Genomic DNA, 57671 nt, shown 5'->3' with positions numbered 1-57671 from the left:
ATCGGTCGTGGCCGGTGCGCAAATATGGGAAAAGTCACCGGCTAATGAAGTGATCAGAGCGGCTGTCGGTTCGGCTAGGCGGTGCCCGAGCGAGGCATCTTCGGCCACAAGCACCTTGGCGACATCGTTGATCCTGGCCGCGGCTTCACCCGCCGCAGCTGCCGAAGCGCCGGCGCAAAGCACCGTGACATCGCCAAGCGCCTTGGCAGCGGTAACCGCCTTTGCCGTAGCGTCGAAGGCGAGTTCGCCATTGTTCACTTCTGCCAGTAGTAGGACTGCCATCAGATTGCTCCTGCCTCTTTGAGTTTCGAAACGAGCATGTCGACCGAGTCGACCATTTCGCCCCCCTTGCGTGCCTTTGGCTCGGCTATCGAAACGACCTCGAGGCGCGGACTTACATCGACGCCATAGTCTTCCGGGGTCTTTTCATCCAAATGCTTCTTCTTCGCCTTCATGATGTTGGGCAGTGAGGCATAGCGCGGCTCGTTCAGGCGCAGATCGACAGTCACGACGGCCGGCATCTTCACTTTGATCGCCTGCAGACCGCCATCGACCTCGCGGGTGACCACCGCATGATTGCCGTCTATCTCGACCTTCGAGGCAAAAGTCGCCTGGCTCCAGCCCAGCAATGCAGAAAGCATCTGGCCAGTCGCATTCATGTCATTGTCGATCGCCTGTTTGCCGGCCAGCACGATTCCCGGCTTTTCTTCGTCGATAATGCTCTTGAGGATCTTGGCAACGGCCAGAGGTTCGATATCCGTATGAACGTCTTTGGCGGCAACCACCAAAATCGCCCGGTCGGCACCCATGGCCAAGGCGGTACGCAACGTTTCCTGCGCCTGCTTGACACCAACGGAAACGACAACAATCTCTTCCGCCTTTCCCGCCTCTTTCAACCGGATCGCCTCTTCCACGGCAATCTCATCGAACGGGTTCATTGACATCTTCACATTGGCAAGATCGACATCCGATCCGTCCGCCTTTACGCGGACCTTCACGTTGTAATCGATCACGCGTTTGACGGGCACAAGCACCTTCATAACTGCGGTCTCTCCATAAGTCTCTTGATGTGGCCTCGACCGTGTCAGCGGTCTTTGAACTCTGGTTTTCTTTTCTCCGAGAAAGCCAACATGGCCTCTGGAAAGTCATGCGCGCAAAGCAGAACGCTTTGAGTATCGCGCTCGATGTCCAGCGCTTCGATGTAGCTGCACTCGGCCGAAGCGCGCATGACGCGCTTGGCCGTCTGCACACCGAACATCGGATGCGCCGCAATCTCCCGGGCGATCTCCACGGCGCGGCTTTCGACCTGCCCCGAGGGAACGCATTCCTCGACCACGCGAAGCTCTCTTGCCGCGCGCCCGTCGAGTTCACGCCCCGTCAGCACCAGCATCCGGGCGACGCCCGCGCCAGCCCTTTGCTGCAACAACCAGCTCGACCCGGTATCAGGACAGCCTCCAACACGGGCAAACACCTCGCAGAGGCGCGCATCTTCTGCGGCAACGACAATGTCGGCCGACAGCGCAAGGCTCAATCCGGCCCCATAGGCAACGCCATTCACGGCCGCGATCAGGGGCTTGCGAAAGAGATAGGCGGCGCGCCCGCCATCGTGGACTTTTTCGACCATTTCCGATGTGGCCCTGGCCCCTTTGGCGATTTCCGACTGAAACCCGACCAGATCGCCACCGCTGCTGAAATGATCGCCGCCGGTCATCACCACGGCGCGAACGCCGTCGTCCCGATCAGCCTCGCGCAGGTTCTCGATCAGCGCGTCGACAAAGGCAATGCTGTACGGGTTCCGCTTCCCGGGTTGGAGAAATCGTAGAATGCCGATGGGGCCATCCCTGTCCAGGCGCATCAGCTCGCTCATCGCGGTCTCCTTCAGGTTCCGGTCCACACCGGCTCGCGCTTTTCGGCAAAGGCCTTGGGACCTTCGATGGCGTCATTGCTGGCATAGACCACTTCGTGCAGGCGCTTGCCCTCTTCCAAGCCGCCCGCGCAGCCCAGATCCATTGTGGCGCGTACGCTCGCCTTCGCGGCGATCACCGATAATGGCGCGCCCTTGGCGATCCGCGTTGCCAGATCCCGGGCGCGGGCGCGCACGGCGTCGGGCGTATCTTCGATATAGTTGGTGAATCCGTATTCGTGCAGCCGCTCGATCGGAAACAGGTCGCCGGTCAGGACGATCTCCATCAACACGGGTTGCGGCAGCATCGACAGCGCCGGCGACGCCCAGGGCGAACCGCGGCCGATCTTGACTTCGGTAATGCCGACCTTGGTGCCCTTCAAACCGACACGCAAATCGCAGTTCAGGGTCAGCATCATGCCGCCTGCCATCAGCGATCCGGTCATCGCTGCGATGATCGGTTTCTTGCAGGCACGCATGGTCTCGTGAAAGGGATCGCGCATTTTGGTCAGGATATCCACGCCTTCGTCGCGCGCGATCTGGGTGGCTTCCTTAAGGTCGAGCCCGGCGCTGAACACGCCGCAATCTGCAGAGGTTAGAATCGCCACGCGGATCGCATTGTCGGCCTCGACCCTTTCCCAAGCCTCGGTCAGCCCGTTGGTGGCCGCCACGGAAAGAGCATTCTTGCGCTCTGGACGGTTGATGCAAACCGTCGCAATCCCTTCTTCAACCGTCACTTCGATCGGGTTCATATTCCTGCCTATCTTGATCTGGGAACCGCTTTCGGCCAGCGGACAGCCGGGGGGCTCCCCGCGGCACAAAGGCCGCGGGGAGGATTGGTATTATTCGACCGTGAACTTCGCGGAGCTTTCCTTGATAACCTCCCACACCACATCGGTGTAGTCAGCGCTCCAATCGGTCAGCGGAACCCAGGTCTCGCCGTTCCACTGCTCGACACGGGTTTTGCCACCACCGCCGTGATCGGATGCGGTCACCGTGACCGGAGCCATGAGCCCGTTGCCGTCGAAATCGGAGATCGATTCATAGGCGGTCTTCATGCTCTCCGGCGTCACCGGCCAACCGTTCTGCTTGATGGCCAGACGGACGGCTTCGAAACCGACGGAATAGATCGCCATACCGGTGTTGTAATACACGTCACGGACAAGGGTTTCCGGGCCGCTACCTTCACCCTTCGCATAATACGTTTCGAGCATTGTTTTCACGATCGGTACTTCCTGGCCGCCGGCCACGTTGGTCCCGCGGAGAATGCCCTTGGCGTCGGCCGCACCGATGTTGTTGATGTCGACTTCGTTCAGCCAGTTCACCGACAGATAACGGTCGATCGGGTATCCGTTTCGCCGCATTTCCTTCGCGGCAACCACGTGACCACCGGCGAGCAGCCAGCTGATCACATAGTCGGGCTTGTCGCGGCGAATTTTACTCCAGGCGCCGGACTGATCCGAACCGGGCAGCGGAACCGGATAGAGTTCGAGTTCGAATCCTTCCTTTTCGGCCAGTGTCTTGAGAATCTCGATGGGTTCCTGGCCGAAGGGATAATCGAGGTAAATGAACCCGATCTTGGCCTTGCTCAGATCGCCGTTCATCTGGCCCTTGATGAAGGCGACATCGTTTGCCGCCTGCTGCCAATAGGTCGGACCGACAGGAAATATCCACTTGAACACCTCGCCGTCGACGGCATCACCGCGACCGACGAAGGACTGCATCAGGATGTTCCCATCCTTCATCACCCGCGGCAATACGGCATTCGTCACCGGAGTCGACAGCATGTTGAAGATGGAAACACCTTCACGCCTGAGCTGTTCATAACACTCCACGCCCCGCTGGGGTTCATTACCGTGATCGCGAATGACAACCTCAACAGGATGCCCTTCCACACCGCCATTTGAATTGACGTACTTCGCCAAGTCCTGCGCCGCCTGTGCGACCTGCGGAGAGATAAAGGTATAGGACTTGCTGAGATCGAAGCATAGGCCGAAACGCACCGGCTCTTTGTCTTGTGCGGACGCCTCGGTAGCCCCTAACGCCAACATCGTGGCGAAGGCGGCCGTAGTAACAGTAGACAGAAGTTTCATTTCATTTCTCCCTGGTTGTGGTTTTGTCCGGTCGCCCTGCATCTCCTCCTTCGGACGCCGAACAGGCTGAATTGATGCTGCATCATTTGCCGAACTTCGATGAGCTTTCCTTTACTACCGCCCAAACTTGATCCGAATATTCGGAAAGCCAGTCAGTCTGTGGGACCCAGGCTGTGCCGTCCCACATTTCGATCCTTGTTGCTCCGCCGCCTCCGTGGTCTTGCGCGGTAACGGTGATCGGAGCCATCAATCCGTTCGCATCAAAGCCTCGTAGCGACTCTAATCCGGCACGGTAGGAATCGGGCGTTATGGGAAGCCCTTGCAGCTCAACTGCCTTGCGCGCGGCCTCGAACATGATCGAATACATCGCGAGGCCTGTATTATAGAAAACGTCTTGGGTCTTTTCGATCGGACCGTTCCCGTTGCCCTTATCATAGAGCTCGGCCATGATTTCCTTGTAGAGCGGTATGTCCTGGCCGCCGACCACGTTCGTCCCGCGCTTGATGCCGATGGCGTTCTTTGCGCCGATGTTGGCGATATCTACTTCGTTCAGCCAGTTGACCGAGATATATTTGTCCATCGGGATACCGTTCCGCTTCATTTCCTTTGAAGCGACGACATGTGCACCGCCAAGCATCCAGACGACAATCTGATCGGGCTTGTCGCGGCGTATCTTGGACCAGACACCTGACTGGTCATTGCCGGGAAGCGGCACCGGGTAGAGCAGAAGCTCGAAACCTTCCTTTTCGGAAAGCGTCTTCAGAATCTCGATCGGCTCCTGGCCGAAAGGATAGTCAAAATAAACGAAGCCAACCTTGACATTCGATAAGTCGCCGTCATGCAGCTGTTTAATATATGCAATGTCATTTGCCGCTTGGCCCCAATAAGTAGGCCCGATCGGATAGACCCAATCGAAGACAGTCCCATCAACCGCGTCGCCCCGCCCAACAAGGGACTGCATGAGGACGCGTCCGTCCTCCATTGCCCGCGGCAGAACCGCAAGCGATACGGGTGTCGACAATGTATCGAATACAAACACTCCTTCGCGGCTCAACTGTTCGTAGCATTCCACGCCTCGTTGCGGTTCATTGCCGTGATCGCGCACGATCACTTCAACCGGCTCGCCTCCGATCCCGCCTTTGCGGTTCACAAGCGCTGCCAGATCTTTCGCGGCTTGAGCAACCTGCGGCGTTGCGAAGGTATAGGCCTTGCTCAGATCGTAGCAGACACCGACCCTGAATGGTTCGGCCAATGCAGCTGCAGGTATGGACATTGCCATCCCGAAGACGATGGTAGAAATAAATGCGGCACTGCTGAGTAGTTTCATGTTTACCTCCCGTAGAAACGACCGGGGCGCCCGGTCAACTCAACCACCGTTTACGCCGACTGTAATGTTTCACGTTGTGGAAATTGCTTCCCTCTTTGCCACCGAGGTAGAAGTCCTGAATGTCGGAGTTCGACTTGAGCGCCTCCGCCGTGTCATGCATGACAACTCGGCCGTTCTCGATCAGGTATCCGTCGGACACGATCTCCAGCGCCGCGAGTGCGTTTTGCTCCACAAGAAGAACTGACAAGCCCTCTTCCCGATTGATTTTCTTGATCATGTCGAAGATCTCAGCCACCAGGAACGGGGCAAGTCCAAGGCTCGGCTCGTCAAGCATCAACAGGTCCGGTTGCGTCACCAGAGCCCGGCCAATGGCGAGCATCTGCTGTTCGCCACCAGACAGATATCCCGCAAAGGAGTTGCGCCGCTCGGCCAGTCGAGGAAAATAATTGTAGATCCTGTCTTTCTCCGCATTCAACGCAGCCCTGCTCATGCCGAGTGGCGCCGCGGCGATCAGGTTTTCATCGGGTGTGAGATGTTCGAAAACGCGACGGCCTTCAATGACATGGCAAATGCCCATCTCCACTCGTTTTTGCGCGAGAGCCTCGGTGATAACGGTTCCGCCAAAACGGATCTCACCGCGGCTGATATGACCACGCTCGGCTTTCAACAGGCCGCTGATTGCCTTGAGTGTCGTGCTTTTGCCCGCCCCGTTTGACCCCAGAAGAGCAACCATCTTGCCCTTGGGAACCTCGATCGAGACGCCTTTGATTGCCAATAGAACGTTATCGTACAGCACTTCGACACTGTTCATCGACAAAATGGGCTCGGCGACAGTCTGGTCTTCCATCGACATGAATTCTATTTCCTAAGCTGATCAAACGGCCAAACCATTAGGTAATCCCGGATGTTGCCGTAGAGTTTTCCAAGACCAAGAGGTTCGATTAGAAGTATGATGACAATCAGCGCGCCGTAGACAGCGTTGGGGATATGCGCGAGTGTTTCGACGTTGAGTTGCATCCCCAACTGCTCAGAGGCGGCGACCACCACCCCGTTGACCAGTCCTGGAACCAAGAGAATCAGCGCGACACCAAAATAGGATCCAATGATGCTCCCCAAACCGCCAACGATAACCATCGCCAGAGCCTGGATTGAAACCGCCACCGAGAACTGCTCCGGTGCAGCCAGGAAGAAGAAGGTCGCAACGAGCAAGGCGCCACTAACGCCGCCGATAAAGGACGACATCGCAAACGCCACGATTTTGTAGTAAAAGCTGTACACGCCCAGAATGGCAGCTGCATAATCCTTTTCGCGAACCGCAACCAAGGCGCGTCCAAGGCCGGTGCGCTTGAGGTTCAGCATGAAGATGGTGACCAACAGACACCATGCGAGCGCCACATAGTACAGACCTGTATCCGACGTGATTTCCTGGCCAAGCAATTTCAGCGTTGGCGCCTGCAGTGAGGCATGCGAACCGCCCGAAATCGCCGGGGAGTGCGTCAGCACCCAGTCCATGATGAACTGCATGGCCAATGTCGTCAGTGCAAGATAGAGGCCCTTGGCCCGCAATGCCGCGAACGCGAACAAGCTGCCAATTACCGAAGCGGAAAGCCCGCCGATGATCAGCGCGAATTCCCACGGCACCCCAAAGCGGGCTGCGTGGATCGCCGAATATGCGCCCACCGCCATGACCGCCGCGTAACCCAAATGCAGCTGTCCCGCCCAGCCGGTCACAAGGTTCAACCCAAGCGCCGCCGAAGTCCAGATAAGCCAAGGCAACATGTAGCTGTTAACGTATAGCGCCGGAGCGATAAACGGCGCGGCCACGCCAAGTATAAGGAAGGTCAGAGCCAGGTTCCGGTCAGCGGGAACCTTGTAAATACGGCTGTCCGAGATGTAATTGGTGTGATACACACCAGAAAGGCGGTAGAACATTCAATTACACCCTTTCTATGTCGTGGCGTCCGAACAAGCCGTGCGGACGGATCATGATTGTGAGAATGAGAACCGCGGCTACAATCAGTTCACGACTTCCGCCACCCACAAGCGGATCTAAGAAGTCTGCTCCGACGTTTTCGACAACGCCAAGAATGATACCCGCGACTACGGCGCCCAGGATGCTGTCGAGCCCGCCCAGCACAGCCACCGTCAGGCCTTTCAGCAGCAGCAGCGAAAGAGCTTGGTCCACACCCTGTATCTCGCCCCAAATCACCCCGGCGGAAACCGCGACAACAGATGCCAAGCCCCAGGAAAGCCCCACCCCTCGCTCAACCGAAATTCCGACTGACCATGACGCCATGTAATCGTCGGCTATCGCGCGAAGCTTGACGCCCAGGCGGGTGCGGAAGAAGAGCAGGAAGGCGGCGAGCAAGATCACCGCGACGACCGATCCGACGAGATGAATCCTGCTGATCAGGATATCCCCGAGAAACAGCGGTTCATAACTGATGCCCAGTTCCATCGATCTCGACGTCCCGCCCCAGACCGCAAGTGTTGTCCCGCGCAGGAAGATGTCGAGGCCCAGCGTAAGCATCAGGATCATCACGACAGGGCGCCCAGCAAGGCGCCGTAGCGCAACACGTTCAATTCCAAAGCCAAGTCCGAACATGATGGCGATCGCGAGCGGAATCGCCAGCCACAGCGGCATGCCGACGTCACGCGCCAAAGCCAGAACGACATAGGCACCAACCATGGTCAGCCCGCCTTGGGCAAGGTTTGGCACCGAGGAAGCCTTGTAGATCAGTACAAGACCGATCGCGAAAAGCGAGTAGAGCAAACCTGTGAGGGCCCCGTTGATCGCGAGTTCAGCTAGGAAAACCGGATCCATCTATACCTCCCTGATGGGGAGGGTCCGCTCGACCTTCCCGATTTCGCCGGACTCATAAGTCACCTGGGCACTCACTCGAACTTCGCTGCGGCCATCGTAAAGCGCCCCGATCACGACGTCGTATCGAGCCTCGACCACGCTCCGGCGCAACTTGCGTGTCCGGGTTATCTCGCCGTCGTCTGGATCGAACTCCTTGGGTAGACTTACGAAGCGCTTGATTTGCAGTGGCTCGGTTATCACGGCGTTCACTCGCCGAAAGGCTTCGTGAAGAAGCGTGGCAACCTCGTCGCGCTGGGAAAGATCCGCATACGAGACATAAGGCACACCATTGACCTCGGCCCAGTGCCCGACAGCATCGAAATCGATGCAAACCATCGCGGTCAATTCCTCCCGCCCGGCGCCAATCACAGCGGCATCCTTTATGTAAGGGCTGAATTTCAGACGGTTTTCGATGTAGTTGGGCACGTAACGCTCGCCCCCTGCAGTATACATAACCTCCGAAACGCGGCCCAAGACCACAAGATGCCCGTCTTCTTCGAGATACCCGGCGTCGCCCGTGTGCAGCCACCCGCGCTTCAGAGCCTCGGCCGAGGCCTCGGGGTTGTTGTAATAGCCCTCGAACACGCTTTCGGACCGCAAGAGGATCTCGCCGTCATCGGCGATTGCAACCTCTACACCCGGAGCTGGCTTGCCCACGGAGTGAAGGCGCACTTCACTCGGTGACTGGATCGTATTGATCGCGCTGTTTTCGGTCTGGCCGTAAAGCTGGCGCAACTTGATGCCGATTGCGCGGTAGAAGACAAACGTATCCTCACCAATGGCTTCGCCACCGGTAAATGCGTTTTTCAGTCGATTCATGCCGAACTGGTCTTTGATCGGACCGAATATGAGTGCCTCGCCCAACAGCCGGTTCAGGGGTTCCAGCACACCGCCACCTTTGCCGGCGAGCTTGCGCGACTCCGCAGCCACCGCCCTGTTCATGAAGAATTGGTACAGCCACTTCTTCAATGGTGTCGAATTTTCAATACCGACTTGTATCGTGGTAAGGATGTTGTCCCAGCTCCTGGGCGCGGCCAGGTAGAATGTGGGGGCAACTTCGCGCATGTCTCGAATAACGGTCTCCTGCCGCTCTGGTACACTGACGGTGAAACGAAGAAGCAACGCTGCCGCGACAGTTATGGCGTAGTCGCCGACCCATGCCATCGGCAAATAGGCCAGAACCTCTTCGCCGACCTCGAACGCACCGGCGGCGAAACCATTGCGTGCTGCGGCGATAACGTTCTTCTGACTGAGAACCACGCCTTTGGGCTTACCCGTGGTACCTGACGAATGCAGGAACACCGCCGGGTCTTCCGGCTTGGTCCGGTGAATGAGTTCACCGCGCCGCTTCGGGTCTTCGTTGAGATGATGCCTGCCGACATCGGTCAGGTGTTCCCATGACATCAGCCCGTCGGCTTCATAGAAGCCGAGCCCACGTTCTTCGACATATACAATATGTAGAATTCCCTTCGCTTCAGCATCGCGCAGCTCCAGGATTTTATCCACCTGTTCCTGATCTTCGGCAAAGGCGGCGACGATCTCGACCTCGCCTACAAAATGCCGGAGCTCGTCAAGCGTTACGCCGGGATAAGCGGGCATCGCGTAGGCACCGACCAACGCGAGTGCGAGCATTCCTGCGTACAAGCGCGCTCTGTTGTCACCCAAAATCAGGACTGCCTGACCGGGTTTTATGCCGATTTTTTCGAGGCCAGCCGAACACGCGAGCACTTCCTCAGTGTATTCAGCCCAACTGGTCTCTTTCCAGATACCAAGCTCCTTCTCTCGAATAGCGATATCCGATCCGTACTTGTCCGCGTTTCGCGCGAGCAGGGTTCCGATGGTTTCGGCCTCGATCGGCCGATCAAGAACAGAATCAGCCATGCGCACCACCCCCGATGTACGCTTCGATAACCCGCGGATCCTTGACGACATCCTTCGGAATGCCCCCGGCGATCATCTCGCCGTAATTGAGCGCGAGCATCCTGTCGCAAATGCCGACAATCACATCCATGTGGTGCTCAATCAGAAGAACGCTGATTCCCCGTTCGGCACGCGCATCCAGAATGAAGCGAGCCATATACCCTTTCTCCTCCTGATTCATGCCGGCCATTGGCTCATCAAGAATCAACATTCTCGGCTCCGACACCAAAGCTCGGGCGAGCTCGACCCGTTTCTTCAATCCGATGGGAAGGCCATCGACCAATTCGTTGCGAACGCTCTCGAGCTGAAGGAACTCGATCACTTCCTCGACAATCATTCGGTTCGCGATTTCCTCGCGCCGCGCCACCCACCAATAGAGCATCGTGGGAAGAACACCTGGGTGCATATGTATGTGTCTTCCCAAAAGAATGTTGTCGAGCACACTCATTCCGTTGAAGAGGGCGAGATTCTGAAACGTCCGTGCAACACCAAGTCTGGCCACCTTGTGTGGCGCCACGCCGGTGATGTCCTTTCCCGCCATGCGAACAATACCCTTGTTCGGCGGATAAAATCCCGAGATCGCATTTGTCAGCGTGGTCTTGCCGCTTCCATTCGGGCCAACAAGACCAAAAATCTCGCCATGGTTGATGGCGAGGTCCACACCGGTTACGGCGACGACACCTCCGAACCTGCGCTCGATCCCGACGCATTCCAGAATCGCTTCGTCGTGGGATTGGTTTTTTTCAGGTCGCATGTACTTCATCTGCTTTGCGCTACCGGCATGTTCGAGATATCCAAAGAAATTTAAGCGATGCGGAAATAGTCTGGGCGCCCCGTCGGCCACGGATCACCCCACAACTGCTGACCACCATCGACATTCAGGACCTCTCCGGTAATGAATTTGGCGGACGGTGCAGCCAAGTAGACAACCGCTTCGGCAACGTCCCATTCGTCGCCGGCATGTCTCATCGGATTTGATTCTTCGAAGGTCGCAGCGCCTTCAGCGGTGTAATTGTGGAAACCATTGCTTTCACAACAGCCGGGAGCGACGCAGTTCACTCTGATGTTGTTGGGCGCCCATTCCACGGCGATCGATTTGGAAAGATAGATGACGCCCGCTCGCGCAGCGCAGCTGTGAGCGATCCCCGGCATGCCTCGCCAGACATCGGCGACGATGCTGATGATTGAACCCGGCCGCTTCGCCTCAATCCATCTCCGCGCCGTAGCCTGCATCATCCACCAGGTCCCGTTGAGGTTGGTGTCGATGACGGCGTTCCAACCCTTCACCGAATATTCGATGGCAGGCTGCGGGAACTGGCCGCCGGCATTGTTGACAAGGATATCGATGCCGCCCAGCTCACTCTCGGCCGCTTCTACAAACGACGTTACCTGCTCCGGATCGCGGATGGACATGGGCTGTGACAGGACTTTACCACCAAAGCCGCGCAGGCATTCTGCAGCCACAGCCAACTTCTCTTCGTTTCGGCCATTGATAGCTATGTTGGCGCCAAGCCGCGCAAACAGGACCGCAATTGCCAAGCCAAGCCCGCCGCCGGCGCCCGTGATCATGACGCCTTTGCCGGCGAAGAGATCACTCGCATACACAGTTGGTCGTTGTTTCAGGTCGTCCATCGACGACCCGAACACAGCCTTCGCCGTCATGTCTCCTCCCGTACCCATTAAGGGTCATTTTCAGAATTAATCTAACGCACGTTAGAATCGTGGTCAAGCCTGCGTCGTGCTACGCACAGAGATCAGGCTCGAAACTAATAGGACTTTGGAAGTCCGAGCGCTTTTTCCGCAATGAAAGACATCAGCATGTGAGGCGTGACAGGCACGATGTGGAACAACAGCGCTTCGCGCACGAGACGTTCAACATGGTATTCCTTGGCGTACCCAAACCCGCCAAAGGTCAATTGGGCGACTTGTGTCGCCTCGACGGCTGCCTCCGCGGCGAGGAGCTTTGCCGCATTGGCTTCCACACCGCAGGACAGTTGTGAGTCGTACAGCTCAGCAGCATGCATGACCATGAGGTTGGCTGCCTCGACTTTCGCCCAAGCCTTGGCCAGCGGATGCTGGACGCCCTGATTTTGACCAATGGGACGACCAAATACGGAGCGCTCCTTGGCATAGCCCGCTGCACGGGTGATTGCGTTGCGCGCGATGCCGATACATTCGCCGGCCACCAGGATGCGTTCGGGATTCAGGCCATGAAGTATCTGACGAAAACCCTGCCCTTCTTCGCCAATCAGGTGATTGGCCGGGATCGGCAGCCCGTCGATGAACACTTCATTGGAATCAACCGCCTTGCGACCCATCTTTTCGATCTCTCGTACATCAACAAATCTCCGGTCGAGATCGGTATAGAACAGACTCAGTCCCTCGGTTGGCTTCTCAACATCCTCGAGCCGCGTTGTCCGCGCCAGAAGTAACATTTTGTCGGCAACCTGTGCGGTCGAGATCCATACCTTTTGACCATGCACCACATAGTGATCCCCCTTTTTCACCGCCATGGTCCTGAGCTTGGTGGTGTCGAGGCCCGTAGTCGGTTCGGTTACCGCAAAACACGCCTTCTCCCGCCCTTCGATCAGGGGCTTCAGCATCCGTGCTTTCTGCTCAGCCGTTCCGAATTTCACGACCGGATTGAGCCCGAAAATGTTCATGTGGATGGCGGAAGCGGCGCTGGCGCCGCCGCCCGATTCTGCGATCGCCTGCATCATGACCGTTGCTTCTGTGATCCCCAATCCCGCGCCGCCGACCGCCTCGGGCATCGCGATCCCCAGCCAACCACCTTGCGCCATGGCCAGGTGCAAATCGTGCGGAAAGCCTCCCTTGCTGTCCCGTTCAAGCCAGTACTCGTCGTCGAAACGCGCGCAAATCCGCAGAATACTTTCGCGGATTTCGCTCTGTTGCTCAGACATCCTGAATGTCATGTCCGTTCCTCCTCAAGGGCGGTCTCAATACATCCTGTCCTCGCCAGATCTGCGATTTGTACGTCATCATAACCAAGCGCCTCCAGCACGGCGGCGGTATCCGCCCCTCTCGGGCGGCCGAGCCAGCGCAAGACACCTGGTGTAATGCTGAAATGCGGGACCGGACCGACAACATGTGTCGGGTCGCCTTCTACCGAGGCTATATCGCCCCGATGGCAAATCTGCGGATGGTCGATTATCTGCTCGACCGATAAAACGGGAGCTGCCACCGCATCGTGACGTTCGAACTCCACTTGAACCTCTGAGAAATCACGTGCCGTGATGTAGGCGTTCAGCGTGTCAAACACCTCCGTCATGTGTTGTGACATGCTGTGCAGGCTCGCAAATCTCGGATCGTCGGCCAAGGAATCGCCGCCAACCGCGCGCAGGAGACGCCGCGCTGTTTCGGCACTGCCGGCCGAAACAGTGACCCATATTCCGTCGCGTGTGCGGAACATTCCGCCCGGCGCAAAATCCATTGGCTGTCGTAATCCATTGCGGATCGGCGCGATGCCGGCGCCCGTCGCCGCCGGGACATGATAATCGATCAGTCGCAAGAGCGCCTCGAAAACGGCCAGATCCACGACCTGCCCGCGCACCACACCGCGTTCCCGCGCATATAGCGCGATCATCAGCCCAAGCGCCCCCATCAACCCTGTCGTGCTGTCAGCGGCGGGAAACCCCGGGTGCATCGGCGAACCATCGGCAAATCCGGTCAGATGCGCCAGGCCGCTCATCGCCTCCGCCGCGCGCCCGAATGCAGGCGTATCGCGCATCGGGCCATCCTGGCCGTATCCCGACACTCTAAGGATCACAAGATCGGGATTCCAACCGTGCAGCACCTCGGGCCCGATCCCGGCGCGCTCCAAAACGCCAGGCCGGAAGTTTTCGACCAGGACATCCGAGCGTTCCACAAGCTTGCGGAGTACCTTCAGCCCCTCTTCGTTTTTCCAGTCGAGACCAAGGATTTGCTTGTTGCGCGCGAGTGTCTTCCACCACACCCCCACGCCATCGATCGCCGTGGGGCCCAGGTCACGCATCATGTCCGGACGTCCCGGCGTCTCCACCTTGACGACCTTCGCTCCAAAGTCGGAAAGCAGAGAAGCGGCAAGCGGTCCGGCGATAACATGCCCGAGTTCAACGATGCGGAGGTTCTCCAGTGGCCCAACCATTATTCCGACCTTTCGCTCGAGGCAGCTTCCAATCACCTTATTCTAACATCTGTTAGAATCTCAAGTCATCATCCAGCCGAACGCGAAAAATTCGTGACACAATTGCCCGCTGCGCCTCAAATAGCCTGCCAGTCGCCCTGCCGCGCGGTTCCGGTGGGCATTCAGATCAAGGTAGCCACCACGCAAGACTCAGACTGCCGCTGTGATCTTCCGTTGGATGCAATGGCACGACCTCTTGGCTTCGTTTCGGCAGAGCGACGTTTCCGCTTCGAGGATATTTACGGGCGTATGAGGACGCGCGGCTCGATGGAAATGTCGTGTCGGCAAGGTTAAAAAGCTCGTCCGACGATCTGTTGGGTGACAACTCCGCTCAAAGACGATTCTCCAATCCATTCAGATCATCAATAAGTCGGATCGGCCGCGGTTACAGTTCCAAGAAAAGGCGCTGCGGCGGTGTGAACCAGAGTCGGGGCACGCCGACCCTTCGTTACACGGCCGCTGCAGCTACCGATATGAACAGACGCCTCATCTCATCTTGGTTATCGCGCGTAGGCGAGTTTGGCAATCAGACAGCAACTGACCTTTGTGCAACTCGCCAATCAGATAACTACCTGATCCTCCGCATCACATGAGAATCGCGGAATATCATGAACAGGACGCAGGCAATCGCGGCTTTTGTGACATCCCCGGATACGAACGGATACAGGCCGGCGGCGAGCAGCTTTTCATCATAACCGAGGAAGCTCCCCAGCCAGGCAAGTCCCGGCATGTAAATGGCAATCGAACCCGAAAGGACAGCCAGAAAGGCGCCGGACACAGGTCGAGTCCCGCTCAATCTCTGCGCAACGAAGCCGGATACAACTGCGCAAAGCAAGAACCCAATCAGATAGCCGCCAGTTGGCCCAAGAAGATAGGCTGGACCGGCGACGGCAGGCGGCGTGCCCGCGAACACCGGAAGCCCCATCAGACCCTCAAAGAGATAAACCGCCACGGTCGCGCCGGCGCGAACCGGTCCGAGGAACAGTCCCAGACAGAGGACCACGAGAGTTTGGGTTGTCATAGGCACCGGGTAAAACGGCACCACGACTTTGGCGGAGATTGCAAGAAGAAGTGTACCTAGAATGATAACGCCGACATCGCGAGCGAGGCTCATTACAGACCGCTGGTTTCCTGCTTCAATAAGCATGCCGTTCTTCCTTTCAATAGTTTCCCATAACTATGGCGTGTTCATTCACATCCGCTTGGCGACTTCTTCCAGCATGACTTCGCTGGCGCCGCCGCCAATGGCCTGAACGCGGGCATCGCGCGACATGCGTTCCACCGGTGTTTCGCGCATGTAGCCCATGCCGCCATGGAACTGGACACAGTCGTAGAGCACGCTGTTCACCAGTTCGCCGCAATAGGCCTTGACCATCGAGACCTCTTTCACGCAGTCACGGCCCGCCGCGTCCAGACCCGCGGCGTGATAGACAAGCTGACGTCCTGCCGCAATCCGCGTCTGACAGTCGGCCAGGCGTTGACGCACCACCTGCTTGTCCCATAAAACGCCGCCAAAGGCCTTGCGCTGCTTGACATAATCCACCGTCATGTCCAGCGCGGTCTGCGCCTCTGCGCAGGCCATTGCGCCCAGCACGATGCGTTCGTTCTGGAAGTTCTTCATCACCGAGTAAAAACCCCGGTTGACCTCGCCCAGCACGTTCTCGGCCGGCACGCGCACATCCTCGAAGATCAGCTCGGCCGTGTCCGAGCACAGCCAGCCGGTCTTGTTCAGCGCCCGGCCGATCGAAAAGCCCGGTGTACCCTTTTCGATCGCGAACATGGTGATCCCGCGCGAACCCTTGGCATCGGGGTCGGTCTTGGCCCCGACAAAGTAAAGGTCACCATGAACGCCGTTGGTGATGAACATCTTGGTGCCGTTCAGCACCCAGTCCGACCCGTCCTGCACCGCGTGGGTGCGCATGCCGGCCACGTCGGATCCCGCGCCCGGTTCGGTCACGGCAACAGCGGTGATCTTTTCACCCGAGGTGATCGACGGCATCCAGCGCGCCTTCTGTTCGGGCGTACCGGCGTTCTCCAGATGCGGCGAGGCCATGTCGGTATGCACCAGAACCGTGGCCGAGAAGCCGCCGAAGGTGGAACGCCCCACCTCTTCGGCCAGCATCACGCTAGCCATCACATCGAGGCCCGCGCCGCCGTATCGTTCGTCATAGCGCATGCCGAGCACGCCCAGATCGCCCATCCGGCGCAACACGTCGCGCGGTACCATGCCGTCCCTTTCCCAGGCGTCGGCCTTGGCCGTCACCTCGGTCTCGATGAAGCGCCGTAACTGGCCGCGGATCATCTCGAGGTCATCGCTGAACGGCCCGGCGGCGGAGGTGATTGCATCCTGTCTGTTCATCTCTTGTCCTCCGGATCGAGTTTGACGAGGGGGGCGTGCCCGGCGACGGTGTCGCCCGGCGCGCAATAGATTTCAGCCACAACGCCCGCGACCTGCGCGCGCAGGCTCTGCAAGAGCTTCATCGCTTCCAGCACCACCAGCGTGTCGCCGGCGGCGACATGGTCGCCGGGCGCGACGCGAATCTCGGCCACGGCGCCCGGCATCGGCGCCACCAGGGTGTCGACTCCGGCGGGCCCGCCCGCCGCGCGGCTCAGGTGCCGGCCCTCCAGCGTGCGCAGGTCCGTCGCTATCATCCCGGCGGAGGTTTGCAGATGCACCCGCCAACGATCGCCGGCGCGTTCGACATGGGCTATGCGCGAGAACGGGACGCCGCCGATACGTCCGTGCAGGCGGTCCCCGGCCAAGGCGACGGCCTCGGCAGCGACCGTTTGGCCGTCCGGCAGCCCGGCGGCAAGCTCTGCCCCTGAGCCGGTCATGCGGATCGGCTCTTCATTGGCTGTGTCCCAATAAGATACCGCGCCGGCTCGCCCTGCGGGCGCGGTGAGCCGCCATGACCCGAGGCTTTCCCATGGCGATGCGCCCGCCGGGGCGAGATGCAGATGCAACGCCATCGCGGCGAGCGCCATGTCCTGCGCCTCGGGGGCCGGGTGCGTCCAGCCGTCGGGGAACATCTCGGCCAGGCCCGACGTGTGATGCCGGAACGCCCGGAAATCGGGATGGATCAGAAGCGCGCGCTGATAGGCCAGGTTCAGGCCGACGCCGCCGACGGCAAAAGCATCGATCGCGGTGATCGCCCGGCGGATCGCCCCGGCCCGGTCCGGCGCGTGGACGATCAGCTTGGCAATCATGGAATCGTAGTGGTGGCCGACGACCGAACCGCACTCTACTCCCGTATCCAGCCGCACGCCTGAGGGCGGCGCCCAAAGGGTGATCTGGCCCGTTTCGGGGCGGAAATTTTCGCCCGGGTTTTCGGCGGCGATGCGGATTTCAATTGCGTGCCCGTCGAATTGCACATCCGATTGCGCCAGTGTCAGCGGCTCGCCCCGCGCGATGCGCAACTGCCATTCGACCAGGTCGATGCCGGTGATCGCCTCGGTCACGGGGTGTTCCACCTGCAAGCGGGTGTTCATCTCGAGGAAGTAGTATTCGCCACGGGCCAGATCATAGAGGTATTCCACAGTGCCGGCAGAGCGGTAGCCGATTGCCTGCGCCAGCCGCACCGCCGCGGCGCGCATGTCGTCGCGCACAGCCTCGGGAAGATCGGCGGCGGGGGCTTCTTCGATCAGCTTTTGGTGGTTGCGTTGCAGCGAGCAATCGCGGTCGCCCAGATGCAGCACGGTGCCGTGGGTATCGCCGAGCACCTGCACTTCGACGTGGCGGACACGGGGCGCATAGCGTTCGAGGAACACCGCCGGATCGCCGAAGGCGCCTTTCGCCTCGGCCCGGGCAGATGCAATCGCCTCGGGTGCGTCGCCCAGGTCGGTGACAAGCCGCATCCCGCGCCCGCCGCCGCCCGCGCTGGCCTTGACCAGAAACGGCGTGCCAAGCGCCTTGGCCTCTTCCAGCAATCGCGCGTCGGACTGACCTTCGCCGCGATAGCCCGGCAGCACAGGCACACCTGCGGCTTCGGCGGCGGCCTTGGCCTCGATTTTGGATCCCATGCGGGCGATCGCGTCAGGTCCCGGCCCGATGAACACGAGGCCCGCCGCCTCGACCGCAGCGGCGAAACCGGCATTCTCAGACAAAAAGCCATAGCCCGGATGCACCGCCCCTGCCCCGGCCGCACGGGCGGCGTCCAGGATGGCATCGACGTTCAAATAGCTTTCCGACGGCGCGGCCCCGCCAATGCACAGGGCGTGATCGGCCTCGGTCACGAAGGGCGCGTCGCGGTCGGCCTCCGAAAACACCGCCACGCTTTCCAGCCCCAGCTTGCGGCACCCGCGCTGGATGCGGCGGGCGATCTCGCCCCGGTTGGCGATCAGGACGCGAGTGAAACTCATTTGACCCGCCATGACGGGATGGCTTTGTTGATAAAGCTGTTGATCCCCTCGATGCCTTCCTCCGTCTCCCAGGCATCGGCCAGCCGGTCGGCGGTGTAGATCATGTTGGTTTCCAGATCGTGGGACGCGACATAGGCGACCAGCGCCTTGGTATCGGCCACGGCGCCAGGGGCGGCCTGCAGATGATCATGCACCACTTTCTCAACCGCTGCATCCAACTGATCGGCGGCCACGACTTCGGTCAACAGACCGATCCGTTCGGCGCGTGTGCTGTCGAAGAGCGCCCCGGAGAGCATGGTTTCGCGGGAATGCACCTTGCCGATGCGGGCCACGACGTAGGGCGAGATGTTGGCCGGCAGCAGGCCGAGCCTGACCTCGGTCAGACCGAACCGCGCGCCTTCGGCACCGATCGTGTAGTCGCAGACCGAAATCATGCCGACCCCGCCGCCATAGGCCGGTCCGTTGATCTTTCCGATCAGCGGTTTGGGCAGGGTATCAAGGCGGCGCAGCAAACGCGCCAGCGTGGCGCTCTGGTCCACCCGCTCGGCGCGCGATTTTTCGACGTTGGAGGCGAACCAGTTGAAATCCCCCCCGGCACAGAAGCTTTTGCCGTTGCCGGTCAGCACCACGACGCGCACCGTGTCATCGGCGGCCAGCTTCACGGCTGCGCTGTAAAGTTCGGCGATCAGATCGCCGTTCAGGGCATTGTGCTTGTCCGGGCGGTTCAGCGTTACCGTGGCGACGCCGCGCGCATCCGTTTCGACAAGGATCGTTTCATGGCTCTCGGTCACGTCCGGCCCTCACATTCTGAACACGGGGGTATGGCGCCTGGCCTCGGGCACCGAAGAGACAATGGCCAGGCAAAGCCCGAGGATGTCGCGTGTCTGGCCCGGTTCGATCAGCCCGTCATCCCAAAGCCGCGAAGTGGCGTAATAGGGATCGGACTGTTCGCCATACTGGGCGCGCACCTCAGCCTCGATCTTCGCAAGGTCGGCCGCCAGCTTTTCCGGCTCGCCCCCCTTCTGGCGGCGCAGTTCCAGCATCACGTTGGTGGCGATGTCGGCGGACATGGTGGCAAGTTCCGCCGTGGGCCAGGCAAAGAGGAGATTCGGCGCGAAACCGCGCCCGCACATGCCGTAGTTTCCGGCCCCGTAAGAGCCGCCCAGCAGAACCGACAGGCGCGGCACCTTGGCAACGGACATGGCATAGACCAGCTTGGCGCTGTCCTTGGCGATACCGCCGCGCTCGGCCTCGGTGCCGACCATGAAACCCGAGATGTTGTGCAGGAACAGAAGCGGGATATTGCGCTGATCGCACATCGACACGAATTGCGCACCTTTTAGCGAACTGTCGGACAAAAGCGCCCCGTTGTTGGCCAGGATACCAACGCGATAGCCGTGGATGCGCGCCGTGCCGCAAACCAGCGTTTCGCCCCATCCCGGCTTGAACTCGCGGAACTCGCCCGCGTCGATCATCCGCAACAGCACCTCGCGCATGTCATAGGGCTGTTTGCGGTCGGCGCTGATCACGCCAAGCAGCTCTTCAGGATCGTGGGCGGGCGCTTCGGGGGGCTGGTCCGGCTGCATCGGGCGCGACTGGCCCAGTTCGGCCACGATGTCGCGCATAAGTGCCAATGCGTGGTACTCATCTTCGGCCAGATGGTCGGTCACCCCCGAAACGCGCGAATGCATCTCGGCTCCGCCCAGCGTTTCGCCATCGACCTCTTCGTTGATCGCCACCTTGACGATCGACGGCCCGCCCAGATGGATGCGCGCGTTGCCGCGCACCATGATGACCTCGTCCGACAGCGCCGGGATATAGGCCCCGCCCGCCGTGCAGCCGCCAAACACGGCCGAGATCTGCGGCAGGCCGCTGGCGGACATGTTGGTCTGGCGATAAAAGGAATTGCCGAAATGGCGGGCATCGGGAAAGACCCGGTCCTGTTCAGGCAGATAGGCCCCGCCGCAATCCACCAGATAGAGACAGGGCAGCCGGTTTTCAGCCGCGATTTCCTGGGCGCGGATGTGTTTTTGGACTGTCTCGTGGTAGAAGGAGCCGCCCTTCACGGTGGCGTCATTGGCGATCATCATGCAGGGCAACCCGTGGACGATGCCGATGCCGGTGACGATCCCGGCGCCGGGCACCTCGCCCCCGTATTGCCCGTAAGCGGCCAGCGACGACAGTTCCAGAAACGCGGTGCCGGGATCGACCAGCAGGTCGATCCGTTCCCGCACCAGAAGCTTGCCGCGCTTGCGGTGCCGCGCGACCATATCGGGACGTCCGCCCGCCGTTGCCGCGGCGACGCGGTCGCGTAGGGTCTGGACCCGCGCGCGCTGCGCCGCGTGGTTGCGGGTAAAGACTTCGGATGCGGTCAGCACCGCGGTTTCAAGTCGCGCCAACCCTCAACCCCCGGTATCGTCTAGGATGCCGTGCAGGAACACATCGGCATAGGATTGCGATAGCGCGCTGACGCTGCCGCGTTTCGGATCGAACCATTCCAGCGTGGCATTGAGAGCGCCGATCAGCATCAGGCGCAGGCGGCGGATGTCTACATCCGGTTTCAGCGCTCCCTTGTCGCGGAGCCGCGCCAGCAGGCTGTCCCACTCGGCCTCGTAGGCGCGGCGCGTGGGAAGGTTGGCATCGCGGACCGATTGTGGAACCTGCCCGAAGATGCGCACATTGGCCGAGGAATAATCGCTGACATCCAGAAGCGCGCGCAGATGCGCCTCGATCGCGGCGCGCAGGACGGCCTCGGCGCTTGCGCCGGCCGGCTGCGCCGACACCGCCTGGCGCATCCGGTCGTGAACCGCTTGGATGCCGGCATCGAGGATCGCCGCAACGATCTCGTCCTTAGAGCCGAAATGGTAATATATGCTGCCCGCCTTGATCCCGGCGGCCTCGGCGATTTTTCTGAGCGATACGGACCCGTAGCCCTGTTCACGGAAAAGCCGCGCCGCAATATCCAGCACGCCATCCCGCCCGACCGCGCTGCGCGATGTCTCGTTGACCTTGCTCGCAGTGGTATCAGCCATGGGTCTTCATTTTACCTCAATACCTAACTAACGACTGTTAGGCACATGAAGCCAGTGAGTCAACCGTCCTGAACGTGTTGGATTGGAGTTTGGAAAAATCCGAGCAAACCTCTTATGGCCGCCCGGACGAGCACGTTCTTTAATGGACCCGATTACAGGGCCCGGGTCGAAGTTCTAGATCACGAACCCGCCGCCACAAATAATGTGCTGGCCCGAGATAAAGTTCGATTCCGGCGAGCAGAACAGATAGACGGCGCCGGCGGCCTCCTGCGGCGTGCCCACACGACCCAGCGGAATCATCCGCTCCATCTGCGACAGAAGATCGGGATTCACGCCGACCTTGATCTCCTTGTCCTCGACCTTGATCGTGCTGTCGCCTTTTGCACTGCCTTCGGTCAGGCGGGTGCGGATCGGACCGAACGCCACCGCGTTCACATTCACCTTGTAGCGCCCCCATTCCTTGGCCATCGTCCGGGTGACCCCCAGAATGCCTGCCTTGGCGGCGGAATAGTTGATCTGACCGGCATTGCCGCCGGTCCCCGCGATGGACGAAATGTTAACCACTTTGCGGAACACTTCCTGCCCGGCGGCGGCTTCTTCCTTGGCCTTGGCGCTGATCACCGGCTGGGCGGCGCGCAGGATCTTGAAGGGTGCCGTCAGGTGGACGTCGATGATCGCCTGCCACTGTTCGTCGGACATCTTCTGAACGACGCTGTCCCAAGTGTAGCCTGCGTTGTTCACGATGATATCGAGCCCGCCGAAGCTGTCTACGCCGGTCTTGATGAACCGTTCGGCGAACCCGCCTTCGGTGACGCTACCGGCGCAGACCACGGCCTCGGCACCCATCGCGCGCACCGCCTCGGCGGTTTCATTGGCCGGATCGGCGTCCAGATCGTTGATCACCACGCGCGCCCCTTCCGAGGCCAGTTTCAGCGCGATTTCCCGGCCGATCCCCCGGCCCGCCCCCGAAACCAGCGCCACGCGCCCGTCGAGTTGTCCCGTCATGACGTCTCCTCCCGATCCGTTTCGTCAGGCTTTTTCATAAAGCGTGGTCACGCAGGCCCCGCCGAGGCCCAGATTGTGCTGCAGCGCCAGGCGCGCGCCGTCGACCTGGCGCGCATCGGCCTGGCCGCGCAGCTGCTGGACAAGCTCGGTGCATTGCGCAAGGCCGGTCGCCCCCAGCGGATGCCCCTTGGACAACAGACCGCCGGACGGGTTGGTCACGTATTTGCCGCCATAGGTGTTGTCGCCATCATCGACGAATTTCGCCGCATCGCCGCGCCCGCAAAGGCCGAGCGCCTCGTAGGTGATCAGCTCGTTATGGGCAAAGCAGTCGTGCAGCTCGACCACGTCTATATCCTGCGGCCCGATGCCCGCCGCCTCGTAGACCTGATCGGCCGCGCGCTTGGCCATCGAGAAGCCGACCACCTCGCGCATGTCATGGGCGTTGAAGGTCTCGGGGCCGTCCGTCGTCATCGCCTGCGCCGCGATCCGCACCGAGCTGTCGAGCCCGTGTCTGTCGGCGAACTCCTTGGAGCAGATGATCGCCGCGGCCGCGCCACAGGTGGGCGGGCAGGCCATCAGCCTTGTCATCACGCCCGGCCAGACGACCTGGGCCGCCATGACTTCTTCGGGCGTCACTTCCTGCCGGAACAGGGCAACCGGGTTCCTGGCGGCGTGGCGGCTGGCCTTGGCGCGGATCTTGGCGAAGGTTTCCAGCGTGGTGCCGAACTCCTCCATATGCGCCTTGCCGGCGCCGCCGAAATAGCGCAGCGCCAGCGGGATCTCCGGGTTGCCCACGAGATCGTCGGTTTCCTCGTCGAACGAGGCGAAGGGGCTGACCCGGTCGTGGAACATCGCGCCGATCGCGCCGGGCTGCATCTGCTCGAAACCCAGCGCCAGGGCGCAGTCCACAGCGCCGCTCTCGACCGCTTGGCGCGCCAGAAACAGCGCCGAGGATCCGGTCGAGCAGTTGTTGTTCACGTTCACGACCGGAATTCCGGTCATGCCGACCTGATACAGCGACCGTTGGCCGCAGGTGCTGTCGCCATAAACATAGCCCACATAGGCCTGCTGCACCTTGTCATAGTCGAGCCCCGCATCGGCCAACGCGGCGCGCGTGGCAGTCGCGGCCATCACGTCATAGCTTTCCGATTTCCCAGGTTTCTGGAACGGGACCATCCCGACGCCGGCGACATACGCTTTGTCCTTCATTTCTCTCGCTCCCTTTTCGTTCGGGCACTGCGATACCGGCGCCACGCATTTTCTATCAATTGTTAGATTTTTAGATGCCGGAATGAAGTCGTGTCAATATCCTACATTAGGGCGCGACGTGCTTGAACATTTTTCTAACAACTGTTTGGATAACGTCGCATGAGCCAATCAAGGATACGGTTTGGTGCTTTATGGTCAAAAGCAGGAGCATCCCGGTTGTCAGCGTTTGCAAATTCCGCGAGCCTGGAGGGGAACCAGACTGGCGAGGCAATTGAGGGAACTCCTGCATACGGGTCCAGCATTGACGGATAACCGCAGCAGTCGATGGAGCACGATATGGCGAACTGTTACGAATTCAAAGGCTTCGTTCCGGTCATTCCCGAGGACACTTTCGTTCATCCCCAGGCGGTGCTGATCGGAAACGTGATCCTCGGTCACGGCTGCTACATCGGCCCCGGAGCCAGCCTGCGCGGCGATTTCGGACGGATCGTGGTCGGGGATGGCGCGAATGTTCAGGACAATTGCATCCTGCATTCCTTCCCTGGCCGCGACGCGGTGGTGGAACCGGACGGCCATATCGGCCACGGCGCGATCCTACATGGCTGCACCATCGGACGAAACGCTCTGGTCGGCATGAATGCCGTCATCATGGACGGGGTGATCCTTGGCGCGGAATCGATCGTCGGCGCCCAAGCCTTTGTGCGCGGCGAGACGGTGATCCCGCCGCGCTCGATGGTGGTCGGATCGCCGGCCAAGGTGATCCGAGAGGTCACCGAAAAGGAAGTGGCATGGAAGACGCGCGGCACCGCGGAATACCAGCAACTTGCGCGGGATTGCCTGGCCGGGCTAAAGCCCGTCGCGCCTTTAGGAACGGTGGAAGAGAACCGCCCCGAAATGGCGGCCTCGGACGTCGTGTCCATCCAGGAGGCACGGCGCCAGCCCAACTGAAGCGCTTGGGACCTGTTCTGTCGGGGCGGCGATACAGTGCCGCGCCCCGGGTCCTCACAGCCGGAATATCCCGTAATGCGGCTCGTCGATCGGCGCGTTCAAAGACGCGGAGATCGACATGCCCAACGCATTGCGCGTATCGGCCGGGTCGAGGATGCCGTCGTCCCACAATTCCGAGGTCGAGGTATAGGCCTCGACATCGCGCTTGTATTTTTCCAGCACCGGTTCGCGGATCGCGGCGATTTCCTCTTCGGTCAGCTCTTTGCCTTCGCGCTGAAGCTGCCGGATCTTGACGTCCGCCATGGTGTTGGCAGCCTGATCCGCGCCCATCACGCCGATCTCGGCCTGGGGCCACATGAACAGCGTGCGCGCATCCCAGGCCCGCCCGCACATGCCGTAATTGCCGGCCCCGTAAGACGCATTGGCGATCACGGTGAATTTAGGCACGACCGAGCCGCCCTGCGCCATCAGCATCTTGGCGCCGTCCTTGGCGATGCCGCGTTCTTCGTATTCGCGGCCCACCATGTAACCGGTGATGTTCTGGAAAAAAACCAGAGGCGTGCGGTTCTGGTTGCAAAGCTGCATGAAATGCGCGGCCTTGAGCGAGCTGTCGTTGAACAGCACCCCGTTGTTGGCAAGAATGCCGACCTTGTAGCCCCAGATATGGGCAAAGCCGCACACCATCGTGGTGCCATAGTCGGGCTGATATTCGTGAAAGCGCGAACCGTCCACGATCCGGGCCAGAACCTCGCGCATGTCGAACTGGGTTTTCCGGTCCTTGGGAATGATCCCGTAGAGTTCCTTTGGATCGTAGTAAGGCTCCTCGAAGGCCGCGGTTTCGATGATCGTTTTCGGCATGCGCTTCCACTGGCCGACAATCTCGCGGGCCAGTGAAAAGGCGTGCTGTTCGGTCGCGGCGCGGTAGTCGCCCGTGCCCGAAACCGAGGTGTGCATGACCGCGCCGCCCAGTTCCTGAACGCCGACCTCCTCGCCGGTGGCCGCCTTGACCAGCGGCGGACCGCCAAGGAAAATCGCCCCTGTGCCTTCGATGATGATGTTGTAGTCGCTCAGCGTCGGCACATAGGCGCCGCCAGCCGTGCAGTGCCCGCCGACCACGGCAATCTGCGGGATATTGGCCTGGCTCAGCTTGACCTGGTTGCGAAACACCCGCCCTCCCAGATACCGGTCGGGAAAGACGCCGTGCTGCAAGGGCAGGAAACCGCCCGCGCTGTCGCAGATATGGATGACCGGCAGGCGGTTTTCCAGCGCCACATCCAGAAGGCGCACGACCTTTTTCACCGTATGGGGATACCATGCGCCGCCTTTGACGCTGGCATCGTTGGCGTGAATGGCGACCTCGCGGCCCTGTACGATGCCGATGCCGGTCACCACGGCGGCGCCGGGGACCGAGCCGTCGTATTCTCGGCAGGCGGCCAGGGTGGAAAACTCCAGGAACGGCGTGCCGGGGTCCAGCAGCAGTTCCAGCCGATCGCGCACGCCCAGCTTGTTCTGCCGGGCCAGACGCTCGATGTCGCGCTGCGGGCGTTCGTAGCGGGCCGCGTGCTGGCGGGCGTGGAACTCTTTCAACCGCTCTGACATCGCGGCGAAATTGGCCTTGAAGTCGGCCGCGTTGGTGTCGATCTGGCTTTCAATCCGGCGCATGGTCACTTCTCCTCCGGTGCCAACTGGGCAAGGACGGCCTTCAGCCCGAAACTGTCGCCGGCGGCAAATGGCATCTCAGCGATCACGCCGTCGCGCGGCGCGGACAGGGTGGTCTCCAGCTTCATGCTTTCGATTACCAGCAGGGGCTGCCCTTCCTTGACGGTGTCTCCGGGTTTGAACGCCACCGACACGACGACCCCCGGCATCGGCGCCACGATGCGGTCATCTGCTGCGCCGCCATCGCTTCCGGCCAGACGCCGAGCGGGATCGACCCGCCCAATCTCGTACGCCCGACCGTTCAGGTGCACGAAGGTCGAATCGGGTCCGACGGCGAGCCGCAGCTCTTGCACGTCGCCCCGCGTCCGAAGGACATGGCCGCCCGGTTCCCCCGTTGCGTCCAACTGGCAGGGAACCGCGCCATCGGGCGTGTTCAGGATAAAGCGGCTCCCATCATGGATGAGCCAGCATTCGGCTTCGACGCCGCCGACCTGGAATATCCTGCGCATCAGTTTCTCCACCCACCCATCTTGCGGTGCATCGCCGGTATCTGCATCACTTCGGCCACCAACCGTTCGTCCGACAGGGCCGCTGCCGCCATCAGCAGGTCGGACACGTCATCGCCCGGCGTGGTCAGCGTCTCGGCCTCTTCGGCCAGAAAACCTGTCGAGACGTCACCCGAGGCGAAGCGGGGATGGGCGAGGATCGCATCCAGATAGCCGGTATTGGTCGTCACCCCGAGGATGACGTAGTTCCGCACCGCCTGCCGCGCGCGAGCAATAGCCTCGGCCCGATCGGCGCCGTATATGATAAGCTTGGAAAGCATCGGGTCGAAGTCGGTCGTGACCTTGCCGCCGTCCAGAATGCCGCTGTCCACGCGGACGCCTTCGCCACGGGGTTCGTCCAGCAGCAGGATATCGCCGATCGCGGGGCGAAAATCGGCCGTCGCATCCTCGGCGCAGATACGCAGTTCGATAGAATGACCAATCTGCGGGATGTCGGCCTGCGAGACGCTGAGCCCGTCGCCCGCCGCGATGCGCAACTGCTCGGCGACCAGATCGAAGCCCGTCACCATCTCGGTCACGGGATGTTCGACCTGAAGACGCGTGTTCATCTCCAGGAAATAGAACGCGCCATCCGGGGCATAGATGAACTCGACCGTACCGGCGCCGCGATAGTTGACGGCGCGGGCAATCCCGGCGGCGGTCTCGCAGATGTTCAGACGTTGCTCGGTTGAGAGCGCCGGAGAGGGCGTTTCCTCGATGATCTTCTGGAACCGGCGCTGGATCGAGCATTCGCGTTCCCAGAAATGGACCACATCGCCCTGCCCGTCGCCCATCACCTGCACCTCGATATGGCGCGGGCGTTCGATGTAGCGTTCCACGAACAGCCGCCCGTCGCCGAAATAGCGCTCGCCCTCGCGGCGCGCGGTTTCGATCTCGGTCTCCAGCGTGCGGTCCTCGCGCACAACGCGCATGCCCTTGCCACCGCCGCCGGCCGAGGGCTTGATCAGCAGCGGATAGCCAACGGCGCGGGCGCGTTCGACAAAACTCGCCGGATCATCGTCCTCGATGGCGGAGGCAGCGACGGGAAAGCCGCGCTCCTCGACGAAGGCCCGCGCGCGCACCTTGTCGCCCATCAGGTCGATGACCTGCGACGTCGGGCCGACGAAGGTGATGCCCGCCTGTTCCAGCGCGGCCACGAAGCCCGCGTTCTCGGAGAGAAACCCATAGCCGGGATGCACCGCATCCGCGCCGATCCGCTTTGCCGCCTCGACGATCTGCGGGATATCGAGATATGCCGCCACCGGGGTCGGCCCCTCGATCGTCACCACCTCGTCGGCAATCAGGTGGGCCGGCCCCTCCTGTTCGAAGGTATGCCGCAGGACGGCAGTTGCCAGCCCCTGCGCCCTGGCGGTGCGCAGCACGCGTGCCGCGATTTCGCCCCGGTTGGCGACAAGCAGTTTGGAAATGCTCATTTTTTTCCTTTCACGCACTCTTGGCAGGGCGCAGCCCGTCGCGCGTGGCCAGATCGGCGGGCACGGGTATTTCGATGTCGAGCAGCATCTGCGCGAAGCCCTTGCCTTGCGGATCGATGCGGACCGAGGCGATGCCGCCGCCGCCCAGAGACTCGTGCAGAAGGAAGTTCAGTGCATTGCTGCCCGGCAGGTCGAAACGCTCGACCACTCCGTTGCAGAGGTGTGCAAAGTAGCCCTTCACCACCTCTTCGGTCAGGGCGGTGCGGATATAGGGCAGGTAATCCGGCTTGCGCGCCAGAATGCCGATATTGGCGATGTCCCCCTTGTCGCCGGAGCGGCCCCAGGCCAAGTCCACCAGCCGCACCTTGACCGCGTCCGGACCGGCCTCGCGGCCTTCCGCCGACGGCGCCGCGGGCGGATCGAGGCGCACCGCCTCGGCAGCGATGGCGACGGGCACACCCGCGCCGTCGACCTCGACCGCGAGGGGAGTATCGGCCTTGTCCATCAGGAAAGAGAACAGCCGCACCACCGGCTGCACCTTGGGCCGTCCGGCGAAGAACCCGGTCAGACCCTGCGCGGTCGAAATCGCCATCGGTGCGATTTCTCCGGCAAAGATATTCAGCGCGGCGCGATCGTCATGGACCGCGCCGATCTTCAGCACCACCTCGCGCGTCTGTGCCCGGGCATTGGCGCCATAGGCGGCCTCGGCGCCCAGCACCTCGACGCTGACCTGCCGGAAATCAGCGAGGTTCCTGTCGCGGAAAATTCGGCGGCAGCGTGTCAAAATTGCCTCGGCAACCCTCTCAGCCTTGGCGGGGGCGTCGATAGCGGCAAGCGTAAGCGTAGTGATGGCGCGCCACCCGTCGGCATGGGTCGCCGAGACTTTGTAGCTGCCGGTGCGCCCCAACCCCCTGCCGCCCTTGACCAGCACCCGGTCGGGGCCGACCTGCTCCAGGGTGACCCCGGACCAGTCGCAGATCACGTCCGGCAGAAGGTAGGCGCGCGGATCGCCGATCTCGTACAGCATCTGCTCGCCGACCGATCCGGGCACCACCAGGCCGCCTGTGTCCGGCGTCTTGGTCATGACGAAGCTGCCGTCCTCGGAGACCTCGACGATGGGCATGCCCATGTCGTCCCAGCCGGGCACGTCCCTCCAGTCGGTGAAGTTGCCCCCCGTGCCCTGCGGGCCGCATTCGATCAGGTGGCCGGACAGCGAGCCCTGGCTGAGCTTGTCCCAATCGTCATCCTTCCAGCCGAATTCATGCATCAAGGAGCCCAGCGCCACCGCGCTATCGGCGCAGCGCCCCGTGATCACGATCTCGGCTCCCGCATCCAGCGCCACGGCGATGGGGCGAGCGCCCAGATAGGCGTTCATGCTCCAGACATCCCCGGGGAAGGCGGCGCCCGAGAACATTTCTGTCTCGCCGCGGGCGCGGATTTCGTCCGCGCGGTCCAGAAGGTCGTCGCCCAGCACGACGCCGATAGAGATGTCGACGCCCGCCGCCTCGGCCGCCCTGGCCAGCGCGTCGCGGCAGCCGCGCGGGTTCACCCCGCCGGCATTGGCCACTACCTTGATCCCCTTGGCCTTGATCTCGGCCAGCCAGGGTACCAGCGCCCTGACGAAATCCGGCGCGAACCCTGCCTCGGGCGACTTCGCCCGCGCACGCGCCATCAGCGACATCGTCACCTCGGCCAGGTAATCGAACACCAGATAGTCGATCCCGCCCTTGTTCACCAATTGCCCAACGGCTTCCGGCGTGTCGCCCCAGAAGCCGGACGCGCATCCTATGCGCAGCTTTCGATCCGGCATATCGTCCTCCTGCCTGGGCTCAGCGCCCGGTCCATTCCGGCATGCGCTTGCCGATGAAGGCCGCGAAGCCCTCTCGCGCGTCTTCCGTCTGCGCCACCCGCGGTAACAGCGATTCGGCAAACCGCATTTGCTGCGGATAGGTCATGTCCTCCATCGCGTGACAGGCGTATTTGCCCAGCCGGATCGCGGTCGGCGATTGCGCGGCGATCTGGGCGACCAGCTCATCGACCTTGGCATCCAGGCTGCTTGACTCTGTCACGTAATTCACCAAATCGTAGCGCAGCGCCTCTTCTGCCGTCAGAGGTACACCGGTGATGAACATCTCCATCAGCCGCCGCCTGGGCAGCACCCGCATCATCGACGGCACAATTGTCATGGGAAACAGGCCCACCTTTACCTCCGGCGTTCCAATCCGGGCGTGATCGACCATTACTGCGAGATCACAGGCGCAGATGATACCTGCGCCCGCGCCCATCGCCACACCATTGATTCGCGCGATGGTCGGCTTCTTGCAGGCCTCGATTTTCTCGAACAACTGACCGGCAAAGTGGCCCGGCTCGGAGGGGTCCATCACAAACGGGCCACCATCGGCACCCGCCTTGATGTCGCCACCAGCACAAAAGGCGCGTTCGCCCGCCCCCGTCAGCACGATTACGCGGCAGCCGGGATCGGCCTCCGCTTTTGAGATCGCAGCAATGATCCCCTCAGCGACGTCCCGGTTCAACGCATTTCGCTGGTCGGGACGGTTAATCGTGATGCGGATCTCGCGTCCGTCGCTCTTACAAAGCACAACCTGATCGGTCATTTTCCCTGCCCCCCCATTTGCGCCACCCAATCGCACTCAACGCCCGACCATGAACGCGGTGCCTTGAAATATTTTCTAACATATGTTTGATTTTGGTCAACAGTGGAAGCTGCCAAGCCGATTGGGAGGATTTGGAATGAGTGTTCAGGCAGGGCCGAAGTTGGCCGAGCTAGAGGCCATAAAGGCCAATTACTCGCTGACAGGCGAACAGCGTCAGATCGTCGATCATGTGGACCGCGTTTCGCGCGAGTTGCTGCATCCGCTGCAGGAAAGAATGGATGCGGAAGAATGGTGGCCCGAGGATCTGTTCAAGCAGATGGGCGAACTTGGGCTTCTGGGCGTCACCGCCCCAGAAGAATTGGGGGGATCAGGTCAGGACGAATTCACCCAGGCACTGGTATCTCAAGTGATTTCGAAATGGAACCCGGCCGTCGGGCTGTCGCACGGGGCACATGACAACCTGTGCCTTAACAACATCCTGCGCAACGGCTCGGAAGAGCAGGTGAAGAAATACGTTCCCGGCCTTTGCTCGGGCGAACTCGTTGGAGCCCTTGGCCTGACCGAACCCGGCGCGGGGTCCGATGCGCTGGGTTCGATGGCGACGACGGCGCGGAAAGACGGCGACGACTATGTCATCAACGGCTCGAAGATCTACATCACCAACGGCCCGATCGCCGACGTGATTCTGCTCTATGCCAAGACCGACAAGTCCAAGGGCGCCAAGGGAATTTCCGCGTTCATCGTCGAGACGGACAATCCCGGCTTCAAGGTGGCGCAGAAGCTGGACAAGATGGGGTTCCGCGGCTCGCCCACAGGGGAATTACTGTTCGAGGATTGCCGGGTGCCGGCCTCGGCCTTGGTCGGCGCCGAAAACAGCGGCGTATCGGTGGTGATGAGCGGGCTGGACCTGGAACGTGCCATGGTCGCCTCGGTCTGTGTCGGCATGGCCGAGCGCGCCCTGGAACTGGGCCTGGAATACGCCAAGCTCCGCGAACAGTTCGGCAAGCCGATCGCAAGCTTTCAGATGGTGCAGTCGAAACTGGCCGAGATTTATATCGAGCTAGAGACCGCCCGCGCCTTTGGCCACCGGGCACTGGCGGCCTGCGTCGGCCTGCCCAAGGGCGCCGGCGGCCGCGGCCAGATCCACAAGCTGACCGCGGCGGCCTGTCTTTACGCCGGCGAGGCGTTCAACAAGGCGGTGACCGAGGCCTGCCACATCCATGGCGGTTCCGGCTACATGCAGGACACCGAGATCAACCGGCTCTATCGCGCCAACAAGCTTCTGGAGATCGGCGCCGGCACCAGCGAGGTGCGCAAGATCATCATCGCCGAAGAACTGTTGCGCGCCTGAGGGAGGACATGACCATGAACCAGACTTTCCGCAATGCCCCCGACCTGCCCTCGCATTTCATGACCGATGAGCAGCAGGCGCTGGCCGATCAGGCCGGCAAGTTCTTTTTCTCCGAGTTCCATCACCTGAACGCGGAGATGGACAACACCGACGACCTGCCGGCCTCGGTTTTTCCGACACTTGGCGAGATGGGCTATCTCGGGCTGAACGTTCCGCCCGAGTTCGGCGGCGCCGGGCTGGATTTCACCTCGGCCTGCATCATCACCGAGCAGTTGTCGCGCGCCTCGGCCGCCATCGGGCTGACCCATGTGGCCCACGACAATCTGTGCGTCAACAACATCTACCGCAACGCCAATGATGATCTGCGGAAAAAATATCTGCCAGGCCTCTGCGACGGCTCGCTGATCGGCGCCCTGGGCCTGACCGAACCCGGTGCCGGGTCGGACGCGCTCGGCTCGATGCGCACTACCGCGCGGAAGGACGGCGACGACTACATCCTGAACGGCGCCAAGATCTACATCACCAACGGGCCGGTCGCCGATCTGGTGCTGGTCTATGCCAAGACCTCGCCCGAGAAGGGCGCCAAGGGCATTTCCGCATTCATCGTGGAAACCGACACGCCCGGTTTCAAGGTGGCACAGAAGCTGAACAAGATGGGGTTCCGCGGCTCGCCCACCGGGGAACTGGTGTTCGAGGATTGCCGCGTTCCCGCCCGCAACATGGTCGGCAAGCTCGACGGCGGCGTGGCCGTCACCATGTCCGGTCTGGATCTGGAACGCGCCATCGTCTGCTTCAACGCGCTCGGCATCGCGCAGCGGGCGCTCGATATCTCGATCGACTACGCCAAGACCCGCCAGCAATTCGGCAAGCCCATCGCCAGTTTCCAGATGGTACAGGCGATGCTGGCCGACATGTACACCCAAATCGAGGCGGCGCGCAGCCTGTCGCTGAAGACGGCGGCCATGTGCGAGGGCCTGGAAGAGGGCGCCGGCGGGCGCGGCGAGATCCACAAGCTGACCGCCGCCGCGATCTTCAAGGCCGCCGCGGCAACCTCGTTCGTGCTGGACAAGGCGGTGCAGATCCACGGCGGCTCGGGCTATATGCGCGACACCGAGGTGAACCGGCTGTTCCGCACGGGCCGGGTGCTGGAGGTCGGCGCGGGCACACAGGAGGTGCGCAAGCTGATCATCTCCGGTGAGCTTCTGAAGAACTGAGGCGCGCCATGACACAGCAGAAACAGAGATACGCATCCGATCTCATGGCCGGCCAGGTTGCCCTGGTGACAGGTTCGGGGTCCGGCATGGGGCGCGCCACAGCGCTTGAAATGGCCTCTTGCGGAGCCAGGCTGGCCTTGTTCGCGCGCCGCGAAGACCCCCTGCAGGAAACCGCAGAGATGATCCGCGCGGCAGGCGGCGAGGCCTTCGTGGTGCCGGGCGACACCCGCAACGAAGACAGCATCGAAGCGGCGATGAAGCGCATCAAGGGCCATTACGGTCGGCTTGACGTGCTGGTGAACAACGCGGGCGGGCAATACATCGCCGCCGCCCGCGATATCACCAACAAGGGCTTTGAGGCCGTGATCCGCAACAACTTGATCGGATCGTGGCAGATGACCCGCGCCGCGGCGGATCATTTCATGTACGACAACGGCGGATCGATCGTTTTTGTCACGGCCATTTCGGCCCGAACCGCGCTGACCGGGTTCACGCACACCGTCGCCGCCCGCGCCGGTGTGACGGGCATGATGAAAACGCTGGCCGCCGAGTGGGGCGAATACGGCATTCGCCTGAACTGCGTCGCCCCGGGCACGATCAAGACCGAGGCGCTCGGACGCTATCCCATTTCGCCGGACCACTGGAAACAGCTGAACCGTTCGGTTCTGAACCGGATGGGCGCGGCCGAGGACATTTCCGGCACGATCATATTCCTTGCGTCCAGATTGGGGGAATTCATCACGGGCGAAGACATTTATGTGGATGGTGGCGAAACCCTGCATCTGGGACACGACGCACGTGACATGATCAACCCCGAGATGTTCGAAAAGCGCGAGCGCGGAGATGGAAAGAATGAGTGAGACCCCAGTCCTGCTGGACATCTCCGACCGGATCGCCACGGTCACGCTGAACGACCCCGCGCGCCGGAACCCGGTTACCGGAAATGACATGATCGGTGCGCTTCTGGAGACCTTCGCGAAGGTGCAGGCAGACCCGCAAGTCAGCGTCATGATCCTGACAGGCGCCGACCCGGCCTTTTGCGCGGGCGGCGACATCAAGGAGATGAACGACCCCGACAGCGTGTTCCGCAAGGAGCCGCTTGCGACCGCTCAAAGCTATGTCGATGGGGTACAGCGCCTGCCCCAGGCTCTTTACAACCTCGACATCCCGACCATCGCGGCCGTGAATGGCGCGGCCGTCGGCGCCGGGTGCGATCTGACCATGATGTGCGACATGCGCATTGCCTCGCAGAACGCGAAGTTCGGCGAGGTCTTCATCAATCTCGGCATCATTCCCGGCGATGCGGGCAGTTGGTTCCTGTTGCGCCGACTGGGGCATCAGAAAGCGGCGGACCTGACCTTTTCGGGCCGGATGGTGGGCGCCGAAGAGGCGCTCGAGCTGGGCATGGTGCTAGAAGTCGTCGCCCATGATATGCTGATGGAATGTGCCCGCGAACGCGCCGCGGTCATCGCATCCAAGCCGCCTCGGGCCGTGCGCGTCGCCAAACGCCTGTTGCGCAACGCCGAACGCATGGATCTTCCCGATTTCCTGAATGCGGCCGCGGCATATCAGGCCTTGATGCACCAGACCGAAGACCATCACGAAGCCATCGCGGCCTTTCTGGAAAAACGAAAACCGAATTTCACCGGCCGCTGAAAGACAGATTGAATGTCCGAAATCACGCAAGAAAAGATGGACCAGATCGCGCAGATGTGGAACGCGCGCGGGAAGGGGCTGATCACCCACATGGCGTTGAAGATCGAGGAGGTCTCGACCGAAGCTGTCCAGGTGCGGATGCCGTTCAATCCGGACTTTTGCGTCGATGCGGACCAAACCCTGCTTCATGGTGGTATCCTGACGGCTCTTCTGGACAGTGTCTTTGGGCTGGCAAACTTTGTTGGAATCGAGGGCGTCAGCACCATGGCCACGCTGGATCTGCGGGTCGATTACCTGCGCCCCGCCCGATCGCGCGCCGATGTGATCGTCCGCGCCCATTGCTATCGCAAGACACGCCATATCGCCTTCAATTCCGGCAGCATCTGGTTTGACAATCATGTCGATGATGAAATCGCGCGCGGGACTGCCTCGTTTGCGTTGACGCGCGGCAAAACCAGCCTGTTTGAGGCAATGACCAGGGGAAAGCCATAAGATGGACCTGCAAGCCGTCAACATGAATGTTTTCCGGGTTCCGTTCTTCCGCTTTCTGAACTTTGATATTCTGGAAGTGGGCAAGTTCCATGCCAAAGCCGAGATGGCGTTTGATTCGCGCCATATCGGAAACCCGATTATGGAGCATTACCACGGGGGGATTATCGCCAGCTTCATGGAAGCCACAGCCGCCATTGCAGTCCAACCCGATTTCGCGGATGTGCCAGCCAAGCCGATCAACCTGACCGTCGACTACCTCAGACCTGGTGTGAAGGGACCGCTGACTGCGCAGGCGACCGTGACGCGGAAGGGATCGCGTATCGCAAGTGTAAGAGTACTGTCCTGGCAGGCAAGCCCGGAGAAATCCGTCGCCGAGGGCTTGTATCACTTCCTATTGGTCTGAGCCTTCGCGAGCGCGAAGTAAGCCGTTAGAGCTCCCCTCTCTAAGCGGTTGTTCCGCCTCGCAGATTCCGTTGAAAAGGAGCCTTACCAGCATGTCGGAAAACTCGGACAGGGTGTGGTATCCTTCCAGTCCCGCTTTCCGTGGGTCGAACCATTCAACGGTCCAGTTCAAGGCTCCCAGCATGACCTGGCGCAGAGGAACGATCTGTATGTCCTTTCTCACAGCACCGCTTTGCTGCGCATCGGACAACATCTTGTCCCAAACAGCCGCGTATTCGTGACGGATAACCCGGTGCCTGCGACGAAGCTTCGTGGGCAACATTCCATAGCTGCGGACATTTGCCGACGTGAACTCGCTGGCCCTGAATAGGAAATCCATATGAGCCGAAATGGCCGCCGATATTCTGGCACAATGATCGTTGGGCTCCCCGAACTGCTCAATGACGCGACTGACACCGACAAGTAGGTCGCTCAATCCGGTTTGCAACACCTCGTCTACTATCTTCTCTTTTGATTTGAAATGATAGTAGACGCTGCCCGCCTCCATATTTGCCTCAACAGCGATCTGGCGTATCGTCGTAGCCTTGTACCCCCTATCTCTCAAAACGCGCGCGGCCGCGCGCAGGACTTCGCTACGTGTCCTGGCCGCTTTTCCGTGGGGCTCGACCGGCTCCGGGAGGGCTATGACGTATGGCTTGGGGAGGCTACTTCCCGGACGACGCTTGTCGCACATTCCGTCCAGGATCAATCTGCTCATGCGTTCTGAGAGAATACTGACCGGATAACGTTTCACTTCGTACCATTCAACGGTCCAGTTCATCGCACTCAAGATGAATTGGCGGATGGGAGAAACTGAAATGTCTTTGCGCAATAGACCCTTGTCGCGGGCGTTCTGCAGGAATCCACCCCACAACTTAGCATATGAGCCGCGCAGTTCCCGGTGAGCGCGTCGTGCTTCCTCCGACAACATCGGGTAGTTTCGGATATTCGCAGACGTGAAGTCGCTATCTATCAAAAGGAAGGTCAGATGCGTGTCGACCAGTTTCGCGAAAGTTTCGCGGAAGGGTTCGTCATTTGCACCCGCACACCTAATTATCCTGGCCACCTCATTGTGTAGACGCCGGACACCGATGTCGAGCACCACATCCAGCATCTTCTCTTTTGAGTCGAAATGGTAATAGATGCTCCCGGCTTCGATGTTCGCTTCACGTGCGATCTCCCGCATCGACGTCGAATTAAATCCCTCATAGCGGAATAGACGCGCTGCCGCGCGGAGGATTTCCTCGCGGGTCCTTTCCGCCTTGCTCTGAACGTCGCCGGCAAGGCATGCTTGAGGCGGCTGCATACACATATGGCTTAGATAACAACTGGACAAAGGACTGTCTATTGCGATAAATCTAACGATTGTTAGAATATTGTTAAGCGCACCCTCTAGCTCAGCAGCTCTCACAAAGGTGCTCACAGACGTAGGAAGGCAGCCCAAATGCATGGATTGAATGGCAAACGTGTCATTGTCACCGGAGGCGGAAGCGGCATTGGCCGCGCCGTTTGTCAACGGTTCGGCGAGGAAGGTTCAGAGGTCGCGGTGTTCGACCTGAACGAAGAAGGCGCACAGGAGACCGTCCGCCTGATCCGGGATGCGGGCGGCAAGGCCGAGGCTTTCAAGGTAGACATCACCGATCGCGCCCAGGTTGACAAGTCCGTTGCCGAGTTCGAGGCCGGAGGTCCGATAAGCGTCCTGGTGAACAACGCAGGATGGGACGTGATCAAGCCATTCCTCGATACAGACGCGGATCTCTGGAAAAAAGTCATCGACATCAACCTCTACGGTCCGCTGAACATGCATCACGCGGTGCTTCCGGGCATGGTCAAGAATGGCGGCGGCCGCGTTGTCAACATCGCCTCCGACGCCGGCCGCGTCGGATCGTCGGGCGAGGCGGTTTATTCGGCCTGCAAAGGCGGCATCATCTCCTTTACCAAGACCGTGGCGCGGGAACTGGCGCGCAAAGGCGTTCAGCTGAACGCGGTTGCGCCGGGCCCGACCGATACGCCCCTCTTCGCCCAGGTCGCTCAGGGCGACGCTGGTGAAAAGATCGCGGAAGGCCTCAAGCGGGCCATTCCGATGAAGCGCCTGGCGCAGCCGAGCGATTACCCCGGAATAATCTGCTTCCTAGCTTCCGACGATGCAGGATTCATCACCGGCCAGGTGATTTCCGTTTCGGGCGGCTTGTCGATGCACGGTTGATCGAAAAATGAATACGTCCAATCAAGTGCCATCGCGGTCGAGGCGTGTCTAAGTATCCTCCCCAACTGGCCGCGCCTCAGGTGCGGCCTTTTTTTGTTTCATGCGAGGCAGAGAATGTTCCAACCGGACCCTGTTATTCAACGAGCAAGCACGCTCGCGGCGTTCATTGATGATTGTGGTGCGGGCAGTTACGAAGGTCTCGTCAAACGCGCCAACGCCGAACCGGAATGGTTCTGGGGTCGGATAATCGGCTATGCCGGTATCCGGTTCAATCGTCCCTATACGCAACTGCGGGATATATCCGCGGGGCCAGATTCGATCCGATGGGCTGTCGGGGGTACCCTGAATCTGACAGAGACCTGTCTCGACGCCCGCATCGCGGGAAAACTTGGCGACAAGACCGCGATCGACTGGGTTGGCGAGGATGGAAGCCGCCGCCGCTGGACCTATGCCGAGCTTGCCGCCGAGGCCGCCCGCGTCGCATCGGCCCTTGCCGCTCGCGGGGTGGAGCCCGGACAGGCGGTAGGTATCTACATGCCGATGATTCCGGAAATCGAGGCGGCGCTTCTGGGCATCGCACGGTTGGGCGCCGTGGCGGTGCCGCTGTTCTCCGGTTTTGCCGCGCACGCCATCGCCACCCGTCTGAACGATGCCCGTGCCGTTGCGGTGCTGACGGCAGATGCGACGCCCCGGCGGAGAAAACCCGTCTGGATGGAGGCGACGCTGGCCGAAGCCCTGAAGGAGGTGCCACTTGTCCATACCGTGCTCAGCCTGCGGCGGTTCGGCGGCATAGTGGCCGATCCAGTCCGCGATCTCGACTGGCAGGAGACCGTCGGCAAAGCTGACGCGAGGCGTCCCGCCTATCCGGTAGACGCCGATGCGCCCCTGCTTATCGCCTACACCTCGGGTACGACTGGCAAGCCCAAGGGCGTGGTTCATACCCATCTCGGCGTCCAGGCCAAGGCCACGGCCGACTTCTTGCTGTGCCTCGACATGAAACGCGACGATCGTCATTTATGGATGACTGACATGGGCTGGGTGATGGGGCCACTCACGCTTCTGTCGGTGCTGCTTTCGGGCGCCACGCTGGTGCTCGCCGAGGGTGCGCCCTCGATGCCGGACGACCCCTTCCGGCTGCTGCGCCTGGCCTCGGAGATGGGCGTCACCCACCTTGGCGTCGCCCCCACGCTGGTGCGGCAGTTCATGACCCAGGATCCCGGGCCACTTTCCGGCTACGTCCTTTCGCCGTTACGCATCGTCGCCTCGACCGGCGAACCTTGGACCGATGACGCCTGGCTGTGGCATCTCGACCATATCTGCCGCCGCCGCGCGGTACCGCTCAACATTTCAGGCGGGACCGAGTTGTTCGGCGCGATCCTGACTTCAACCGTATTGCACGAGGTCAAACCCGGTGGATTCTCTGCTCAAGCACTGGGGGTCGGCGCAAAAGTGCTGCGCGTGGACGGAAGCGAAGCCGCGCCGGGCGAGGTTGGCGAACTGGTCGTGACCCAACCGCCGATCGGGCTGACACCGACCATTTGGGGAGACCGGGAACGCTATCTCGAAACCTACTGGTCTACCTTCCCCGGCATCTGGCGGCACGGCGACTGGGTGCGCCGCGATCCGGATGGCACATGGTATATCCTCGGCCGCTCGGACGATACGTTGAACATTGCCGGCAAGCGCATCGGCCCGCCCGAGATCGAGGCGGCGCTGACCGAGACGGGGAAGGTGGTGGACGCGGCGGCCATCGCTGCCCCGGACGATCTGAAAGGCGTGGCGGTGGTCTGCGTCTGCGTCGCGTCGCCCGGTGTGTTGCCCGACGCGGCACTCGTGGAGCAGCTCAAGGACCGCGTGGGAGAGATCGTTTCCAAGCCCTTCCGCCCGCGCGAGATCCATTTCGTCGAGGCGCTTCCCAAGACCCGCAGCATGAAGACGATGCGCCGGCTCGTGCGCGCCGCTTTTCTGGGCGAGGATCCGGGCGACCTGTCCTCTGTCAGCAACCCCGAGACGATGGAAGCCATCGCCGCCCTGCGAAAGGACAAATCATGATTACCGTCTTCGGAGCAACCGGCACCACCGGCGCCCCCCTTGTCGATACGCTATTGGCCAAGGGCGCGAAAGTGCGCGCAGTCACCAGCGATCCGGCCAAGGTCGAAACCCTCGCGGCCAAGGGTTGCGAGGCTGTCGTTGCCGATTTCACCGATCCCGCTGCGCTGAATCGGGCCTGTTTAGCGGCTGAACGGATCTATTTGGTGACACCCGCGCACGGGCACATGCGCCGCTGGAAGGCCGATGCGATCGAAGCGGCGAAGGTGGCAGGGGTGCGCCACGTCGTTCTGGCCACCGGACTTGGCGCCTCGCCCAAAGCCAGGCTGACCTTTGGCATGTGGCATTCGGAAACCCAGGAACTGCTGAAGAAAAGCGGCCTGGACTGGACCTTCGTTCAGCCGACCTATTTCATGCAGAACCTGTTGTGGCAGGCCGGCAGCATCGCAAGGGACGGGGTTTATTACGACGATCTGGGGGGGCCTGTGGCTTGGATCGACGCCCGCGACATTGCTGACGTCGCGGCCGAGGCGCTGACCGGCGCGGGGCATGAAGGCAAGTCCTATGGCCTGACAGGTCCCGAGGCCCTGTCTGGAGAAGAGATTGCGGCGATTCTGTCGGAAGCGACGGGTCGGCAGGTCGCTTGCGCGCCGCTGTCGGCCGCGGACGCAAAGGCGGCGATGATCGCCGGTGGGATGCAGGACGAGGTTGCGGCGGCCATGATGGAACTGGCTTCGATCGCACCCAAGGGTTACCTCGCCGGCATCGAGAACACGGTGAGCGACGTGCTTGGACACCCGGCGCGCCGTTTTGCCGATTTCGTGGCCGAGCACCGGAATGCCTTCGGCGGGTGAACGGACGGCGCCGCTTTATCTGGAGTTGACGCCACCGGCCGGGGCGGCGGCTGCGGTAGACCACCTCTTCGTCTACCGCGATTGGGGTCACCTCACGGGACATGGCAGCGGCCGTTTTGCCACGGACCTCTTCACGCTTTCCTTCGCATTCGACCCGCTTCAGGGGAAAAATGCCCTCCCCCGCCCGGCCCTGACGCCACCCCGCCCCGCGTTCAGCCTGCGGATAGCGCCCTTCCGGGGAGTGTTGGCAGGGCTACGACTCGCTTCCGCGCCCGAACGGCTTCCGCCCGAGGCATCTCTCGTCGAACTGGCCCGTTTCCTGCTAAACTTTGCCATCGGCAACGAGACTCTTGTTCCGCTTGTAGCCGCGCTTGACCGGCTTGCCTGCGAACTAGGCTTCCCTGCGGTCGGCACGGCGCCTACCAGCGCTCGCAGCGAGAGGCGCAGCATCCGGGCGGCAACGGGCATGTCGCGCCGGCGGCTAGCCGCAACCCGTCGATTTCGGCATTTACTAGGCGGGCTTGCCAAACACGCACAACCCCTGGGCGAATTGGCGCTCGACACCGGCTATTACGACCAGTCGCACATGTCGGCCGCCTGCCGCGCCTTCGCCGGGAAGCCCCCCGGCGCGATTCGCCTTCAGGCAGCAGCACCATCCGATGGCCGTTTTTTCCAAGATAACAGGTTGAATAGCCAGTTAAGACTGATCATCGATCGCTGAAAAAGGGAGTGCAAGACAGTCTATGCCGGAATTCGAACCTAAGAATCCTGACTATGACGCGCGCGTGCGCGACAGTTTCGAGCGCCAGAAGGTGATGCAAACGCTGGGGATCGGTATTGCCGGACTCTCGCCCGGTCGTATCGTGCTGGAGATGGTACATAATGATGCCTTGACTCAACAGCACGGATTTCTGCACGCCGGGATCGTGTCGACCGCGCTCGACAGTGCCTGCGGCTATGCGGCCTTCTCTCTGATGCCCGCCGAGGCCGCGGTGCTGACCGTGGAATTCAAGATCAACCTGCTCAACCCGGCAGACGGCGAGCGGTTTCGATTCGTCGCGGATGTGGTCAAGCCGGGGCGCACCCTGACGATCTGCGAGGCGCGCGCCTTTGCGGTGAAGGGCGGGGACGAAAGGCTCGTCGCCGCGATGACCGGAACGCTGATGGCCCTTGTCGGGCGGACGGGCGTGGCCGGATAAGGCTGCAAGCCGCTTGGTCGGTTGACGGCCGGTCGATCGGTTGCCCGGAGCTTCAACTCCGGTTCTCCCGCCGGCGGCCTCTCAGTTCGTCAACCGGCTTTCCAGGATGTGGCGCTGGATCTTGCCGCTCGTCGAGCGCGGAAAATCCTCGAATGCGATGAACTGGAACTCGCGCGGGCGCTTGTAGCCCGCCAGCTTCTCGCGGCATAACTGCATCAACTCTTCGGCGCTCGGTCCATCGTTGCCGCATGCGACAAACGCAACAGGGCTTTCACCCCATTTCGCATCGAGCGCCCGCACAACCGCTGCATCGACCACACCTGGATGCGCAAGCAGCACACGCTCGATTTCAGCTGGATAGACGTTCTCGCCGCCGGTCTTGATCAGGTATTTCACCCGGTCCACGAAATCGATTGTACCATCGCGGTTTCGACGGAACAGATCGCCCATATGAAAGAAACCGTTGCGGAAGTCGCTGACGTTGGTGTCGTCGGCATTCCAGTATCCTGAAAACAGGGTCGGTCCACGCAACGCCATTTCGCCGGGCGATCCGATCGGGACGTCACGATCCTCGGGATCCACCAGCCGAACCTCGCAAAATGCGCTGATCCGTTTGGACAATGTCTCGGGCGCGACACCGGGGGCGATCAGATCGGCGGTGCCCGGCGGCAGACCGGTTTCTGTGGCTCCGAAGGAATTCAGATAGGGCGCACCGAGAAGACCCGTCAGTTCCGCGATCTGGTGCGGCGGCACCAGATCGGCCATCGCGCCGCAGACCCTGATCCCTTTCAACGGCAGTGGATTGGCGCGCCGTTCGGCGATGAAGGCCTCAAGCGCCCCGGGCATCATCACGAACCAGCCAATCCTGTGGCGTGACAGCGCCTCATTCATGACCGAGGGCTGCAGTCCATCCACCATCACCACAGTCCCGCCACGCAGAAGCGTCGCCAGCGCTTGATCGGTCGATGCCATGTGAAACATTGGCGCCCATGCGATGAAACCGTCATCGGGATCCAGCGCAAGCTGCGCCGCAAAGGCCATGGCACGCGCGATATGGGCACGGTGGCTGATTAGGGCGCCTTTCGGCAACCCGGTTGTTCCCGAGGTATAGAGTATCGTGAGGCCAGCCTCAGGATCATCCACCAGCGTGCCGGTGCGCGGGTCGGGGTTCGCCGAGGCCAGCGCCTGCTCCCATTCGGGTCCGATCTCCAGGCCGGGCAGATCCGACACTGCGCGAAAGGCATCACGCAATTCGGGTTCGGCCACGGCCAGCACCGGTTCGACCAGTTCGATGCAATGCTTCAGCTCGGGCGCGGCGAGCCGCCAGTTCAGGCAGGCGACAATGGCGCCGATTCTCGCCGCCGCAAGTTCCAGCTCAAGATACTCGACGCGGTTATGCGACAGGATGGCGATCCTGTCGCCGGGCGCCACCCCTCGCGACAGAAGCACCGACGCCAAGCGATCCACACGGTCGAGCAGTTCGCCATAGCTGCGGCGGGTCTCGCCATCCTCGACCGCAAGCGCGCCGTCCCTCCCCACCGCGCAGGTGCGGAAGACCGAGTACAGATCAGCGCGGCCCGCGCGCAGTACCTCAGGCAGCATCGCATCCTCCATTGTTACGGTGCCATCTCAGAAACTTTGAGCCAAGCGCACCCCTTCATCAATGGCGCGCAATGCATCGAGTTCGGCGGCTTCCTTGGCCCCGCCGATCATTGTGACCGCAACGCCGCGCGATGCAAGCTCGTCGGCCAAGCTCCGCTCGGGTTCCTGGCCAGTGCACAATATGATGGTATCGACGGCAATGACCCTTGGCTTGCCGTCCAAAAGGATATGCAGCCCGTCGTCGTCGATGCTGTCATAGACCACGCCGCACAAGGCCTCCACTCCATGCTTGCGCAGGGCGTTGCGCAGGATCCATCTCGTCGAGACGCCGAGCCCTGCACCGGGCTTCGAAGTCTTTCTCTGGAGCATGACAACTCTACGCCGCGAGGGTTTTGGCGCTAATGGATCGCTTACCAAAGAGCCCGGTGCGGCGAATTCCGGATCGACGCCCCATGTCGAGCAGAATGTTCCGGTGTTGTGGACCTCGGCTGGCTCGGTCACGAGGAACTCGGCCACGTCGTGCCCGATCCCGCCCGCGCCCATCACCGCAACAGTCTCGCCTGCGACGCGCGCGCCAGAGAGAATCTCGGCGTAGGTTGCGACACTGGGATGGTCTATGCCCGGCAGATCGGGAATGCGCGGGACCACCCCGGTCGCGATCACCACATGATCGAAACCCTCCAAATCATCGGCTTGCGCCCGCTGTCCCAGCCGCAGCTTTGCTCCGTGCTTTCTCATCTGACCAGCATAATAACGAAGGGTTTCGTTGAACTCGTTCTTACCCGGCGCCGCGCGCGCCAGGTTCAGTTGACCGCCAAGTTCGTCCGTAGCTTCGAAAAGCGTGACGTCATGGCCAAGCCGCGCCGCTTCGGCCGCCGCCGCCATTCCCGCGGCCCCGCCGCCGACAACCGCCACCTTCCTCGGCAATTCCGCAGGCGTGTCCCGGAATTCCGTTTCGCGCCCGGCTCGTGGATTGACGAGGCACCCGACCGGTCGGTCGGAGAATATGAAATCGAGACAGGCTTGGTTGCATGCAATGCAGGTATTGATTTCCTCGGCGCGGCCTTCGCGCACCTTCTTCACGAAATGCGGATCCGCAAGGAACGGCCGAGCCATCGAGACCATATCCGCCTCGCCGGAAACAATAATATCCTCCGCGATATCGGGAGTGTTGATGCGGTTCGAGGCCACTACCGGAATTGAAACCGCGGCCTTCACGTTGGCTGCGGCCTTTCGCCAGGCCCCCCGTGGCACGGGATAGGCTATGGTCGGTACACGCGCTTCGTGCCAGCCGATACCGGTGTTCAGAATGTCGGCTCCTGCCTTCTCGATCTTCTGTGCCAGCGCTGCGATCTCCTCGGTCGGTGCCCCCTCTTCGATCAGGTCCGCGGCAGAGATCCGGTAGATGATCAGGAAATCCGGTCCGCAGGCCGCGCGAACGGCGCGCACGATCTCGACCGGAAAGCGATGCCGGTTCTCGACGCTTCCGCCCCAGTCATCCTCGCGTTTGTTCGTGTGCGTGACGGTGAACTCGTTGATGAGATAACCCTCGGAGCCCATGATCTCGACACCGTCGAATCCGGCAGCTTGAGCATTGGCAGCGGCTTCGGCGAAATCCAAGATTGTACGGCGGATATCTGCATCACTCATCTCGCGGGGCGTGTACCGATTGATCGGCGCGCGAATCGGCGACGGAGCAACGCAATCTTCAATCTTTGCATATCGGCCGGCATGAAGAAGCTGCGCACAGATCAGGCTACCTTCGGCCTGGACTGCTTCGCAGATGGGACGCAGTTTCAGCGCCTCGTCCCGATCATCGATACGCGGACCGTCGGGATCAAATATTCCATCGGCATTGGGCGAAAAACCACCCGTGACCAAAATCGCCGCCTCGCCGCGGGCCCGCTCCGCATAAAAGGCAATCTGCCTGGCGATACCGTCAGGTTCGGTTTCAAGGCGCGTATGCATCGAGCCCATTATCACGCGATTGCGCAACGTCCTTCTGCCCGCGCTGATTGGTGAAAGTAGCGCCCAGTAGCCCGTTTCATCCAAAGACTTCATCATGCTCCCCTCCTTTGAAAACACCTCTTGCGCTGCATTCTAACGTTTGTTAGATTTTTTTAAAGAGGAATTCACCGCAATGGGAGGGCGGAGGGAATGCAGTTTCAGCCTACAGAGGACCAACAAGCGTTCCGCGAGACGGCGAAACGCTTTGCCACCGAAAAGCTGGCCCCCAGCTATCAGGAGCGGGCCGCCAAGCACGAATTCGACCGTGACCTGATCAGGGAAATGGGGGCGCTCGGCCTGATCGGCCCCGACCTGCCCGAGGAATTCGGCGGCTTGGGCGAAAGCTCTGTCACGTCGGGGCTGATCGTCGAAGAGATCGCCTATGCCGATTTCAACGCAAGTTACGTGCAGCTTCTGGGATCGCTCATGGGCGGCATGGTTGCCAAGCACGCCTCGCGCGACATCGCGTCGGAATGGGTGCCCAAGGTGGTTTCGGGTGATGCCGTCATTGGTCTGGGCCTAACCGAGCCGCGCGGCGGTTCGGATGCGGCGAACCTGATTCTGAAGGCCGAGAAATCCGGAAACGGCTGGCGGCTGAACGGTGAAAAGACCTCCATGAGTTTTGCCAGCCAGGCCGATGCGGCGGTAGTCTTTGCCCGTACCGGCGATCCCAATGGCGGTTCGCGCGGGGTCAGCGCCTTCTTCATCGACCTGAACCAACCCGGCATCAAGCGCACGCATTTCGACGACATCGGCACCAAGCCCGTCGGGCGTGGATCGGTGTTCTTCGACGATGTCTTCGTGCCGGCCGAAAACATGATGGCCGAGCAGGACCGCGCCTTTGGCACCATCATGATGGGATTCGACTATTCCCGTGCGCTGATCGGTCTGGAATGCCTGGGCGCGGCGCAGGCTTCGGTGGACGAGACCTGGGCATATGTGCAGGAGCGCGAGGCGTTCGGCGCGCCGATCGTGCAATATCAGGGCGTCAGCTTTCCGCTGGCCGAGGCGGAAACGCAGCTGACCATGATGCGCCAGCTTTGCTACTACACGCTGGACCTGCGGGACCGCGGCCTGCCCCACACCTCCGAGGCAGCGATGTGCAAATGGTACCTGCCCAAGACCGCCTGCGAGATTCTGCACCAGTGTCTGATCCTGCACGGGCATTACGGCTATACCACAGACCTGCCGCATCATCAGCGCTACAACGACGTTCTGGGCCTTCAGATCGGCGACGGGACCGCGCAGATCCAAAAGCTGGTGATCGCCCGCGAGAAGGTCGGTCGCATGGCGTTGCAATATGACAAGAAGGCGAAGGGGTCCGCGAAATGAGCGATCCCGTCATCGTCAGCGCCGAGGGCAACGTCGGCATCATCGAACTGGCCCGCCCCGAGAAATTCAATTGCCTGTCACTTGAGGTGCATGAGCGCATATCTGCCGCGCGTGCGGAATACGAGGCAAACCCGGCTATTCGGGCGATCCTCATCCGGGCGCAAGGCAAGCACTTTTGCACCGGTGCCGATCTGGTGGAAGTGAAAGTTAAATTGAACGATCCCGCCGCGCTGGACCATTTCATCGCCTTCGGCATGAACAACCTGCGCGCGCTCGAAACCTCCTCCCTCCCAGTCGTCGTGGCGGTGCAGGGGTTGTGTCTGGCCGGCGGGATCGAACTGATGCTGTCCTGTGACGTGTGTTTCGCCGCCGAGACCGCCCAATTCGGCGATCAGCACGCGCAGTTCGGCCTGATCCCGGGCTGGGGCGGGTCACAGCGGCTGACGCGTCTGATGGGCCTGCGCCGTGCGCTGGATCTGATGTTCTCGGCCCGCTGGCTCAAGGCGGACGAGGCCAAGGATGCCGGCCTGGTCAACTACATCGTGCCGGATGCGGATCTGCATCAGGCCGCGCTGGAATACTGCCAGAAGATCGCCACCCGCTCGCGTCCCGGTATCGCCGAGATGAAGCGGCTGGCACGCGAAGGCGCGGATCTCGGCATCGACCAGCAAATGCGGCTGGAGCGTGACGCCGCCGTGCGCGCGTTGCCCAGCGATGACGTCGCCGAGGGGCTCGACGCGTTCGAGAACCGGCGCGCGCCCGAATTCAAGGCCTAAGGAAGAAACTATGGACTTCACTTTAAACGACGAACAGCGCCAGATTTACGAATACGGCGGCCAGTTGGCGCAGAAATACGACAATGCCTTTTGGCTGGACCACGCGCGCAGGCACGAGTTCCCGCAGGAGATGTTCAAGCAGATTGCCGATGACGGCTTCCTGGGCATCATGGTGCCCGAGGAATACGGCGGCGCGGGCCTTGGCATGACCGAAATGGCCTTGTTCATGGAGGGCACCGCGAACCACGGCATTCCGCTTCTGATGATGGTGGTCGGGCCGACCATGTCGCTGGCCCATATCGCCAGCCACGGGAGCGAATTCCACAAGAAAGAGCTGCTGCCGGCGGCCTGCCGCGGCGATATCCAGTTCTGTTTCGCGATCACCGAACCGGGGGCCGGGTCGAACACGATGAAGGCCACCACGCTGGCCAAGCGCCGGGGCAACCGGTTCAGCCTGTCGGGTGAGAAGACCTTTATCACCGGGGCCGAAGTGGCCGACTACTGCCTCGTGGTGGCGCGGACCAAGCCGCATACCGAGGTCAGTCGCAAGACCGACGGCTTTACCCTGTTCGCCGTGGATCTGAAGAAAAAAGGTGTCGAAAAGCAGCGGGTGAAGATCTCGATCCCCCTGCCCGAAGAACAGTGGACGCTGTTCTTCGACGATGTGGACCTGGGCCCGGAGGATGTGGTCGGCGAGATCGACGAGGGCTTCTCGATCCTGTTCGACAGCCTCAACCCCGAACGCATCATCCTGGCCGCCCTGTGCTGCGGCATCGGTCGCTTCGCCCTGAACAAGGGGGTGAACTACGCGTCCGAGCGCAATGTCTTCGGTCAACCAATCGGCGCGCACCAAGGGGTGCAGCACCCGATGGCCAAGGCGCATACAGCGGTCGAGATGGCCAGCCTGATGACCCGCCGCGCGGCATGGGAGTTTGACAACAAGCTGCCCGCAGGGGCCTCGTCGAACATGGCGAAATACGCCGCCGCCGAGGCCGGGATCGAAGCGGTGGATGCCGCGCTTCAGGCGCATGGCGGATCGGGTTTCACCGAAGACACGGGGCTCTACGAGATGTACCCGCTGGTGCGTCTGCTGCGCACGGCGCCGGTGAACCGCGAACTGTGTCTCAGCTTCATCGGTGAAAAGGTCATGGGCATGCCGCGGTCTTATTGATCGCGCTGCCCGTCACGGAGGACGATATGCAATTTGGAACGCGCTTCAGGCGGCAAGATGCAGCCAACAAGTTGAATGATCGTTTCTGGCACGAGATCGAGGGCAAGCCGCTCGACGAGGTCCGTCGCATTCAGGAAGAGCGGCTGCGCGAGCAGATGGCCTATCTCATGGCGAACTCGACCTTCTATCAGGAAAAGTTCGCCGCAGCCGGTGTGGAATTCGACGATATCCGCACCATAGATGACCTGCGGAAGCTGCCCTATACCTACAAGACCGAGATCCGCGAGAGCCTGTCCGCCGAGCCGCCCTTTGGCAAGCATCGTGCCGCGCCCATGTCGGAGATCATCCAGATGCAGGCCTCGTCGGGCACCACAGGCAGCCCTTCATATGTGGCCCTGACCGAATCCGACGCCGAGATGTGGCACGAGATGACAGCGCGCTGTTTCTTTGCCAACGGCGTTCGGCCCGGCGACATGGTGCTGCATGCGTTTTCGCTGGCCAAGGGCTTTGTCGGCGGTATCCCGGTGATGCAGGGGTTGCAGTACATGGGCGCGATCGATGTGCCGGTGGGGGCGGATGGCGGTGCGGACCGCCTGTTGCGCGCCTGCGCCGACACGCGCCCGCGCTGTATCGTGGGCGCGCCGAATTTCGTTCTGCACCTGGCGGAAAAGGCGCCCGAGGTGCTGGGGTGCAAGGCCAGCGAACTGGGGGTCGAACATGTGATCGTCGGCGGAGAGCCCGGCGGCGGCATTCCCGCAATCCGCGCCAAGATCGAGGCCGCCTGGGGTGCGAAATGCACCGAGATGCTGGGCGGCACCGATCTGGGCGTGACCTACTGGGCCGAATGCGAGGAGCAGTCGGGCATGCATATGGTCAACATGGACTATATCATCACCGAATTGCTCGACCCTGACAGCGGCGAGATCATCCCTTGGAAAAAGGGGGCCGAAGGCGAGATGATCTATACCGCCATCGGCCGACAGGCGAGCCCGCTGGTGCGGTTCCGGTCTGGCGATTATATCGAAGTCATCGACACCGAATGCACCTGTGGCCGCACCGGGCCGAAGATCCGCTGCACCGGCCGCACCGACGACATGCTGATCGTGCGCGGGGCCAATGTCTTTCCATCGGCCATCAACAGCGTCATCACCGAAATGGTGCCGGAGACCAATGGCGTCATGCGTATCGTGGCCGATTTCGAAGGCCACACAACGCAGGGCGCGCTGACGGTGATTGTCGAACGCGGCCCCGGCCGCGATCCGGCCGACGACGCCACCCTCAAAAAGAAAATCGAGCAGCGGCTGCGCGACTCTTTGGTCTTCAAGGCCGACGTTCACCTGGTTGCGGCCGACACTTTCGAAAAACCCGGCGCCGCCAAGGTTGCCTTTGTTCTCAGGAAATACCCAGACCTGCCATGACACGAATGAAATCCCTACTCGATACCGGGTCCGACGACTTCCGGAAAAACGACGCGCGCTATCGCGAGAAGGTCGAAGAACTGCATGCGCTTCGGCTTCTGCAACGCGTCGGCGGCCCCGAAAAGGCGCGCGAACGGCATGTAAAAAAGGGCAAGATCCTGCCGCGCGAACGCATCGAGCGCCTGATCGACCCCGGCACGCCCTTCCTCGAGATCGGCGAGCTGGCCGGACTGAAAAAATACGATGGCGTGCCACCGGGCGCGGGTATCATCACCGGTATCGGCGTGATCGAGGGCCGCCAGTGCATGATCATCGCCAATGACGCCACTGTGAAGGGCGGCACCTATTTCGGCATGACCTCGCGCAAGCATGTGCGCGCCCAGAAGATAGCCTGGAAGAACCGGCTTCCGGTCATCACGCTGGTGGATTCCGGCGGTGCATTCCTTCCCGATCAGGAAAACATCTTCCCCGACGAAGGGCAGTTTGGGTCGATCTTTCACCAACAGATCGGCATGTCCGGTGATGGGGTGCCGCAGATCGCCGTGGTCATGGGGCCTTGTACCGCTGGCGGTGCCTATATCCCGGCGCTCTGCGACGAGGTGGTAATCGTGCGCGGCCAGGGCTTCATGTATCTGGGCGGGCCGGAGCTGACCTTTGCCGCAACCGGTGAGAAGGTGGATGCCGAAGAACTGGGCGGCGGCAAGATGCATTCGTCAGTGTCGGGCGTGACCGACCACCTGGCCGAGGATGACGCCCACGCGCTGGCCATCACGCGCGAGATCGTCAGCCATCTGGGCGAAAAGCCCCTGCCCCGCAAGACGCCCGAGACGCCGCGCCCGCCGGCCTATCCGGTCGAGGAAATCTACGGCATCGTCAGCCGCGACCCCAAGGTGCCGACCGACAACCGCGAGATCGTCGCGCGGCTGGTGGATGACAGCGATTTCCACGAGTTCAAGCCGCTTTATGGCGATACGATCATGACCGGCTGGGGCCGTATTCATGGGCACGAAGTAGGCATTCTCGCCAATACCGGCGTGTTGTTCGTCGAAGCCGCGTTGAAGGCCACGCATTTCATCAATCTTAGCGTGCAGCGCGACATTCCGCTGCTGTTTCTGGCCGACGTGAACGGCTTTATGGTCGGCCGCGAGGTCGAGCAGATGGGCATCGCCAAGGCTGGTGCCAAGATGATCACCGCCATGTCCTCGGCGCGGGTGCCGAAATTCACCATCATCACCGGCGGTTCCTACGGTGCGGGCTATCTGGCGATGCTCGGGCGCCCGTTCCAGCCGGACGCGATGTTCGCCTGGCCGACCGGACGGTCCGCGATCATGGGGCCGGAACAGGCCGCCAGCGTGCTGGCGCAGGTCCGCGCCCAGATCCACGAGCGCGAGGGCAAGAGCTGGACCCCCGAGGAGGAGGAAGCGTTCAAGGCGCCGATCCGCAAGGAGTACGAGGATTTCCAGGGGGCCTATAATTTCGCCTCCAACCTCTGGATCGACAGCGTGATCGAGCCTTGCGAGACCCGTGACGTCATGGCGCTGATGCTGGATGTGACATCGCGCAGACCCAAGGCCGAGACCAATTTCGGCGTGTTCAGGATGTGAGGAGCGAACCATGAAGATCAAAACGCTTCTCATCGCCAACCGCGGCGAAATTGCCTGCCGGATCGCGCGCACCGCGCGGGCCAGCGGGATCACCCCTGTCGGCGTGCATTCGCAGGCCGACGCCAATGCCCTGCATGTGCGCGAGATTGGCAAATCTGTCTGTATCGGCGCCGGTCCTGCATCCGAGAGCTATCTGAAAATCGACGCGGTGATTGCCGCCGCGCAATCGGTGGGCGCGGATGCGATCCATCCCGGTTACGGCTTTCTGGCCGAAAACCCCGATTTCGCCCGCGCGGTCGAAGCCGCCGGCATGATCTTCATGGGGCCGACGCCGGAGACGCTGGAGCGTTTCGGCGACAAGGCCAGCGCCAAAGAGGTCGCCGTGGCTGCCGGCGTCCCGGTGATTTCGGGCGCGCAAGGCGCGCGGTCCGATCCCGAGCAGATTGCCGAGGAGGTGCGCCAGATGGGCCTGCCGGTGCTGCTCAAGGCTGTCGGCGGCGGAGGCGGGCGCGGACAACGGCTGGTCACCGACGAAATCACGCTGATGGAGGATATCCAGGGCGCGCTGCGCGAGGCGAAATCCACCTTCGGTTCCGAAGGGCTGCTGTTGGAGCGTTTCCTGCCCGAGGCGCGCCATGTCGAAGTGCAGATCGCCGGCGACGGCAAGGGCCACGTGGTGCACCTGTTCGAACGCGACTGCACGCTTCAGCGCCGCCACCAGAAGGTCATCGAGGAAGCGCCCGCTTGGGGTCTGCCGCGCACGCTTCTGGACGAGATCGCCCATGACGCGGTGCGTCTGGGCGAAACGCTGGACTATCGCGGCCTCGGCACGGTGGAATTTCTGGTCGCGGGGGACGAGTATTTCTTCCTTGAGGTAAATCCGCGCATTCAGGTGGAACACCCTGTCACCGAAGCGATCACCGGGCTGGACCTTGTCGCGCTTCACCTGCGCATCGCCGAAGGCGCGGGCCTGGGCCTGGCGCAGGATGACCTCAAGATCAACGGACACGCGGTCGAGGCGCGGCTTTACGCCGAAGACCCGGCGATGCAATTCGCCCCGTCGACCGGCACGCTCACCACGCTCAGCCTGCCATCGGGCCTGCGGATCGACAGCGGTGTCGAGGAAGGCGATGCGGTCACACCCTATTACGACCCGATGATCGCCAAGCTGATCGTCCACGCGCCCGACCGGGAAACCGCGTTGGCGCGTCTAGCCACGGCGCTTGATCATGTCGCCGTCGAAGGCGTCGAGACCAATCGCGCCTTTCTGACGGCGCTGGCGCGGAACCCGGAATTCGAACGGATGCAGGTGCATACCCGCTGGATCGACGGCCGCATAGATCAGCTAACGCAACCGCCCGCGCTGGCCCGCCCCGTGCTGTGGAAAGCGGCGGCGGCGGTGCTGTTCGTGGCCGCGGGGCGGCGCGACACGGCGGCCGAGCCCTGGACCAACCGCGATACCTTCACCGGCTGGCGGCTGGGCCTGGGCGGCGACGCGCTGGAGGCGGGGCAGCGTGTGACGTTGACCGATTCTGACGACAAGTCCGAGGAATTGCGCGTCGGTCCTGTCAAACCGGGTGCCAGATTCACCGTCTATTCGGAAAACGGCGAGGCGCTGACACTGTCGGCACGTGAAATCACGCCGGGCCGCTGGCGGCTGAGCGAAGGCGACACCGTCCACCTGATCGAAGCGCGGCTCCATGCCGGCGTAATCGAGCTGGATACGCCCGAGGGACGGCTGGTTTTCCACCCCGCCGCGCCGCTCGACTTTGCCGGCGGCGACGCGGCCGCGGATCGCGCCGTAACCTCGCCGCTGACCGGCATGATCGTCGAGGTCAAGGTCACCAACGGCCAGATCGTGGCCGAGGGCGATGTCATCGCCGTCATGGAGTCCATGAAACTCGAGATCTCGATTCGCGCCGCGGCTGCCGGTACGGCCAACAACATCACCGTCTCGAATGGGGACATGGTCGACCGCGGCCAGGTCATCGCCGAGATCCTGCCACCCGAGGAGTGACCGCATGAGCGACTTTCCCAAATTCGTTGAATTCCGCGAGGAAGGCCCGCGCGAGGGTTTCCAGATCGAAAAGAAGATTTATCCGATCGAACAGCGGATCGAACTGATCGACATGCTCAGCGAGACAGGGCTGAAGCGTATCCAGGTGGGCAGTTTCGTCAGCCCCGAATTCGTGCCCCAGATGGCCGATACGGGCGAGCTGTTCCAGCGCATCAAGCGCAAGCCGGGCGTGAACTACACCTCGCTCTGGTTGAACGACAAGGGGTTTCGCAAGGCCCTGACGGCGCATGAGGTCGATATCGACCCGCGCCTGCTGTTCTACCCCTCCGAAGCCTTCGCGCAAGCCAACAACAACTGCTCCTCCGCCATAATGCGCGAGCGGCAGCGCGACTGGGTGCACCTTTACAAGGAAGAGGGCTATGCCGTCGACGCGGCCTATGTGATGACCGCCTTCGGCTGCAACTACGAAGGCCCGATCCCGCAGGAACGCATTCTGGAGGATTTCCGCTTTATCCTTGATCTGTGCGAGGAAGAGGACATCCCCGTGCCGATCCTCGTGATCGCCGACACCATGGGCTGGGGAAACCCCGAGGCGGTCAAGCGCATGATCGGCGCGTTGCGCGAAATGGCGCCCGAGGCCCGCATTGGCATGCACATCCACGACACCCGTGGCCTTGGCATCGCCAACGTCTATGCCGCCCTGTCGATGGGCGTGGACATGTTCGAAAGCTCGGTCGCCGGGCTTGGCGGCTGTCCCTTCGCGGGCCACGGCCATGCGCGGGCCGCCGGCAATGTCTGCACCGAGGACGCGGTGTTCCTGTGCCACGAAATGGGCATCGAGACGGGCATCGACCTGGACAAGCTGATCGCAGCGGCCGTCAAGGCCGAAGAGATCATCGGCGCACCACTAATGGGCCGGGTCATGCATTCAGGCGGTCTCGACAATTACCGCAAGGCAAGCTGAGGGAGGACGAAGATGGCGAAGGCACTTGACGGAAAGGTGGTCCTTGTCACCGGCGCCGGCGGCGGCATCGGACGCGACATCGCCCTAATGGCGGCGGCGGAAGGCGCCGCGGTGGTAGTGAACGATCTGGGCGCGTCGCTGAAGGGCACCGGCCAGACCGAGACCGCGGCCCAGAAGGTCGTAGAGGAAATCAAGGCCGCAGGCGGCGACGCGATCGCCGATGGCGGCAACGTCACCGATCCCGACGCCGCGCGCGCGATGATCGAAGCCGGGGTCAAGGAATTCGGCCGCATCGACGCGGTGGTGAACAACGCCGGCATCCTGCGCGACGGGTTCTTTCACAAGATGACCTATGAGGATTTCGACGCGGTGGTGAAGGTCCATCTTTACGGCTCTTTCAACACCAGCCGCGCGGCGGCCGATTATTTCCGCGGACAGGAAAGCGGCGCGCTGGTGCACATGACCTCGACCTCGGGTCTGATCGGCAATTACGCCCAGGCGAACTACGCCGCCGCCAAGCTCGGTATCGCGGCCTTCTCCAAGTCGGTCGCGCTGGACCTCAAGCGCTGGAACGTGCGGTCGAACTGTATCGCTCCCTTCGCCTGGAGCCGGATGATCTCGTCGATCAAGACCGACACGCCCGAACAGAAGGCGCGCGTCGAGAAGATCAAGGAAATGACCCCGGCCAAGGTCGCGCCGATGGCCTGTTTCCTGATGAGCGACCGCTCCGTCGACGTCACGGGACAGATCTTCGCGGTGCGCAAGAACGAGATCTTCCTGTTCAACCAGCCCCGCCCGGTGCGGTCGGTCCATTCCAGTGATGGCTGGACCGCCGATGAAATCGCCGAGCGCGCCATTCCCGCGCTCAAATCGCAATTCACGCCGCTCGAGGTTTCGGCGGATGTTTTTTCGTGGGATCCGGTCTGATGGGAAAACGCAAGGAAAAGATCAGCTCGAAAATCGGCTGGAGCACGCCCGACCAGATCAACGTGCGCGGGCTCGACCTGCCCAACGAAATCCTCGGCCACATGAACCTCGGCGATCTGGCGTTTCTGCAACTGACGGGCCGCAAGGCCACGCCCGAAGAAAGCCGGGTCTTCAACGCCATCGTCATCACGCTGGTGGAACATGGCATCACGCCCTCTGCCCTGGCCGCGCGGATGACCTATATGGGCGCGCCGGAATCGCTTCAGGCCGCCGTTGCGGCCGGGCTGTGCGGATTGGGCACAGTCTTTGTCGGCTCGATGGAAGGCGCGTCGAAGATGCTCTACGAGGCGCTGCCCCAGGACAAGCTGGGCACCGGCGCCGATCTGGACGCGATCGCCGTCGAGACCGTCGAGAAGTTCCGTGCCAGGAAGGCCATCGTGCCGGGTCTGGGCCATCCGGTCCACAAGCCCGTCGACCCGCGCGCGCCGCGTCTGTTCCAGATCGCGGCCGAGAACGGCAAGTCGGGCGAGTACATCGCGCTGATCCAGAAGATTCAAGCCGTGGCCGAGGAGAAATCGGGCAAGATGCTGCCGATCAACGCCACCGGCGCGATCGGCGCGATCTGCTGCGAATTCGGCTTCCCGTGGAAGATCGTGCGCGGCTTTGGCGTGATGGCGAGGGCGATCGGTCTGGTCGGTCACATCCTCGAAGAGAGCGAAAACCCGATTTCCTACGAGCTTTGGCAGCGTGCCGAGCAGGAAATTCTTGAAACGTCGGGTCCGGGAGCGAAGTAACCAATGCAGACGTCAGCCCCAGACACTCACACCGATCTGCGCGACGCCTTGCGCGCACTCTGCGCGCAGTTTCCGCCAGAATATCATCGCAAGTTCGGCGAAAACGAAACCTACCCCGAGGAGTTTGTCGATGCGCTGACCCGCGAGGGGTGGCTGGCCGCGATGATCCCCGAGGAATACGGCGGTTCGGGTCTGGGGCTGACCGAGGCCTCGATCATTATGGAAGAGGTGAACCGCTGCGGCGGCAATGCGGGCCATTGTCACGGGCAAATGTACAATATGGGCACGCTTCTCAGACACGGTTCGGAGGAGCAGAAGCAGAAATACCTGCCCGGCATCGCCAGCGGCGCGTTGCGCTTGCAATCCATGGCCGTGACCGAGCCGACCACCGGGACCGATACCACCAAACTGAAGACCACGGCGGTCAAAAAGGGTGACCACTATGTGATCAACGGCCAGAAGGTCTGGATCAGCCGCATCCAGCATTCCGACCTGATGATCCT

At 61.7% G+C, this 57671-nt stretch carries 52 protein-coding genes (2 of these 52 cut by a window edge); 22 read left to right on the top strand and 30 right to left on the bottom strand.

Annotated features, from left to right (window positions below; all coding sequences use genetic code 11):
• The 22 genes from ACT2B0_RS22040 to ACT2B0_RS21935 form a co-directional block, all read right to left on the bottom strand.
• On the bottom strand, window positions 1-282 hold the start of the coding sequence (locus ACT2B0_RS22040; RefSeq protein ID WP_348195828.1) for an FAD-binding protein. Its footprint begins 645 nt before the window's first position; the window shows 282 of its 927 coding nt (coding positions 1-282); its start codon is at window positions 280-282; its stop codon lies off the left edge, out of view.
• Window positions 282-1040, bottom strand: coding sequence for an electron transfer flavoprotein subunit beta/FixA family protein (locus tag ACT2B0_RS22035; RefSeq protein ID WP_348195829.1), 759 nt, complete (start codon window positions 1038-1040; stop codon window positions 282-284). The genes ACT2B0_RS22040 and ACT2B0_RS22035 overlap by 1 nt, the downstream gene beginning before the upstream one ends.
• A gap of 44 nt (window positions 1041-1084) precedes the next feature.
• Window positions 1085-1867 carry an enoyl-CoA hydratase/isomerase family protein gene (locus ACT2B0_RS22030; RefSeq protein WP_473466523.1) on the bottom strand — a complete coding sequence of 261 codons (783 nt, stop codon included), beginning with the start codon at window positions 1865-1867 and terminating at the stop codon, window positions 1085-1087.
• A gap of 11 nt (window positions 1868-1878) precedes the next feature.
• Window positions 1879-2655: an enoyl-CoA hydratase/isomerase family protein gene (locus ACT2B0_RS22025; protein ID WP_446236241.1), complete on the bottom strand. Its 777-nt coding sequence runs from the start codon at window positions 2653-2655 to the stop codon at window positions 1879-1881.
• Window positions 2656-2745: 90 nt separating this feature from the next.
• Window positions 2746-3996 (bottom strand): ABC transporter substrate-binding protein, encoded by a 1251-nt coding sequence (locus ACT2B0_RS22020; RefSeq protein ID WP_473466520.1) that lies wholly within the window; start codon window positions 3994-3996, stop codon window positions 2746-2748.
• 82 nt (window positions 3997-4078) lie between these two features.
• Window positions 4079-5323: an ABC transporter substrate-binding protein gene (locus ACT2B0_RS22015; RefSeq protein WP_348195833.1), complete on the bottom strand. Its 1245-nt coding sequence runs from the start codon at window positions 5321-5323 to the stop codon at window positions 4079-4081.
• 34 nt (window positions 5324-5357) lie between these two features.
• On the bottom strand, window positions 5358-6176 hold the full coding sequence (locus ACT2B0_RS22010; RefSeq protein ID WP_348195834.1) for an ABC transporter ATP-binding protein: 819 nt from the start codon (window positions 6174-6176) through the stop codon (window positions 5358-5360).
• Between the two features lie 5 nt (window positions 6177-6181).
• Window positions 6182-7255 (bottom strand): branched-chain amino acid ABC transporter permease, encoded by a 1074-nt coding sequence (locus ACT2B0_RS22005; RefSeq protein ID WP_473466517.1) that lies wholly within the window; start codon window positions 7253-7255, stop codon window positions 6182-6184.
• Window positions 7256-7259: 4 nt separating this feature from the next.
• Window positions 7260-8147 (bottom strand): branched-chain amino acid ABC transporter permease, encoded by an 888-nt coding sequence (locus tag ACT2B0_RS22000; RefSeq protein ID WP_348195836.1) that lies wholly within the window; start codon window positions 8145-8147, stop codon window positions 7260-7262.
• Window positions 8148-10067, bottom strand: a complete 1920-nt coding sequence (locus tag ACT2B0_RS21995) for an AMP-dependent synthetase/ligase (RefSeq protein WP_473466514.1) — start codon at window positions 10065-10067, stop codon at window positions 8148-8150. It abuts the gene before it with no gap.
• Window positions 10060-10869 carry an ABC transporter ATP-binding protein gene (locus ACT2B0_RS21990; protein WP_348294291.1) on the bottom strand — a complete coding sequence of 270 codons (810 nt, stop codon included), beginning with the start codon at window positions 10867-10869 and terminating at the stop codon, window positions 10060-10062. The genes ACT2B0_RS21995 and ACT2B0_RS21990 overlap by 8 nt, the downstream gene beginning before the upstream one ends.
• A 41-nt stretch (window positions 10870-10910) precedes the next feature.
• Window positions 10911-11768, bottom strand: a complete 858-nt coding sequence (locus tag ACT2B0_RS21985) for an SDR family oxidoreductase (protein WP_473466512.1) — start codon at window positions 11766-11768, stop codon at window positions 10911-10913.
• Between the two features lie 104 nt (window positions 11769-11872).
• Window positions 11873-13039, bottom strand: a complete 1167-nt coding sequence (locus ACT2B0_RS21980) for an acyl-CoA dehydrogenase family protein (RefSeq protein ID WP_473466510.1) — start codon at window positions 13037-13039, stop codon at window positions 11873-11875.
• Complete coding sequence (locus tag ACT2B0_RS21975; RefSeq protein WP_473466507.1) at window positions 13036-14250, bottom strand: CaiB/BaiF CoA transferase family protein; 1215 nt, start codon at window positions 14248-14250, stop codon at window positions 13036-13038. Before ACT2B0_RS21975 ends, ACT2B0_RS21980 begins: the two co-directional genes overlap by 4 nt.
• A gap of 607 nt (window positions 14251-14857) precedes the next feature.
• On the bottom strand, window positions 14858-15436 hold the full coding sequence (locus ACT2B0_RS21970) for a biotin transporter BioY (RefSeq protein ID WP_348195842.1): 579 nt from the start codon (window positions 15434-15436) through the stop codon (window positions 14858-14860).
• Between the two features lie 45 nt (window positions 15437-15481).
• Window positions 15482-16648 carry an acyl-CoA dehydrogenase family protein gene (locus ACT2B0_RS21965; RefSeq protein ID WP_473466504.1) on the bottom strand — a complete coding sequence of 389 codons (1167 nt, stop codon included), beginning with the start codon at window positions 16646-16648 and terminating at the stop codon, window positions 15482-15484.
• Window positions 16645-18648 (bottom strand): acetyl/propionyl/methylcrotonyl-CoA carboxylase subunit alpha, encoded by a 2004-nt coding sequence (locus ACT2B0_RS21960; protein ID WP_473466502.1) that lies wholly within the window; start codon window positions 18646-18648, stop codon window positions 16645-16647. Before ACT2B0_RS21960 ends, ACT2B0_RS21965 begins: the two co-directional genes overlap by 4 nt.
• Entirely contained in the window at window positions 18645-19439 is a 795-nt protein-coding gene (locus ACT2B0_RS21955) for a crotonase/enoyl-CoA hydratase family protein (protein WP_375197759.1), read from the bottom strand. The genes ACT2B0_RS21960 and ACT2B0_RS21955 overlap by 4 nt, the downstream gene beginning before the upstream one ends.
• A 9-nt stretch (window positions 19440-19448) precedes the next feature.
• A complete protein-coding gene (locus tag ACT2B0_RS21950) occupies window positions 19449-21047 on the bottom strand; it encodes an acyl-CoA carboxylase subunit beta (protein ID WP_375197760.1) in 1599 nt (532 codons plus the stop codon).
• 3 nt (window positions 21048-21050) lie between these two features.
• A complete protein-coding gene (locus ACT2B0_RS21945; protein WP_375197761.1) occupies window positions 21051-21680 on the bottom strand; it encodes a TetR/AcrR family transcriptional regulator in 630 nt (209 codons plus the stop codon).
• Window positions 21681-21854: 174 nt separating this feature from the next.
• Window positions 21855-22685 (bottom strand): SDR family NAD(P)-dependent oxidoreductase, encoded by an 831-nt coding sequence (locus tag ACT2B0_RS21940; protein WP_473466498.1) that lies wholly within the window; start codon window positions 22683-22685, stop codon window positions 21855-21857.
• Between the two features lie 24 nt (window positions 22686-22709).
• The gene (locus ACT2B0_RS21935; protein ID WP_348195849.1) at window positions 22710-23894 is read right to left on the bottom strand and encodes a lipid-transfer protein; all 1185 of its coding nucleotides are present in this window, start codon (window positions 23892-23894) and stop codon (window positions 22710-22712) included.
• Window positions 23895-24230: 336 nt separating this feature from the next.
• Between ACT2B0_RS21935 and ACT2B0_RS21930 the strand changes: the two genes are divergently transcribed.
• Window positions 24231-24842 (top strand): acyltransferase, encoded by a 612-nt coding sequence (locus ACT2B0_RS21930; RefSeq protein ID WP_473466496.1) that lies wholly within the window; start codon window positions 24231-24233, stop codon window positions 24840-24842.
• A gap of 54 nt (window positions 24843-24896) precedes the next feature.
• Here the strand turns inward: ACT2B0_RS21930 and ACT2B0_RS21925 are convergent, their stop codons facing one another.
• The 5 genes from ACT2B0_RS21925 to ACT2B0_RS21905 are packed head-to-tail and all read right to left on the bottom strand — an operon-like array spanning window position 24897 to window position 31094.
• Entirely contained in the window at window positions 24897-26504 is a 1608-nt protein-coding gene (locus ACT2B0_RS21925) for an acyl-CoA carboxylase subunit beta (RefSeq protein WP_375197764.1), read from the bottom strand.
• A 2-nt stretch (window positions 26505-26506) separates the two neighbouring features.
• Window positions 26507-27010: an acyl-CoA carboxylase biotin carboxyl carrier protein subunit gene (locus ACT2B0_RS21920; RefSeq protein WP_375197765.1), complete on the bottom strand. Its 504-nt coding sequence runs from the start codon at window positions 27008-27010 to the stop codon at window positions 26507-26509.
• Window positions 27010-28479: an acetyl-CoA carboxylase biotin carboxylase subunit gene (locus ACT2B0_RS21915; RefSeq protein WP_375197766.1), complete on the bottom strand. Its 1470-nt coding sequence runs from the start codon at window positions 28477-28479 to the stop codon at window positions 27010-27012. Before ACT2B0_RS21915 ends, ACT2B0_RS21920 begins: the two co-directional genes overlap by 1 nt.
• A gap of 10 nt (window positions 28480-28489) precedes the next feature.
• Window positions 28490-30289 (bottom strand): acyclic terpene utilization AtuA family protein, encoded by a 1800-nt coding sequence (locus tag ACT2B0_RS21910; protein ID WP_473466492.1) that lies wholly within the window; start codon window positions 30287-30289, stop codon window positions 28490-28492.
• A 19-nt stretch (window positions 30290-30308) separates the two neighbouring features.
• The gene (locus ACT2B0_RS21905) at window positions 30309-31094 is read right to left on the bottom strand and encodes an enoyl-CoA hydratase-related protein (protein ID WP_348195855.1); all 786 of its coding nucleotides are present in this window, start codon (window positions 31092-31094) and stop codon (window positions 30309-30311) included.
• A 136-nt stretch (window positions 31095-31230) separates the two neighbouring features.
• On the opposite strand from ACT2B0_RS21905, the gene ACT2B0_RS21900 reads away from it, so the two are divergent.
• The 6 genes from ACT2B0_RS21900 to ACT2B0_RS21875 are packed head-to-tail and all read left to right on the top strand — an operon-like array spanning window position 31231 to window position 36210.
• On the top strand, window positions 31231-32445 hold the full coding sequence (locus tag ACT2B0_RS21900) for an acyl-CoA dehydrogenase family protein (protein ID WP_348195856.1): 1215 nt from the start codon (window positions 31231-31233) through the stop codon (window positions 32443-32445).
• 14 nt (window positions 32446-32459) lie between these two features.
• Complete coding sequence (locus ACT2B0_RS21895; RefSeq protein ID WP_348195857.1) at window positions 32460-33659, top strand: acyl-CoA dehydrogenase family protein; 1200 nt, start codon at window positions 32460-32462, stop codon at window positions 33657-33659.
• Between the two features lie 8 nt (window positions 33660-33667).
• Window positions 33668-34519, top strand: a complete 852-nt coding sequence (locus ACT2B0_RS21890) for an SDR family NAD(P)-dependent oxidoreductase (protein ID WP_209181572.1) — start codon at window positions 33668-33670, stop codon at window positions 34517-34519.
• On the top strand, window positions 34512-35315 hold the full coding sequence (locus tag ACT2B0_RS21885; protein WP_348195858.1) for an enoyl-CoA hydratase-related protein: 804 nt from the start codon (window positions 34512-34514) through the stop codon (window positions 35313-35315). The genes ACT2B0_RS21890 and ACT2B0_RS21885 overlap by 8 nt, the downstream gene beginning before the upstream one ends.
• Before the next feature lie 12 nt (window positions 35316-35327).
• Entirely contained in the window at window positions 35328-35807 is a 480-nt protein-coding gene (locus ACT2B0_RS21880) for a PaaI family thioesterase (protein WP_473466489.1), read from the top strand.
• 1 nt (window position 35808) lies between these two features.
• Entirely contained in the window at window positions 35809-36210 is a 402-nt protein-coding gene (locus tag ACT2B0_RS21875; RefSeq protein ID WP_348195861.1) for a PaaI family thioesterase, read from the top strand.
• Here ACT2B0_RS21875 and ACT2B0_RS21870 read toward each other — a convergent pair.
• Entirely contained in the window at window positions 36199-37434 is a 1236-nt protein-coding gene (locus ACT2B0_RS21870) for a TetR-type transcription factor C-terminal domain-containing protein (RefSeq protein ID WP_481658492.1), read from the bottom strand. The two genes, ACT2B0_RS21875 and ACT2B0_RS21870, sit on opposite strands and share 12 nt — an antisense overlap.
• Window positions 37435-37692: 258 nt before the next feature.
• On the opposite strand from ACT2B0_RS21870, the gene ACT2B0_RS21865 reads away from it, so the two are divergent.
• The 5 genes from ACT2B0_RS21865 (at window position 37693) to ACT2B0_RS21845 (ending at window position 42556) form a co-directional block, all read left to right on the top strand.
• Window positions 37693-38454, top strand: a complete 762-nt coding sequence (locus ACT2B0_RS21865; RefSeq protein ID WP_473466484.1) for a glucose 1-dehydrogenase — start codon at window positions 37693-37695, stop codon at window positions 38452-38454.
• 114 nt (window positions 38455-38568) lie between these two features.
• The gene (locus ACT2B0_RS21860) at window positions 38569-40506 is read left to right on the top strand and encodes an AMP-binding protein (RefSeq protein ID WP_473466481.1); all 1938 of its coding nucleotides are present in this window, start codon (window positions 38569-38571) and stop codon (window positions 40504-40506) included.
• A complete protein-coding gene (locus ACT2B0_RS21855) occupies window positions 40503-41357 on the top strand; it encodes an SDR family oxidoreductase (RefSeq protein WP_473466478.1) in 855 nt (284 codons plus the stop codon). The genes ACT2B0_RS21860 and ACT2B0_RS21855 overlap by 4 nt, the downstream gene beginning before the upstream one ends.
• The gene (locus ACT2B0_RS21850) at window positions 41341-42078 is read left to right on the top strand and encodes a helix-turn-helix domain-containing protein (protein WP_473466476.1); all 738 of its coding nucleotides are present in this window, start codon (window positions 41341-41343) and stop codon (window positions 42076-42078) included. The genes ACT2B0_RS21855 and ACT2B0_RS21850 overlap by 17 nt, the downstream gene beginning before the upstream one ends.
• 22 nt (window positions 42079-42100) lie before the next feature.
• On the top strand, window positions 42101-42556 hold the full coding sequence (locus tag ACT2B0_RS21845; RefSeq protein WP_348195871.1) for a PaaI family thioesterase: 456 nt from the start codon (window positions 42101-42103) through the stop codon (window positions 42554-42556).
• Between the two features lie 81 nt (window positions 42557-42637).
• Here the strand turns inward: ACT2B0_RS21845 and ACT2B0_RS21840 are convergent, their stop codons facing one another.
• Window positions 42638-44158: a class I adenylate-forming enzyme family protein gene (locus ACT2B0_RS21840; RefSeq protein ID WP_473466473.1), complete on the bottom strand. Its 1521-nt coding sequence runs from the start codon at window positions 44156-44158 to the stop codon at window positions 42638-42640.
• A 27-nt stretch (window positions 44159-44185) separates the two neighbouring features.
• Window positions 44186-46219, bottom strand: coding sequence for an FAD-dependent oxidoreductase (locus tag ACT2B0_RS21835; RefSeq protein WP_473466566.1), 2034 nt, complete (start codon window positions 46217-46219; stop codon window positions 44186-44188).
• A 96-nt stretch (window positions 46220-46315) separates the two neighbouring features.
• On the opposite strand from ACT2B0_RS21835, the gene ACT2B0_RS21830 reads away from it, so the two are divergent.
• From ACT2B0_RS21830 to ACT2B0_RS21785, 10 genes are all read left to right on the top strand, one after another.
• Window positions 46316-47497, top strand: coding sequence for an acyl-CoA dehydrogenase family protein (locus ACT2B0_RS21830; RefSeq protein ID WP_348195876.1), 1182 nt, complete (start codon window positions 46316-46318; stop codon window positions 47495-47497).
• Window positions 47494-48273: an enoyl-CoA hydratase/isomerase family protein gene (locus ACT2B0_RS21825; RefSeq protein WP_473466470.1), complete on the top strand. Its 780-nt coding sequence runs from the start codon at window positions 47494-47496 to the stop codon at window positions 48271-48273. Before ACT2B0_RS21830 ends, ACT2B0_RS21825 begins: the two co-directional genes overlap by 4 nt.
• Window positions 48274-48337: 64 nt before the next feature.
• Entirely contained in the window at window positions 48338-49444 is a 1107-nt protein-coding gene (locus ACT2B0_RS21820) for an acyl-CoA dehydrogenase family protein (RefSeq protein WP_481658491.1), read from the top strand.
• Window positions 49445-49470: 26 nt separating this feature from the next.
• The gene (locus ACT2B0_RS21815) at window positions 49471-50862 is read left to right on the top strand and encodes a phenylacetate--CoA ligase family protein (protein WP_473466468.1); all 1392 of its coding nucleotides are present in this window, start codon (window positions 49471-49473) and stop codon (window positions 50860-50862) included.
• Entirely contained in the window at window positions 50859-52466 is a 1608-nt protein-coding gene (locus ACT2B0_RS21810; RefSeq protein WP_473466465.1) for an acyl-CoA carboxylase subunit beta, read from the top strand. The genes ACT2B0_RS21815 and ACT2B0_RS21810 overlap by 4 nt, the downstream gene beginning before the upstream one ends.
• 10 nt (window positions 52467-52476) lie before the next feature.
• The gene (locus tag ACT2B0_RS21805) at window positions 52477-54483 is read left to right on the top strand and encodes an acetyl/propionyl/methylcrotonyl-CoA carboxylase subunit alpha (protein WP_473466463.1); all 2007 of its coding nucleotides are present in this window, start codon (window positions 52477-52479) and stop codon (window positions 54481-54483) included.
• A 4-nt stretch (window positions 54484-54487) separates the two neighbouring features.
• Entirely contained in the window at window positions 54488-55447 is a 960-nt protein-coding gene (locus ACT2B0_RS21800) for a hydroxymethylglutaryl-CoA lyase (RefSeq protein ID WP_473466461.1), read from the top strand.
• A gap of 12 nt (window positions 55448-55459) precedes the next feature.
• Entirely contained in the window at window positions 55460-56374 is a 915-nt protein-coding gene (locus tag ACT2B0_RS21795) for an SDR family NAD(P)-dependent oxidoreductase (RefSeq protein ID WP_473466458.1), read from the top strand.
• Complete coding sequence (locus ACT2B0_RS21790; RefSeq protein WP_473466455.1) at window positions 56374-57168, top strand: citryl-CoA lyase; 795 nt, start codon at window positions 56374-56376, stop codon at window positions 57166-57168. The genes ACT2B0_RS21795 and ACT2B0_RS21790 overlap by 1 nt, the downstream gene beginning before the upstream one ends.
• A gap of 3 nt (window positions 57169-57171) precedes the next feature.
• Window positions 57172-57671 carry the beginning of an acyl-CoA dehydrogenase family protein gene (locus ACT2B0_RS21785; protein ID WP_473466453.1) on the top strand. The gene runs 664 nt beyond the window's last position, so the window shows 500 of its 1164 coding nt (coding positions 1-500); the start codon lies at window positions 57172-57174; its stop codon lies beyond the right edge, outside the window.

This window comes from Nitratireductor sp. J20-h4 (assembly GCF_056780505.1).
This window is presented reverse-complemented; position numbering and strand designations above follow the sequence as displayed.

Bases quoted from the DNA above. Each gene is read 5' to 3' on its own strand.
- ACT2B0_RS22035 (WP_348195829.1), bottom strand. From the start codon at position 1,040: ATGAAGGTGCTTGTGCCCGTCAAACGCGTGATCGATTACAACGTGAAG.
- ACT2B0_RS22030 (WP_473466523.1), bottom strand. From the start codon at position 1,867: ATGAGCGAGCTGATGCGCCTGGACAGGGATGGCCCCATCGGCATTCTA.
- ACT2B0_RS22025 (WP_446236241.1), bottom strand. From the start codon at position 2,655: ATGAACCCGATCGAAGTGACGGTTGAAGAAGGGATTGCGACGGTTTGC.
- ACT2B0_RS22020 (WP_473466520.1), bottom strand. From the start codon at position 3,996: ATGAAACTTCTGTCTACTGTTACTACGGCCGCCTTCGCCACGATGTTG.
- ACT2B0_RS22015 (WP_348195833.1), bottom strand. From the start codon at position 5,323: ATGAAACTACTCAGCAGTGCCGCATTTATTTCTACCATCGTCTTCGGG.
- ACT2B0_RS22010 (WP_348195834.1), bottom strand. From the start codon at position 6,176: ATGTCGATGGAAGACCAGACTGTCGCCGAGCCCATTTTGTCGATGAAC.
- ACT2B0_RS22005 (WP_473466517.1), bottom strand. From the start codon at position 7,255: ATGTTCTACCGCCTTTCTGGTGTGTATCACACCAATTACATCTCGGAC.
- ACT2B0_RS22000 (WP_348195836.1), bottom strand. From the start codon at position 8,147: ATGGATCCGGTTTTCCTAGCTGAACTCGCGATCAACGGGGCCCTCACA.
- ACT2B0_RS21995 (WP_473466514.1), bottom strand. From the start codon at position 10,067: ATGGCTGATTCTGTTCTTGATCGGCCGATCGAGGCCGAAACCATCGGA.
- ACT2B0_RS21990 (WP_348294291.1), bottom strand. From the start codon at position 10,869: ATGAAGTACATGCGACCTGAAAAAAACCAATCCCACGACGAAGCGATT.
- ACT2B0_RS21985 (WP_473466512.1), bottom strand. From the start codon at position 11,768: ATGACGGCGAAGGCTGTGTTCGGGTCGTCGATGGACGACCTGAAACAA.
- ACT2B0_RS21980 (WP_473466510.1), bottom strand. From the start codon at position 13,039: ATGACATTCAGGATGTCTGAGCAACAGAGCGAAATCCGCGAAAGTATT.
- ACT2B0_RS21975 (WP_473466507.1), bottom strand. From the start codon at position 14,250: ATGGTTGGGCCACTGGAGAACCTCCGCATCGTTGAACTCGGGCATGTT.
- ACT2B0_RS21970 (WP_348195842.1), bottom strand. From the start codon at position 15,436: ATGCTTATTGAAGCAGGAAACCAGCGGTCTGTAATGAGCCTCGCTCGC.
- ACT2B0_RS21965 (WP_473466504.1), bottom strand. From the start codon at position 16,648: ATGAACAGACAGGATGCAATCACCTCCGCCGCCGGGCCGTTCAGCGAT.
- ACT2B0_RS21960 (WP_473466502.1), bottom strand. From the start codon at position 18,648: ATGAGTTTCACTCGCGTCCTGATCGCCAACCGGGGCGAGATCGCCCGC.
- ACT2B0_RS21945 (WP_375197761.1), bottom strand. From the start codon at position 21,680: ATGGCTGATACCACTGCGAGCAAGGTCAACGAGACATCGCGCAGCGCG.
- ACT2B0_RS21940 (WP_473466498.1), bottom strand. From the start codon at position 22,685: ATGACGGGACAACTCGACGGGCGCGTGGCGCTGGTTTCGGGGGCGGGC.
- ACT2B0_RS21935 (WP_348195849.1), bottom strand. From the start codon at position 23,894: ATGAAGGACAAAGCGTATGTCGCCGGCGTCGGGATGGTCCCGTTCCAG.
- ACT2B0_RS21930 (WP_473466496.1), top strand. From the start codon at position 24,231: ATGGCGAACTGTTACGAATTCAAAGGCTTCGTTCCGGTCATTCCCGAG.
- ACT2B0_RS21925 (WP_375197764.1), bottom strand. From the start codon at position 26,504: ATGCGCCGGATTGAAAGCCAGATCGACACCAACGCGGCCGACTTCAAG.
- ACT2B0_RS21920 (WP_375197765.1), bottom strand. From the start codon at position 27,010: ATGCGCAGGATATTCCAGGTCGGCGGCGTCGAAGCCGAATGCTGGCTC.
- ACT2B0_RS21915 (WP_375197766.1), bottom strand. From the start codon at position 28,479: ATGAGCATTTCCAAACTGCTTGTCGCCAACCGGGGCGAAATCGCGGCA.
- ACT2B0_RS21910 (WP_473466492.1), bottom strand. From the start codon at position 30,289: ATGCCGGATCGAAAGCTGCGCATAGGATGCGCGTCCGGCTTCTGGGGC.
- ACT2B0_RS21905 (WP_348195855.1), bottom strand. From the start codon at position 31,094: ATGACCGATCAGGTTGTGCTTTGTAAGAGCGACGGACGCGAGATCCGC.
- ACT2B0_RS21900 (WP_348195856.1), top strand. From the start codon at position 31,231: ATGAGTGTTCAGGCAGGGCCGAAGTTGGCCGAGCTAGAGGCCATAAAG.
- ACT2B0_RS21895 (WP_348195857.1), top strand. From the start codon at position 32,460: ATGAACCAGACTTTCCGCAATGCCCCCGACCTGCCCTCGCATTTCATG.
- ACT2B0_RS21890 (WP_209181572.1), top strand. From the start codon at position 33,668: ATGACACAGCAGAAACAGAGATACGCATCCGATCTCATGGCCGGCCAG.
- ACT2B0_RS21885 (WP_348195858.1), top strand. From the start codon at position 34,512: ATGAGTGAGACCCCAGTCCTGCTGGACATCTCCGACCGGATCGCCACG.
- ACT2B0_RS21880 (WP_473466489.1), top strand. From the start codon at position 35,328: ATGTCCGAAATCACGCAAGAAAAGATGGACCAGATCGCGCAGATGTGG.
- ACT2B0_RS21875 (WP_348195861.1), top strand. From the start codon at position 35,809: ATGGACCTGCAAGCCGTCAACATGAATGTTTTCCGGGTTCCGTTCTTC.
- ACT2B0_RS21870 (WP_481658492.1), bottom strand. From the start codon at position 37,434: ATGCGGGAGATCGCACGTGAAGCGAACATCGAAGCCGGGAGCATCTAT.
- ACT2B0_RS21865 (WP_473466484.1), top strand. From the start codon at position 37,693: ATGCATGGATTGAATGGCAAACGTGTCATTGTCACCGGAGGCGGAAGC.
- ACT2B0_RS21860 (WP_473466481.1), top strand. From the start codon at position 38,569: ATGTTCCAACCGGACCCTGTTATTCAACGAGCAAGCACGCTCGCGGCG.
- ACT2B0_RS21855 (WP_473466478.1), top strand. From the start codon at position 40,503: ATGATTACCGTCTTCGGAGCAACCGGCACCACCGGCGCCCCCCTTGTC.
- ACT2B0_RS21850 (WP_473466476.1), top strand. From the start codon at position 41,341: ATGCCTTCGGCGGGTGAACGGACGGCGCCGCTTTATCTGGAGTTGACG.
- ACT2B0_RS21845 (WP_348195871.1), top strand. From the start codon at position 42,101: ATGCCGGAATTCGAACCTAAGAATCCTGACTATGACGCGCGCGTGCGC.
- ACT2B0_RS21840 (WP_473466473.1), bottom strand. From the start codon at position 44,158: ATGCTGCCTGAGGTACTGCGCGCGGGCCGCGCTGATCTGTACTCGGTC.
- ACT2B0_RS21835 (WP_473466566.1), bottom strand. From the start codon at position 46,219: ATGAAGTCTTTGGATGAAACGGGCTACTGGGCGCTACTTTCACCAATC.
- ACT2B0_RS21830 (WP_348195876.1), top strand. From the start codon at position 46,316: ATGCAGTTTCAGCCTACAGAGGACCAACAAGCGTTCCGCGAGACGGCG.
- ACT2B0_RS21825 (WP_473466470.1), top strand. From the start codon at position 47,494: ATGAGCGATCCCGTCATCGTCAGCGCCGAGGGCAACGTCGGCATCATC.
- ACT2B0_RS21815 (WP_473466468.1), top strand. From the start codon at position 49,471: ATGCAATTTGGAACGCGCTTCAGGCGGCAAGATGCAGCCAACAAGTTG.
- ACT2B0_RS21810 (WP_473466465.1), top strand. From the start codon at position 50,859: ATGACACGAATGAAATCCCTACTCGATACCGGGTCCGACGACTTCCGG.
- ACT2B0_RS21805 (WP_473466463.1), top strand. From the start codon at position 52,477: ATGAAGATCAAAACGCTTCTCATCGCCAACCGCGGCGAAATTGCCTGC.
- ACT2B0_RS21800 (WP_473466461.1), top strand. From the start codon at position 54,488: ATGAGCGACTTTCCCAAATTCGTTGAATTCCGCGAGGAAGGCCCGCGC.
- ACT2B0_RS21795 (WP_473466458.1), top strand. From the start codon at position 55,460: ATGGCGAAGGCACTTGACGGAAAGGTGGTCCTTGTCACCGGCGCCGGC.
- ACT2B0_RS21790 (WP_473466455.1), top strand. From the start codon at position 56,374: ATGGGAAAACGCAAGGAAAAGATCAGCTCGAAAATCGGCTGGAGCACG.